The 57671-nt window shown below is 53.2% G+C and carries 52 protein-coding genes (2 of these 52 cut by a window edge); 28 read left to right on the top strand and 24 right to left on the bottom strand.

Annotated features, from left to right (window positions below; all coding sequences use genetic code 11):
* Positions 1 to 662, bottom strand: partial view of a uroporphyrinogen-III C-methyltransferase gene (gene cobA / locus OES20_02435; protein MDH3633540.1) — the 5' portion only. It extends 145 nt beyond the left edge of the window; the window shows 662 of its 807 coding nt (coding positions 1-662); its start codon is at positions 660 to 662; the stop codon falls past the left edge of the window.
* Positions 663 to 1045: 383 nt separating this feature from the next.
* Between cobA and OES20_02430 the strand changes: the two genes are divergently transcribed.
* A complete protein-coding gene (locus OES20_02430) occupies positions 1046 to 2848 on the top strand; it encodes a Na/Pi symporter (GenBank protein ID MDH3633539.1) in 1803 nt (600 codons plus the stop codon).
* Positions 2849 to 2909: 61 nt separating this feature from the next.
* Entirely contained in the window at positions 2910 to 3149 is a 240-nt protein-coding gene (locus tag OES20_02425; GenBank protein MDH3633538.1) for a hypothetical protein, read from the top strand.
* Between the two features lie 120 nt (positions 3150 to 3269).
* Here the strand turns inward: OES20_02425 and OES20_02420 are convergent, their stop codons facing one another.
* Positions 3270 to 4661, bottom strand: coding sequence for an APC family permease (locus OES20_02420; GenBank protein ID MDH3633537.1), 1392 nt, complete (start codon positions 4659 to 4661; stop codon positions 3270 to 3272).
* An 11-nt stretch (positions 4662 to 4672) separates the two neighbouring features.
* Positions 4673 to 6199 (bottom strand): gamma-glutamyltransferase, encoded by a 1527-nt coding sequence (locus tag OES20_02415; GenBank protein ID MDH3633536.1) that lies wholly within the window; start codon positions 6197 to 6199, stop codon positions 4673 to 4675.
* Between the two features lie 128 nt (positions 6200 to 6327).
* Here OES20_02415 and OES20_02410 point away from each other — a divergent pair, with 128 nt between their 5' ends.
* On the top strand, positions 6328 to 8238 hold the full coding sequence (locus OES20_02410; protein ID MDH3633535.1) for a CBS domain-containing protein: 1911 nt from the start codon (positions 6328 to 6330) through the stop codon (positions 8236 to 8238).
* A 36-nt stretch (positions 8239 to 8274) separates the two neighbouring features.
* On the opposite strand, the gene OES20_02405 is transcribed toward OES20_02410, so the two are convergent.
* Positions 8275 to 9639, bottom strand: coding sequence for a cbb3-type cytochrome c oxidase subunit I (locus OES20_02405; protein ID MDH3633534.1), 1365 nt, complete (start codon positions 9637 to 9639; stop codon positions 8275 to 8277).
* A 21-nt stretch (positions 9640 to 9660) separates the two neighbouring features.
* Between OES20_02405 and OES20_02400 the strand changes: the two genes are divergently transcribed.
* Entirely contained in the window at positions 9661 to 9837 is a 177-nt protein-coding gene (locus tag OES20_02400) for a hypothetical protein (GenBank protein MDH3633533.1), read from the top strand.
* Positions 9838 to 9858: 21 nt separating this feature from the next.
* Here the strand turns inward: OES20_02400 and OES20_02395 are convergent, their stop codons facing one another.
* The 3 genes from OES20_02395 to OES20_02385 are packed head-to-tail and all read right to left on the bottom strand — an operon-like array spanning position 9859 to position 11510.
* Complete coding sequence (locus tag OES20_02395) at positions 9859 to 10506, bottom strand: SCO family protein (GenBank protein ID MDH3633532.1); 648 nt, start codon at positions 10504 to 10506, stop codon at positions 9859 to 9861.
* A gap of 34 nt (positions 10507 to 10540) precedes the next feature.
* Positions 10541 to 11068 (bottom strand): hypothetical protein, encoded by a 528-nt coding sequence (locus tag OES20_02390; protein ID MDH3633531.1) that lies wholly within the window; start codon positions 11066 to 11068, stop codon positions 10541 to 10543.
* A complete protein-coding gene (locus OES20_02385; protein ID MDH3633530.1) occupies positions 11025 to 11510 on the bottom strand; it encodes a hemerythrin family protein in 486 nt (161 codons plus the stop codon). The genes OES20_02390 and OES20_02385 overlap by 44 nt, the downstream gene beginning before the upstream one ends.
* A gap of 301 nt (positions 11511 to 11811) precedes the next feature.
* On the opposite strand from OES20_02385, the gene OES20_02380 reads away from it, so the two are divergent.
* The 7 genes from OES20_02380 (at position 11812) to OES20_02350 (ending at position 18243) form a co-directional block, all read left to right on the top strand.
* Positions 11812 to 11973, top strand: coding sequence for a hypothetical protein (locus OES20_02380; GenBank protein ID MDH3633529.1), 162 nt, complete (start codon positions 11812 to 11814; stop codon positions 11971 to 11973).
* A gap of 22 nt (positions 11974 to 11995) precedes the next feature.
* Entirely contained in the window at positions 11996 to 12535 is a 540-nt protein-coding gene (locus OES20_02375) for a cytochrome C oxidase subunit II (GenBank protein ID MDH3633528.1), read from the top strand.
* A gap of 1 nt (position 12536) precedes the next feature.
* The gene (locus OES20_02370; protein MDH3633527.1) at positions 12537 to 14270 is read left to right on the top strand and encodes a cbb3-type cytochrome c oxidase subunit I; all 1734 of its coding nucleotides are present in this window, start codon (positions 12537 to 12539) and stop codon (positions 14268 to 14270) included.
* 5 nt (positions 14271 to 14275) lie between these two features.
* Positions 14276 to 15220 (top strand): heme o synthase, encoded by a 945-nt coding sequence (cyoE, locus tag OES20_02365; protein MDH3633526.1) that lies wholly within the window; start codon positions 14276 to 14278, stop codon positions 15218 to 15220.
* 21 nt (positions 15221 to 15241) lie between these two features.
* Entirely contained in the window at positions 15242 to 16069 is an 828-nt protein-coding gene (locus OES20_02360; GenBank protein ID MDH3633525.1) for an SCO family protein, read from the top strand.
* A 92-nt stretch (positions 16070 to 16161) separates the two neighbouring features.
* On the top strand, positions 16162 to 17706 hold the full coding sequence (locus OES20_02355; protein ID MDH3633524.1) for a hydrogenase iron-sulfur subunit: 1545 nt from the start codon (positions 16162 to 16164) through the stop codon (positions 17704 to 17706).
* Positions 17707 to 17718: 12 nt separating this feature from the next.
* A complete protein-coding gene (locus OES20_02350; protein MDH3633523.1) occupies positions 17719 to 18243 on the top strand; it encodes a hypothetical protein in 525 nt (174 codons plus the stop codon).
* 21 nt (positions 18244 to 18264) lie between these two features.
* On the opposite strand, the gene OES20_02345 is transcribed toward OES20_02350, so the two are convergent.
* The 7 genes from OES20_02345 to OES20_02315 all read right to left on the bottom strand — a co-directional run bounded on the left by OES20_02345 (position 18265) and on the right by OES20_02315 (position 26496).
* Positions 18265 to 19527, bottom strand: coding sequence for an MFS transporter (locus OES20_02345; protein MDH3633522.1), 1263 nt, complete (start codon positions 19525 to 19527; stop codon positions 18265 to 18267).
* Between the two features lie 152 nt (positions 19528 to 19679).
* Positions 19680 to 19865 (bottom strand): hypothetical protein, encoded by a 186-nt coding sequence (locus OES20_02340; GenBank protein MDH3633521.1) that lies wholly within the window; start codon positions 19863 to 19865, stop codon positions 19680 to 19682.
* A gap of 13 nt (positions 19866 to 19878) precedes the next feature.
* Complete coding sequence (locus OES20_02335) at positions 19879 to 20319, bottom strand: DUF420 domain-containing protein (protein ID MDH3633520.1); 441 nt, start codon at positions 20317 to 20319, stop codon at positions 19879 to 19881.
* 39 nt (positions 20320 to 20358) lie between these two features.
* Positions 20359 to 21924 carry a nitrite reductase gene (locus OES20_02330; GenBank protein MDH3633519.1) on the bottom strand — a complete coding sequence of 522 codons (1566 nt, stop codon included), beginning with the start codon at positions 21922 to 21924 and terminating at the stop codon, positions 20359 to 20361.
* Between the two features lie 60 nt (positions 21925 to 21984).
* Positions 21985 to 23655 (bottom strand): nitrite reductase, encoded by a 1671-nt coding sequence (locus tag OES20_02325; GenBank protein ID MDH3633518.1) that lies wholly within the window; start codon positions 23653 to 23655, stop codon positions 21985 to 21987.
* 306 nt (positions 23656 to 23961) lie between these two features.
* A complete protein-coding gene (locus OES20_02320) occupies positions 23962 to 24270 on the bottom strand; it encodes a cytochrome c (GenBank protein MDH3633517.1) in 309 nt (102 codons plus the stop codon).
* A 285-nt stretch (positions 24271 to 24555) separates the two neighbouring features.
* Positions 24556 to 26496, bottom strand: a complete 1941-nt coding sequence (locus OES20_02315) for a hypothetical protein (protein MDH3633516.1) — start codon at positions 26494 to 26496, stop codon at positions 24556 to 24558.
* 188 nt (positions 26497 to 26684) lie between these two features.
* On the opposite strand from OES20_02315, the gene OES20_02310 reads away from it, so the two are divergent.
* Entirely contained in the window at positions 26685 to 28310 is a 1626-nt protein-coding gene (locus OES20_02310; protein MDH3633515.1) for an AMP-binding protein, read from the top strand.
* Positions 28311 to 28715: 405 nt separating this feature from the next.
* Here OES20_02310 and OES20_02305 read toward each other — a convergent pair whose 3' ends face one another.
* A complete protein-coding gene (locus tag OES20_02305; protein MDH3633514.1) occupies positions 28716 to 29861 on the bottom strand; it encodes an alpha-hydroxy-acid oxidizing protein in 1146 nt (381 codons plus the stop codon).
* 115 nt (positions 29862 to 29976) lie between these two features.
* On the opposite strand from OES20_02305, the gene OES20_02300 reads away from it, so the two are divergent.
* The 4 genes from OES20_02300 to OES20_02285 all read left to right on the top strand — a co-directional run bounded on the left by OES20_02300 (position 29977) and on the right by OES20_02285 (position 34981).
* Positions 29977 to 30639 carry an ABC transporter ATP-binding protein gene (locus tag OES20_02300; GenBank protein ID MDH3633513.1) on the top strand — a complete coding sequence of 221 codons (663 nt, stop codon included), beginning with the start codon at positions 29977 to 29979 and terminating at the stop codon, positions 30637 to 30639.
* Positions 30636 to 33140 carry an ABC transporter permease gene (locus OES20_02295; GenBank protein ID MDH3633512.1) on the top strand — a complete coding sequence of 835 codons (2505 nt, stop codon included), beginning with the start codon at positions 30636 to 30638 and terminating at the stop codon, positions 33138 to 33140. The genes OES20_02300 and OES20_02295 overlap by 4 nt, the downstream gene beginning before the upstream one ends.
* The gene (locus tag OES20_02290; GenBank protein ID MDH3633511.1) at positions 33140 to 34228 is read left to right on the top strand and encodes a carotenoid 1,2-hydratase; all 1089 of its coding nucleotides are present in this window, start codon (positions 33140 to 33142) and stop codon (positions 34226 to 34228) included. Before OES20_02295 ends, OES20_02290 begins: the two co-directional genes overlap by 1 nt.
* Positions 34229 to 34678: 450 nt before the next feature.
* Positions 34679 to 34981 (top strand): MTH1187 family thiamine-binding protein, encoded by a 303-nt coding sequence (locus OES20_02285; protein MDH3633510.1) that lies wholly within the window; start codon positions 34679 to 34681, stop codon positions 34979 to 34981.
* Positions 34982 to 34984: 3 nt separating this feature from the next.
* On the opposite strand, the gene OES20_02280 is transcribed toward OES20_02285, so the two are convergent.
* From OES20_02280 to OES20_02270, 3 genes are read right to left on the bottom strand one after another with little or no spacing between them, the layout of a single operon-like run.
* Positions 34985 to 35500 carry an O-acetyl-ADP-ribose deacetylase gene (locus OES20_02280; GenBank protein MDH3633509.1) on the bottom strand — a complete coding sequence of 172 codons (516 nt, stop codon included), beginning with the start codon at positions 35498 to 35500 and terminating at the stop codon, positions 34985 to 34987.
* Positions 35487 to 37814 (bottom strand): ATP-dependent DNA helicase, encoded by a 2328-nt coding sequence (locus OES20_02275; protein ID MDH3633508.1) that lies wholly within the window; start codon positions 37812 to 37814, stop codon positions 35487 to 35489. Before OES20_02275 ends, OES20_02280 begins: the two co-directional genes overlap by 14 nt.
* Positions 37799 to 39454, bottom strand: coding sequence for a VRR-NUC domain-containing protein (locus OES20_02270; protein ID MDH3633507.1), 1656 nt, complete (start codon positions 39452 to 39454; stop codon positions 37799 to 37801). Before OES20_02270 ends, OES20_02275 begins: the two co-directional genes overlap by 16 nt.
* Before the next feature lie 70 nt (positions 39455 to 39524).
* Between OES20_02270 and lexA the strand changes: the two genes are divergently transcribed.
* The 4 genes from lexA to OES20_02250 are packed head-to-tail and all read left to right on the top strand — an operon-like array spanning position 39525 to position 45485.
* Entirely contained in the window at positions 39525 to 40124 is a 600-nt protein-coding gene (gene lexA, locus OES20_02265) for a transcriptional repressor LexA (GenBank protein MDH3633506.1), read from the top strand.
* Positions 40125 to 40138: 14 nt separating this feature from the next.
* Positions 40139 to 40786: a hypothetical protein gene (locus tag OES20_02260; GenBank protein MDH3633505.1), complete on the top strand. Its 648-nt coding sequence runs from the start codon at positions 40139 to 40141 to the stop codon at positions 40784 to 40786.
* Complete coding sequence (locus OES20_02255; protein ID MDH3633504.1) at positions 40770 to 42218, top strand: hypothetical protein; 1449 nt, start codon at positions 40770 to 40772, stop codon at positions 42216 to 42218. Before OES20_02260 ends, OES20_02255 begins: the two co-directional genes overlap by 17 nt.
* A gap of 30 nt (positions 42219 to 42248) precedes the next feature.
* Entirely contained in the window at positions 42249 to 45485 is a 3237-nt protein-coding gene (locus tag OES20_02250; protein MDH3633503.1) for an error-prone DNA polymerase, read from the top strand.
* A gap of 4 nt (positions 45486 to 45489) precedes the next feature.
* On the opposite strand, the gene OES20_02245 is transcribed toward OES20_02250, so the two are convergent.
* Entirely contained in the window at positions 45490 to 46131 is a 642-nt protein-coding gene (locus tag OES20_02245; protein ID MDH3633502.1) for a site-2 protease family protein, read from the bottom strand.
* A gap of 361 nt (positions 46132 to 46492) precedes the next feature.
* On the opposite strand from OES20_02245, the gene OES20_02240 reads away from it, so the two are divergent.
* Genes OES20_02240 through OES20_02230 form a run of 3 tightly spaced genes read left to right on the top strand, consistent with a single transcriptional unit; the run spans position 46493 to position 49881 of the window.
* On the top strand, positions 46493 to 48364 hold the full coding sequence (locus OES20_02240) for a diguanylate cyclase (GenBank protein MDH3633501.1): 1872 nt from the start codon (positions 46493 to 46495) through the stop codon (positions 48362 to 48364).
* 36 nt (positions 48365 to 48400) lie between these two features.
* Complete coding sequence (locus OES20_02235) at positions 48401 to 49063, top strand: thiopurine S-methyltransferase (protein MDH3633500.1); 663 nt, start codon at positions 48401 to 48403, stop codon at positions 49061 to 49063.
* A 23-nt stretch (positions 49064 to 49086) separates the two neighbouring features.
* Positions 49087 to 49881, top strand: a complete 795-nt coding sequence (locus OES20_02230) for a DUF2797 domain-containing protein (GenBank protein ID MDH3633499.1) — start codon at positions 49087 to 49089, stop codon at positions 49879 to 49881.
* Positions 49882 to 49897: 16 nt separating this feature from the next.
* Here OES20_02230 and OES20_02225 read toward each other — a convergent pair whose 3' ends face one another.
* Genes OES20_02225 through arsS form a run of 5 tightly spaced genes read right to left on the bottom strand, consistent with a single transcriptional unit; the run spans position 49898 to position 53901 of the window.
* Positions 49898 to 50608 (bottom strand): hypothetical protein, encoded by a 711-nt coding sequence (locus OES20_02225; protein ID MDH3633498.1) that lies wholly within the window; start codon positions 50606 to 50608, stop codon positions 49898 to 49900.
* Positions 50609 to 50651: 43 nt separating this feature from the next.
* Positions 50652 to 51647 carry a dihydroorotate dehydrogenase (quinone) gene (gene pyrD, locus OES20_02220; GenBank protein MDH3633497.1) on the bottom strand — a complete coding sequence of 332 codons (996 nt, stop codon included), beginning with the start codon at positions 51645 to 51647 and terminating at the stop codon, positions 50652 to 50654.
* A complete protein-coding gene (locus OES20_02215; GenBank protein MDH3633496.1) occupies positions 51647 to 52246 on the bottom strand; it encodes a TIGR04282 family arsenosugar biosynthesis glycosyltransferase in 600 nt (199 codons plus the stop codon). Before OES20_02215 ends, pyrD begins: the two co-directional genes overlap by 1 nt.
* Positions 52247 to 52250: 4 nt before the next feature.
* On the bottom strand, positions 52251 to 52943 hold the full coding sequence (locus tag OES20_02210; protein MDH3633495.1) for a TIGR04283 family arsenosugar biosynthesis glycosyltransferase: 693 nt from the start codon (positions 52941 to 52943) through the stop codon (positions 52251 to 52253).
* Positions 52936 to 53901, bottom strand: coding sequence for an arsenosugar biosynthesis radical SAM protein ArsS (arsS, locus tag OES20_02205; protein MDH3633494.1), 966 nt, complete (start codon positions 53899 to 53901; stop codon positions 52936 to 52938). The genes OES20_02210 and arsS overlap by 8 nt, the downstream gene beginning before the upstream one ends.
* Positions 53902 to 53973: 72 nt before the next feature.
* Here arsS and OES20_02200 point away from each other — a divergent pair, with 72 nt between their 5' ends.
* The 5 genes from OES20_02200 to OES20_02180 form a co-directional block, all read left to right on the top strand.
* A complete protein-coding gene (locus OES20_02200; GenBank protein MDH3633493.1) occupies positions 53974 to 54435 on the top strand; it encodes an NUDIX domain-containing protein in 462 nt (153 codons plus the stop codon).
* Between the two features lie 109 nt (positions 54436 to 54544).
* Positions 54545 to 56395 carry an SUMF1/EgtB/PvdO family nonheme iron enzyme gene (locus OES20_02195; protein MDH3633492.1) on the top strand — a complete coding sequence of 617 codons (1851 nt, stop codon included), beginning with the start codon at positions 54545 to 54547 and terminating at the stop codon, positions 56393 to 56395.
* A 43-nt stretch (positions 56396 to 56438) separates the two neighbouring features.
* A complete protein-coding gene (gene yrfG / locus OES20_02190; protein MDH3633491.1) occupies positions 56439 to 57110 on the top strand; it encodes a GMP/IMP nucleotidase in 672 nt (223 codons plus the stop codon).
* The gene (locus OES20_02185) at positions 57103 to 57546 is read left to right on the top strand and encodes a GFA family protein (GenBank protein ID MDH3633490.1); all 444 of its coding nucleotides are present in this window, start codon (positions 57103 to 57105) and stop codon (positions 57544 to 57546) included. Before yrfG ends, OES20_02185 begins: the two co-directional genes overlap by 8 nt.
* Positions 57547 to 57670: 124 nt before the next feature.
* Position 57671: a 1-nt sliver of a helix-turn-helix transcriptional regulator gene (locus OES20_02180; protein MDH3633489.1), read on the top strand. It continues 497 nt past the right edge of the window; just 1 of its 498 coding nucleotides falls inside the window; only part of the start codon is in view: it crosses the right edge, with 1 base visible at position 57671; its stop codon lies off the right edge, out of view.

Genomic DNA, 57671 nt, shown 5'->3' with positions numbered 1-57671 from the left:
ACCGCGTCGGCCAGGTCCGATAAAGTCGCGATGACTTTCTGTTGGTGTGCGGTCGTGCCGCCGTGCACTGCGGCGGCTGGTGTTGAAGCGGACAGACCTGCTCGCACGAGTTCGACACAGATTGTCTGCAGGTTTGCGAGTCCCATGTATATCACCAGGGTGCAGTCCGGGTCGGCCACCTTGTTCCAGTCGATATCCAGCGTTTCATCGTTCATTTGATGCCCGGTGATAAAGCGCACTCCATGATTGAGACCGCGATGCGTCAGCGGGATACCGCTATAGCTGCTGCAGCCCGCTGCGGCGGTAACTCCGGGAACGACTTCGAAAGGGATGCCGTGTTGACGCAATACCAGGGCCTCTTCGCCACCGCGTCCAAAGATATAAGGATCCCCGCCTTTGAGGCGCACGAGGCGTCGATCGGAGAGTGCCAGGCTGACGATGATTTCATTGATTTGATCTTGAGGAACGCAATGTTTCCCGGGGGATTTTCCGACAGAAATCTGGCTTACACCATGGGGAATCAGGTTCAGTATTTCGGAGCTGACCAGCCGGTCAAACACCACGACATCGGCTTGTTGTATCAAGCGTAGTGCTTTTAGGGTGAGTAACTCGGGGTCCCCTGGCCCGGAGCCAACCAGTGAAACAAAGCCTTTAGTCGTCATAGATGGTACCTGCCGCTGTGGCCTGGTTTTCAGGGCCTTTACGTGTTTGTTTTACCTGTTATCGAGGCTGCGAATCGATGACATCATTATTGATAGAGGGCCATTTTTTGTACTTGATAAATGTCAACCACAGGCGCAGGGCACTATGGTTTGAATGCCAGTTGTTGCGATGCGAGATTCCCGCTTAAGCGGGTGTGACATTTTATTGTGTGGTAGAGTGAGTCCTTGAAGCCTGATTTCTTTGCAAGCCCGGGTTTTCAAAGAAATGGTTTATGGGGGAAAACTTAAGAAGAATCAATAAGATTGCCGTCCATAATAAAAAGACTTCGCGCAGTACCTTTAGGTAATCCGGCAACATAAGCCTGAGTAATGAGGAGATCGCGATGCTGAAAAAGACACTTTTACCGACCATTCTGCTGATACTGGCTTATGGATTCTGGGTCAGCCCGGACTTCAAGGAAATCGCTGCCGGTGTTTCGATATTTCTATTTGGCATGCTTTTCCTCGAAGATGGTTTCAAGGCCTTTACCGGCGGCGTGCTCGAAAAGCTGTTACAGAAAACCACCGATAAAACCTGGAAGAGCCTGTTATTCGGGGTTGTCTCAACTTCGATCATGCAATCCAGCTCTCTGGTTTCGGTAATCACCATCTCCTTTATCAGTGCCGGGCTGGTTACGCTGGTGGCAGGAATCGGAATTATATTCGGTGCCAACATCGGCACTACGACCGGGGCCTGGCTGGTCGCAGCCTTTGGACTCAAGGTCAAGATCTCTGCCTACGCAATGCCAATGCTGGTGTTCGGTATCGTTTTATCGTTCCAAAAGTCCAAGTACCTGAAAGGTGCGGGCGCCGTTCTCGCCGGATTAGGATTCCTGTTTCTGGGAATTCACTACATGAAGGAAGGATTCGAAGCGTTTAAGGACAGCTTTGACCTGGCTTCGCTGGCGGTTGGCGGCTATCCCGGTCTGTTCCTGTTTGCCGCGATCGGTGCCGCGGCAACCGTCGTCATGCAATCAAGTCACGCGACATTGGTGTTGATCCTGACCGCACTGGCGGCATCGCAGATTACCTATGAAAATGGCCTGGCGCTAGCGATCGGTGCCAATGTCGGCACGACGATAACCGCCATTATCGGGTCGCTGAGCGCCAATATACAGGGCAGACGACTGGCGGGTGCGCACCTGATCTTCAATATCGTTACCGGTGTAGTTGCGATTGCGTTCATCAACCAGTTCGTCGTCGCAGTCGACGCCGTTAGCAACAGCGTTGGCATCGCCGCCGACAATTACACAATGAAACTCGCAGTATTTCATACCCTGTTCAATCTCGTCGGCGTGCTATTGATGGTCCCCCTGATCCACAAGTTATCTGATTTCCTGATCAAATCGCTGCCCGAAAAAGCGAAAGACCTTGCCGAACCGCTTTACCTCAGCGAGGCCGCGATCGAGTTCCCGGAAACCGTGCTGAAGTCATTGAAGAAAGAGGTCTGGCACCTGTTCGATTCGGCATTCGAACTCATGGCCCACGGGATCAACCTGCATCGTACCGAGATACTGAAATCCGAGGACCTTCAAAAAACTATCGATAATGACAGGGAGGTACACGATTTTGATATGGACGAGTTGTACGAGAGCAAGGTAAAGATCTTGTACAGCGCGATTGTGGATTTCATTTCAAATTCCCAGGCGCACATGCCCAGCGATTTTTCCGAGGAATTGTTCCGGCTGCGCAAGGCCGCGGGTGAAATCGTCGAATGCGTCAAACACATCAAGCATTTGCGCAAGAACGCAACCAAGTACATGCTTTCAGATAATGAACACATTCGTGACGAATACAACAAACTCAGGTACCAGATCGCGATGATTCTGCGGGAAATTTATCGCCTGCGCGGTGAAGAAGATATTGATCATTCGATTGCGATATTGGAGATGGACGAACTGAAGGCGGAAATCCAGTCGGCGCATACAGACCTTGACGTACGGATCACCGGGATATTGAGAGACGATCGTATTACGCCGACCATGGCAACCTCGCTGCTCAATGACTTCAATTATGTCGACGAAACTTCGCGCCATCTGCTCGACACGGCCCAGGCGTTAATGTTCTCGCACTCCGATCTCATAGCTGAAGCGGCGCAGGAAGTCGTGCTGGATGAAGACGAAATTGAAAAAGCGTCCGCGGCCTGAGCGCGGCTGAGAAACGGCCGATATGTTTCGCGGCGCAATCCTAAATTAACGAGGAGTACGAATGAAATTCTCTGAGCTGGTTGAAAAGGCTGAAAAACTTGTTGGCAAATATGAAAAGGGTAGACGGATCAAACCCAGGAAACTGGATAAGCTCCAGCAATTACTAAGCGATAAAAAATCTCGTTACCAGGCAAAACTTGCCGAAACCGACGATCCCGGTAAACGTCAGAAACTGGAAACGCGATTAAGGGTGGTTACCGCACAACTGGAAAAATCGAAACATTTGCGTAAGGTTGATTGACTGGTCCCGGGGCATTGATTCAGGACGGTTTACTTGGGCTAATCAACCTTTGCCTCGCAGCAATGCGCGGAGCAACCCCGTTCCCTGGTATACCAGGCGTACTGAAATACCAACCATGAACTAGTTCCAATTCCTTCGAGACAGCATGTAGATGGGTACTGCCAAAACTGTAATTAGCAGGGCATAAATAATAATGGGGACCGATATTCCCAGTACCATCATCGGTTGCCAGAACTGGGTTAGCAACATTGCCGCACAAAACAGTGCTCCGAGTAACGGTAACAATGGAAACCATCCCAGGTTGAGGGCCAGTGATAGCGAGGTCCGCCTTAAAGTTTCTGACTCCCGATTTTTGTAGCGATGCATCAACAACATCAGATTCACCATAAGGAACACCAGGAAGACCCCCACGTTGGTCAGGTTTGCAACTTCTCCGAGCGAACCCCCGAGGGTAAATAAGATACAGAAAATTGTTGCCAGTACCACGGCACCCACAGGTGTTTTGGTTTTTGGATTTATCCGGGCGAGAAAATCTGGCAAGCAGTTTTCCCTGGCGATACCGAACAGCATTCTGGAAGTCACAATATGCAGTACCAGAACCGTGTTAGCAGTCGCGCACAAGGCGATGACGGTAAATAATTTCCCGCCAACGGGTGAGTTCAATGCAGTGCTGGCGACCAGCGCCAGCGGCCCTTCACTTGGATTATCGAGTTTGGAAGCGCTGAACAGCGCGTCAGCCGACACCACGCTGACAGCAACCATAGCAACCAGGATATAAACCACGGTCGTGATTAACAGCGACAATAGTAACGCGAGCGGGACCGTTGTCTCGGCAGCTTTGGTTTCCTCGGCAATATTCGCGATATCCTCGAAACCCTGGTAAGCGAAAAAGACCAGTGCGGCTGCAGCAAGCATCGGTTTCCAGCCGCTTGCATTACCAGTCGTGGAGACTGGATCAACTGTTATCAAATTAACTTCGCCAAGATAGGGAATTCCGATAAAGATAATAAATAGCAGACCGCCAACTTCGGCAAACGTGAGCAGCATATTAACGCGTGCGCTGAGTTGAATGCCTCGAAAATTCAGCACCGCGACAACTAAAATAAGCGCGATGCCGACAATGACGGGGTCAGTATCGACGTAAAGTTTGAAATAGGAGGCAAACCCCAGTGATACCGCCGCCGCACCGATGATGCCGGTAACCACGGTCACGTACCCGACCACAAATCCCAGAAACGGGGAGCCGGTTATTTCCTTGACGTACACAAACTCTGCCGCACTTTTTGGATAAAGCGCCGACAACTCCGCGTAAGAGATTGCCGAGCAGGCGGCTATCAAGGCCGCAATGACGAAAGAAATCCAGATCGCATTGCCGGCGATACCCGCAGCTTCGCCAATAAGCGCGTAAATCCCGGCGCCCAGTATGATACCGACACCGTAGACGGTAGCCTGGAACAGGCTGACACTGCGTTCAAGCCCGTTTAGATCTTGCGGGGTAGCTGGTTTTTGCATTGAAGTCTTGTCTACCCGCGGGAAACGCTTCCACCCCTGCGGGAATCGGCAATTCCCTGCATACCATCCTCATGCGATCCAATAACTGCCTGGACACCACCGAAGTACATCGATGGTTCGGTGAAAGGTCTCGGTGTCAGGTCCTGAGTTGCAGCGACCGGCAGGCCGGGTTCGAAGGCAATGGTTCGTTGATGCGGAGCGACTTCGACATGCAGGCGCGGATGCGTGATTGCGTCCGCCAGCGTCATGCCTTTGGTGGCGAAGTTCACCAGTACCTGAGCGATGGCCGTGGTGATTCGGGATGCGCCCGGAGAGCCAATCGCAAGTACGGCCCCGTCACTCCGGCGCCTGGCGATGGTTGGCGCCATGTTTGACGCAAGCCGGGTACCCGGTTTCAGCCCGCTTAGGCCTTTCGTCAGTAAATCGATTTCTCCGAGCGAATTGTTCAACCAGAAACCGGTACCCTCGATCATGGCCCCCGAGCCATAGCCTGCGGATGCCGTGATCGCACAGGCCAATCCGTCAGAATCGACTACGGAAATATGGCTCGTGGAGGGTGCGCTGAGCAGGGTGGGATCGCCCAGGTCTGCCAGCGCAAGCAGTCGCTCCACCTCGTCGGGCAGTGCCTGATGAGCGCCGTCAAGGTAGTCGGCCCGGAAACCAAGCACCGCATGCTGTGCAGACACCATGTTCTGTACCGACTCAACCAGGCCGTCGTCCGGTCCGGATCGATCGAGTAACAGTAGCATCGCGGCCAGGCAGGACCCACCAACGGCTGGCGGTGGATTGGTGGCAACCTCCCAGTCTCCGATGCACGCGCGAACCGGTTTACGTGCCACTGCCTGGTAGGTCTCCAGATCTTCGATGCCGAGCAAGCCCCCGTTCGCCCGAACGCCAGCTGCTATCTGTCGACCCAGTTCTCCAGCGTAGAGAGATGTCTCGTCACGGGCAATCTCCCTCAGCGTATCGGCCAGGTGTGGTACTCGTACAATGTCGCCTTCACCCAGCGGGCTGCCATCCTCGTGGTGCAATATTCGGTAACTGTCCGGGTGCCAGGAGTAGATCGCCGCGTGGGTGAAACCGAGGTATTCTGCAGCACCCCCGGTAAGCGGAAAGCCTTGCTCAACGACCTCGATAGCCGGTTCGAGCAACTGGTTCCAGGGCAGCTGTCCGTATTGTCGCGAAGCGAGTGCCAGCCCCGCGAAACAGCCCGGGGTGGCAATTGTGCCATAGCCGACGCGTTGGCGGGTTTCTCCGCCGTAATCGAAAACGACTTCGTGCGTGGCTTCACCAAAATGGTCACCTTGAAGGCCTCGGCCCGGCATCTCTGAATAGCCATCAACCACGGTGGGCTCATCACCGGGTGGCCAGATGGTAACGAAACTACCACAACCGGGTGACATGATTCCCGTATCGGTGCAGATGGAAACGACGGCGGCTGCAATCGCAGCATCAACCGCGTTCCCACCCTGTTCTGCAATCTTCGCACCGGCTTCAGCGGTTATCTGGCTGCCGGCGGCAATCGTGAGTCTACTCATGGTTTGAATTTGGTACGTATAATAAAGATTATTACCCTGATTTGATCGGATTCAGTATGGTGGTCTGGGTAGCATACCGCGTTGATCTGGCTCAATTCCATGTTGAATCAAGATGTTAAGCTATCCGAATGGGCGAGCACCGGGTGCATGACACGTCGGACGAGCAGCGCACGCGAAGATTTGTTCGCGCGATGCTCAATGACATACGGGCGTTGGAGGTTATGATTGAGCAAGACCTCATCGAGCGCGATATGCATCGCGTGGGTGTCGAGCAGGAAATGTATATCGTCGACGCCGAGGGATACCCTGCTCCCATCTCCGATCAGTTGCTTAAACGTCTTGCCGACAATCGATTTACGACTGAACTGGCACGTTTCAATCTCGAGGCGAATCTCGATCCAGAACCGATCGGTGGCAATTTTTTGCGAGCCATGGAACGTGGCCTCGACGACGTGCTCTTGCAGGCGAGTCGCGCAGCCAGTGACATTGGCGCTCACATCGTCCTTACCGGCATCCTGCCTACCCTTAACGACGAACATGTCTCGCTCGATAACCTGACACCTGAGGTTCGCTATCAGTGCCTCAACGATACCTGTATGGCAGCGCGCGGTGACACGATCAGGCTCGAAATTGACGGTGTGGACCACTTCGAATTCAGCCATGATTGTGCCGTCATCGAGGGGGCCAACACCAGTTTTCAGTTCCATTTGCAAGTGGCGCCTGACGAAGCAGGGGCGCTCTACAATCTCGCTCAGCTAATCACCGCGCCGTTGCTTGCGGTAGCGGCGAATGCTCCGGTGCTCCTCAACCGACGCGTCTGGCACGAAACCCGGGTGGCGTTGTTCGAGCGCACCTTTGAATATCGCTCGACACCGGAGCTTGCGCGCAATGTTCCGACCCGTGTCGGATTTGGGGAAACCTGGATTGGTGACTCGGTGCTGGATATCTTTCGTGAAAACGCGATGCGCCATCATGTCATCATGGTAAGCGATCCAATCGACGATCCCTTCCAGATACTGCGCAACGGGGGCATTCCGGAACTGAGTGCACTGTCGCTGCACAACGGCACCGTTTGGCGCTGGAACCGGCTTTGCTACGGGATCACCGATGGCAAGCCACACCTGCGCATCGAGAATCGCGCGTTACCGGCCGGACCGACAATCGTTGACGAGGTTGCGAATGCCGCTCTTTTCTATGGGTTGATGCAGGGACTCGGGACGGATGCCGCCAAGGTTCCGCAACAAATCGCCTTCGAGGATGCCAGACTTAATCTCTTCTCGGCAGCCCAGCATGGGCTCGATGCGAGGTTTACCTGGCTCGGTGGTCGTCGACTGGGTGCGCGCGAACTGCTGCTGCAAGAGCTGATTCCAATCGCACGCAACGGGCTCGAAGCACTGCAGGTGCCGGGCGCGGATATCGACTATTACCTCGGTGTCATCGAAGCGCGCGCGAAAAGTGGACGCACCGGTGCGCGGTGGTTGCTGGATAGCCTGGAAAATGTGTCCGTGGAGAAACGTGAGGGAGTCTGTAAAGAGGCGGTGAAATTTATGCGCGAACACCAGGGTCGTGACATTCCCGTGCACGACTGGGAGCTGCTTGTGCCAGATACCGGAGCTGACGACATGAAGGCCTACAAAAAAGTGAGTGATGTAATGACGACCAACCTCTTCACGGTACGTCCCGAAGACCTGGTGGATCTCGCCACCAGTACGATGGAATGGCGCCACGTGCGCCATGTTCCGGTTGAGAGTGCAGCTGGAGAACTGGTTGGCTTACTGTCAACGCGCGAACTGCTGCGCCTGCAGTCAGCCGAAACCGAAACACCGGACCAGCCGATTCCGGTCTCGACGGTGATGCAGCCCAATCCGATCACTATTCCGCCAGACATGCCGCTGGACGAAGCGTTTGTGCGGATGCTCGAAAGTGATACCGGTTGTCTGTTGGTTGTTGCGCGTGGCCAGTTACAGGGAATTGTCACCGAGCGGGATTTACTCGAGGCTGCAGTGGCGTTCATTGCCGATGATAGAAAAAAGAGTTGATGACGCGGGCTAGCATTTCCCGGCAAGCGCAGATTTCTATGGTTGCTGAGGAAGCTTGCTCCCGGGTTTCATTGCCAGGTACATTAGCACCAGGAACATGATGCCGCCAATGATCGAAACCAGGCCGCCGAATCCCATCAAACCCATGCCCGCTATCTGCTCGAAACCGCGTTCGGCGCCGGTCGACTTGCGCGCGACGTTATAGCCACCGGACCAGGCCAGGCCGATGATGTGCATTAGTTGCCCCGTGCCGTAGATTCCGGGCTGCCAGCGGGCGATCCTGCCCTCGACTTTTCTGAACCCCAATTGCGGCAGCAAGTGATAGCTGATGCCCATAAATGCAATGGTTATGCCGACGATGGAACCATGGTAGTGCGCCGGTACGGTAACCGTACTGCCGCTGATCATGAAACCGATTGAGCCCCCGACGCCAAACAGTAACACCGAAAACAACAGCGCGTTTCTCTCGATTTCAAATCCCGCAGCGGGGCGCCATTTTTCGATGATCGCGAGCGTGGTTGCCACGCCGATCGGAACCGCGGCGATGGCGTTACCGTATTTCATCAACTGGATAAACCAGAACAGGTGGTCACCCGAACTGACATCGAAGGCCAGGTATATGACTGGTGCTGCCAGTACTGGCTGCAATCCAAGCAGGAACAAAAACAGCGCCACGCGCGGGGAAATGCGTAGCAAGCCGCCACTGACCGAGGCCAGCCACAGCCACGCGACCAGCATCAGCTGGGTATGACTGAACTGAATAATATGGCCGCTGCCCCAGAACAGGCGATCGTAGTAGGCGAGACCCTCGAAGCCTTCAGCAATTCCTAAGTACGATAACAGTAGTGCAGCTAGCGCAAACAGTGACGCCACCACTGCGACAAACAGCCCAAAGCGCAGACTGGTCTCGCCACTGGTCTGGTTGTCACTGTCAAATGAAGTGAAACAACTGCGTATTACGAGCAGGCAGAATCCGGTTCCGAAGAGGCCGAGCCCTATGAAGAATACCGTGTTCTGTAACACCGGCACATAGTTGTTCATCAACGGGTGGCTTTCACCGGTAAACGGGGAGATGACGATGGTAAGGGTTCCGAGGCTGGCCAGTATGAGCGCAGCCCGGCCAAGGCGCAGGCAGCGCTTCGAGTTGGTATAACTCCAGAAAACACCGGCAAAGGCGAGGAACCAGACCAGTACCGTGAGATTGACGTGAACTACGAGCGCAGTGCGAAAAAAATCGACCCAGGGAACAATTTCCTGAAAGAACGGAGTGCGCGACAACACGATCAAAATGGTATACAAACCACCGATGACAAGCGCCGCTAGTCCCAACAACAGCCAGCCCGTGGTTAACTTACAAGCATTACTATCCGGCGCCGGTAGCGTAAACTGGTTTACTAGCATGGATAAACTTCATCGACCACTGTGAACGACAAAGTTACCACCTCTACCGAGCAACCGATAGCGGATTCGACGCCTGAGCAGGGTGGTCCCTCGATAGGATTTTTTGGGATCGGTATCGCCATCAACCTGTTATTGATTGCGGCCTATTTCATCTGGGCCTATCGGCAATCGAAGAAGGCCAGGGATCGGGAGGAGTAATGTTATCAGCGGGTCAGTCATCTAACCGCTACCCGAAAAATATGCCGTGATTTTTTTGTGCTGGGATAACAGGGTAGGAGCATAGTGCGGCTGTGAGAAGGTCGCCACCAGTCGGCCCAGCGGATCGACCAGGAAAATGGCGCTGGTATGTGTCACCAGGTATTGCCCGGGGCCCGTTTCTGCCTCGAGGATGTAGCCCGCTCCGAACTGCTTCGTTAACCTGTCGATGGCGCCTTTACCCGCGGTCGCACTGATAAATTTTTTGTTAAAGTGGTTGACGTACCGGGCCAGGGTTTCGGTGCTGTCGCGTTCGGGGTCGACCGAGACAAATAATACCTGCAGGTCCTCCGGTTCAAGCCCGGTTTCGTCTTTCAGTAATATCCAAAATTGGCTCAGCTCATGCAAGGTATTGGGGCAGACGTCCGGACATGAGAGGTAACCAAAGAAAATATAACTCCATTTGCCTTGTAAATCCTTTTCGCTTAGTGGGGCTCGATTGTGGCTTTGTAACTGAAACGGGGTCAGCTGCCGGAAATCCTGGCGCAGTACAGCTTCAAGCTCGGAAGGCGGAGCTGGTGGCTTCACCAGCAGATGCGTAATCAGCATGACCAGTCCAAAAACCAGGCCAAGCACCAGAGTGCCGATCGGTAGGATTCGTTTGTTGGTCATCGGTGAAGCGAATCAGCTAATGGCAGTTTCTGGATCAGGGGGCAGCAACATGGTTGTACCTGATGATGTGCTCGTTGATAACGCCCGGTTTGATCAGTTCGAGAAAATCACGACCCAGTTTTATGGTGCAGGGTGACAGGGAACCGCATTCGAAAACGATGCGATCCTCAAGATATCCGTAACGCTCGATCTGAATCGTCGCGGCTTCGGATAAAAGTCCGTATTTACCTCTCATGTAAGCAGCGCTCGAGGTCTGTTTCCGTGCCGCATCGAAAACTTTCGAGATGACCGGTGCATCGACCTCGATCGCATAGGGATAGGGGATGAACAGCAATCCCAGCCAGCGATCTTTAAAAAACTTGATATAGATATTATTGCCGGCCGCCCTGGCGGGGCTGCCGTTGTTGCCATCCCGGGAATAGAATCCGGAAAGGTTTTCCCTGAGTTCCGCTTGTTGTGCCGACCAAACTGGGCCGGGGAGCGCAATGGCGGTGAGCAACAGGCTAAACAGAATGCTTTTAATACTGTTGAACCCGGCGTTGCAATAGTCTGTCTTTTGCATTTTGAATCAGGGTTTTCAGGGTTGATTGGCTGACCGGGTCATGCGACTTCATTCCGGCAAGATTGTGTAATCGGGAATCGTGGGTTTTGAAATGCAGCTGGAACCAGTCTGCCAGTTTCTGTTTGAATTTGGGTTCATCCATCCTGGCTGACTTCTCAAATTCCTCGGTAATGTCACGAATATCATCCAGCAGGCGCTCATGATCGGCCTTGTGCTCGAGATAGTGGTCGTAGTGATGCCTTTGCATCATTTGTTCTTCGAGTGCAAAGTGGGCCGAGATGCTGCCATAGATTTCACCCAGGCTGTCGATTACCAGGCTCTTGTCAGCCTGATCCGTGATTAACGCGTGCACGGCATTGATCTGACGAATGAGTTGTTCGTGCTCGTAGTCGACTCCTTTAATCCCGGTGCAATAATCTTCACGCCATTCAATCAATGCCATCAACAGGCTCCATAATGTTCATTCACTATTCAGATGCGTCAAGCTATCACGACCATTGTTATTGCTAATTGATGAAAGTCAAACCTCAAATCCCTGTTTGTCGAGCCGGGGTGGGGGATTGCCGGTTTTTCAATTTGACTTTTATCAAATCATTTTTGCCATCGCTTGAGTAATCTGACATTTGCCGAAACTGTCACTAATCGTGGGCTGGTTGTCAGTTCATTTCGTTACCTGGGCGGGTGCGAATGAGTGGCTGCGAGTAGTGATCTTCGAGGCTTAACTAAATAAACCGAGGTTAGCCATGTCAGAAGATGCCGATCTACCCAAACCCGAGCACATTCCCTTTTTCCAGCGAGTACTTGAAAACCCTTTCCTGTTGCTGTTCCTGGGGATTGTGATGCCGACCGTGTTTTACATCCTGTGGGGCATTATGGAAATCGCCACTATTCCAGTAGCACCGTAACAACCTTGAGGAGAACTTCATAATGAGCTCATTCTTACCCCCATCGGAACGTAACTGGTGGAGCACGCCGGTTGGTAAACAGGAAGTTATCTGGATTGGAATTGCGCTGGTCTGGTGCCTGATTATGTTCCTGATGATGCCCTACTGGCATATCTACGGAAAACAGAACCTTTCCAATGAAGCCTACCAGACTACCCCGCAACGATTTCAGTCGAGAGTCGATGAAATGGTCGCGCAATACAAGGTCGGCGAACAAGCCGGGATACCGATTGTAAAACCGCCGGCCGGTAGTGATGTTTACATGCTCGGCAGGCTGTGGCAATGGTATCCGATTCTCGAGCTCGAAAAAGACCAGAGTTATCGCCTGCACCTGTCATCGATGGACTGGAATCATGGATTTTCGCTGCAACCGGTCAATATCAACCTGCAGATTCTTCCCGGCTATGAAACGGTGATAACGGTAGCTCCTGACCAGGCAGGCGAGTTCACGGTGGTGTGCAACGAGTTCTGCGGCATCGGGCATCACCTGATGCTCGGTAAAATCTTTGTGAGGGAGAATTAAAATGGCACAGTTCAGAGTCTGCCCGGATTCGGGATTCTATTTTGACAAGTCCGCCGAGAGCCTGATGAAGGCAAACGCGGTTGCCGGTGCTGTTTCATTGCTCATCGCGGGCATCCTGGGGTTAGGAGTTGTTTTGACCCGCTGGCAGGAGGTTCATTTACTGCCGGCCGATGTGTTTTACCAGGCGCTGACGGGGCATGGCATCAACGCGCTGATTTTCTGGATTATCTTCTTTGAAATGGCGATTCTGTACTTTGCCTCGTCGACGCTGTTACGCACTCGCCTGGCAGCGCCGCGCTGGGCCTGGGCGGGATTTGCGCTGATGATCATCGGTATGGTCATGAATAACATCGCGGTGTTACAGGGTAATTCGAGCGTGATGATGACGTCCTACGCGCCGATGCAGGCTGAACCTCATTTTTATCTCGGCCTGATCCTGTTTGCGGTCGGCGCACTGATCGGCTGCTTCGTGTTTCTGGGTACGCTGGTGATCGCGAAAGATGATCGTACTTACGAGGGTTCGATTCCACTGGTAACATTCGGCGCCCTGACCGCCTGTATTATCGCGATTTTCACAATAGCCTCGGGTGCGATAATCCTGGTGCCTACCTTCTTATGGTCGATCGGTTACATCGGTCACATCGATGCGGCAATGTACCGTGTCATCTGGTGGGGCCTGGGACATTCATCGCAACAAATTAACGTCGCGGCACATGTCTCGGTGTGGTACCTGATTGTCGGTGTGTTGTTTAACGCCCGCCCGATGTCAGAGAAAGTCAGTCGCACCGCATTCCTGCTTTACATCCTGTTCCTGCAGTTGGCGAGCGCGCATCATATCCTGGTAGACCCGGGGATCAGTTCCGAATGGAAGGTTTTCAATACCAGCTACGCGATGTACCTGGCGGTGTTGGCGAGCATGATCCATGGCCTCACGGTTCCGGGATCGATGGAAGTTGCGCAACGGGCCAAGGGCCTCACCAAGGGCATGTTCGAATGGTTGCGCAAGGCACCTTGGGGTAACCCGGTGTTCTCAGGCTTTTTCTTTGCGCTGGTGATCTTTGGCTTTCTCGGTGGTATTACCGGTGTGGTTATGGGTACCGAGCAGATCAATATCATCATCCATAACACCATCTACGTGCCGGCACATTTCCATGCGACCGTTGCCGTGGGTACCACGCTGACCTTCATGGCATTGACCTACCTGCTGATTCCAGTGTTGTTCAGGCGCGCGCTATTCCTGCCCTGGGTTGCGAAGTGGCAACCCTACGTATTCTCGGCCGGCATGACCCTGATGATCCTGTTCATGCTGGGTGCTGGAACCCTGGGTGTTTCGAGACGTCACTGGGACATGGATTTTACCGGTGCCATGCTGGGCTTTGAGTATCCGGGAACTGCTTACACGATGATGGCGGTGGCCGGTATCGGCGGCGTGCTCGGCGTACTCGGTGGGGCGATGTACCTGGTGGTAACCGTTGGATCACTGCTGTTTGGTAAAAAGCTCGACGCGTCTGCCGGCCTGTTCCAGGGGTTTGGCGTACCGTTGGCGGCTTCGGTCTACAACGTCACCCAGCCTGAGCGTTTACCGATGGCGCCCAAACTCGCGGTAGAAGAACACGGTTCCGCCGGTTTCGAAGCGCCGGGTACCTTTGCGCTGGCAATGGCGCTGCTGGTTTGTTTCGTCGTCTATTACTTTATTAACTGGGATTACCTGGCCTCGGTCTGGCCGCTTAGCTAATGGCGATGCTGAACTCATTAGGGGCAAATGGAATCGCCCCGCGTGATAGTGAAACCGGTTCGCGGGAACAGCCAGGGCTGGCCTGGAATGTTTTTTTCAGCCAGGTTTCGAACCTTCTCAAGTTCAGGATTGGCGTGGTTATGGTGCTGACCGCGCTGGTGGCGATGGTGATAACGCCGGGTTCGCAACCCGGTGCGCTCGAGATGCTGGTACTCGCGTTTGCGATACTGGTCTCCGCCGGTAGCGCGGGCGCCTTCAACCAGTATTTCGAGGTCGATCTCGATCGCCGGGTACCACGTACCCGCAACCGGCCTTTCGTCACCGGGTACTTCCGTAGAGGCCCCATGTGGCTTGCGATTATCCTGCTATTGCTCGTCGTCGGTGTTGGCTCCGCTGCGCTGGTGTTGAACCTGACGGCAGCATTTTATATTTTTCTCGGCGCGTTTTTCTACGCAATCGTTTACACCGTCTGGCTGAAACGGCGTTCCTGGACCAACATCGTCATCGGGGGTGCATCGGGCAGCTTTGCAGTGCTCGCGGGCGCGGCCGCGGTAGATCCAAATATAGGGCCGGTGCCGATTATGCTCGCGCTGGTTTTGTTCTTGTGGACACCTTCGCATTTCTGGAGTCTCGCGATTGCGAAAAACAAGGATTACGCCCGCACCGGGGTACCCATGCTACCCGTCATAATCGGCAATCGTCGTTGCGCCGAAGTGGTGTTAGTCAATACGTTGATGCTGGTTGCCATTGCAGTCTTGCCGTTTTTCTATGGCATGAACTGGATTTACCTGCTGGCGGCGGCCGGTGGCGGCGGCTATTTCATTTACCACAACTGGCTCATGCTCAGGGATCCGTCCCCGCGCGTCGCGATGAAGAGTTTCTTCGCATCGCTGGTGCAGCTGGTAACGTTGCTTGTCGGCGCCGTGCTCGACGTCTGGATACTCGGTTAGGTTTCGGCCAGGCTGATTTGCATGCGATTCAAGTTGCTGATATGTAGTTTTCTGCTGCATATGATGCTGCCTTCTGACGCCTGGGCAATATCGCAATCTACAGCGCCCGGCGACAGCGTCGTGAAGACAGCCCCGGCCTTTGACTATGACCAGGCACTCGCCACCAGCCAGGCGGCGATCGGTTCCGAGGTTGGTGATCACCGGTTTATCGATACCGACGGCGAGGTCCTGACTCTCGGACAGTTACGTGGTAAACCTCTGGTGCTAAGCATGGTTTATACAAGCTGCTACCAGATTTGCCCGATGACAACGCGGCACCTGTCGAAGATTGTACAAAAGGCGCGGGCAGCGCTTGGCGATGACAGTTTCACGGTCGTGGCGATTGGTTTTGATACCGCTATCGATACCCCCGATGCGATGCGATACTTTGCTGCCAAACAGGGCGTCATTGACCAGGACTGGAAGCTGTTGAGTACCGACCCGCAAACGATCAAGAACCTGTCAAAGGAATTAGGGTTTCTCTATTATCCCTCTTCGAATGGCTTTGATCATTTGATCCAGGCGACCATTATCGATGCCGGGGGCCGGGTTTACCGGCAGGTCTACGGGCAGGTGTTCGATACGCCGATGCTGGTCGATCCGCTGATCGAACTTGTCCTCGGTCGCAAGGCTCCCGAGCAACCACTGCTAGCCAACCTGGTCAGCAAGATAAAACTCTTTTGTACGACCTATGATCCGGTGCGCGACGGCTACTACTTCGACTATTCATTGTTTCTGGGCATGTTGATCGGTGCTACGATCATTCTCGTTGCCGGTACGGTGGTCGTGCGCGGTTGGCCCAGAAACTAGCAGCTGCCCGAATTGACTTTAATCAGATCGGCTTCAATGCCATTCGGATAAGGTCTTAGATCTGGTTTTCTTTTTTGTGGGAATTCGATTAGGTGATAATCAATCCGCTAAAGCGAGTCTATCTCGCGCTCGAATCGTGGTTTAACATTTCCTTCGGCACCGAGTGGAATCCGCTGTACCACCTCGGCACCCTGTCGTTCTTCCTGTTCTGGGTCATCCTGGTTAGCGGAATTTACCTGTTCATCCCGTTTCATGGCAGCCTCGAAGGGGCACATGCCTCGGTGGAATACATGACCCATGACCAATGGTACGCGGCGGGCGTTATGCGCAGCCTGCATCGCTATGCCTCGGACGCGGTAATTGTTACGGTCCTGCTGCACCTGTTCAAGGAGTTTGCATCGGGACGTTACCGCGGATTTCGCTGGTTTTCGTGGGTGACCGGAATACCCAACCTGTGGATGGTAGTGACAATTGGTATCACGGGATACTGGCTGGTCTGGGATGAAATGGCGCAGTATATCGCGGTCGGTTCGGCGCAGCTAATGGATGCCCTGCCGATTTTTTCGGGGGCGATGACGCGAAATTTCGTCTCCGGTCAGATGACCGATCGATTCTTCATCCTGATCGAGTTTCTGCATCTCCTGGGTCAACCGATGCTATTAATTTTCATGTTATGGCTGCATGTCAAGCGCCTTTCCAACGTCAACATCAATCCGCCGCGTGGACTTGCCGCGGGGACCTTTCTCGCCCTGCTGGCATTGTCCCTGTATGCACCGGCAGTCAGCCATGCCCCCGCCAATCTGGGCATGGTACCCCGGGAAATTCACCTCGACTGGTTTTATCTGAATGTATACCCGTTACTCGAATACTGGCCTGCCGGACAGGTCTGGATGCTGACGATAAGTGTTACCCTGTTGTTGATGATGTTGCCGTGGCTGTTGCCGAAGAAAGACGGTCCGAAAGCGGTTGTCGATCTCGATCACTGTAACGGCTGTGGGCTCTGCTTCGATGATTGTCCCTTCGATGCGATATCAGTGCAGGCACGTACCGATGGTGCTCGCTACGAGCACGAGGTGGTGGTTAATCCCGCGCTTTGCGGTGCCTGCGGGATTTGTGCAGGCTCCTGCCCGGCTTCCAATCCGTTTCGGACGCCACGTGGCGAATTAAAGACGGGTATCGACATGCCGCAATTACCGGTCGACGAAATGCGTCGCCTGACCCGCGAAACCATCGACACGATGACGGCAGATCTAAAGATTATTGTCTTCGGCTGCGAGCATGGATTGAACGTTAAACGCCTGGATAGTGACGATACCCGCGGTATAAAGCTTATCTGCAGCGGCATGCTGCCACCAACACTGGTCGAGTATGCGCTAAAGCAAGGCGCCGATGGTGTCATGGTGACCGGCTGTCGGCACAATGACTGCTATTTCCGCTTCGGCAATCGCTGGACCAGGATGCGCTTTGACGGCGAGCGCAAACCAAGCCTGCGGGGCAGGGCCGAACGCGAACGAATTCGCATGCATGGTGCCGCCGAGCCTGACAAGCGTGATGTCGACCGGGATCTGGATGACTTTCGCAGGCATTTGCGGACGCTGAATCAGGTTAATCAAATTTCTGCAGTTGAGGCGGACTGAGAGCGAGACTTTATGGCCGAACTAAGCAACAAGCCACTGCGATTCCTGCTGCAGGCAATTAACTACAGCGTGTTCATGGCGTTGATCTGGTATTTTGCAAGTGCGCCATCGGTGCGTATCATCGAAAATGATGAAGCCATGATTACGATCGCGTTTGCCCACGCCGGTGAATTACGCGAACCCTGTCGCATGCTGAGCCAGGAGGAATTGAACCAGCTGGCGCCCAATATGCGCAAAATCGACGATTGTCCGCGCGAGCGTTCGCCGGTCACGATCGAAGCCATGCTCGACGGTGAACCGTTTTACAGTGCGTCGCTGCAACCCCCCGGCTTGTTCGAGGATGGCGGTGTTGATGTGTTTCACAGCGCTAAAATTCGGGCCGGAACTCATCGCTTACACCTGCAGATGAATGACAGCGTACGTATTGAGGGCTTCAATCACCGTTTCGAGCGTGAGGTTAGCATCGATCCCGCACAGATCCTGCTGGTGGGTTTCGAATCGGGACAGGGTTTTGTTATCCGGGGTGCTCAAAAATAACGCTGCCGCGGCCCTGTCGAACTAGTTAACTTGCCGACAATGCGTCTCGCGCAGAAATAATGCGGCAATGATGGCCGCCAGGTTCACCCCCAGTAAACTACTGAAGGCCAGCGTGTAAGCGCTCGATGAGTAAACGCGTGCACCCGCCAGCATTTCACCGTTCCAGTTGAGGTCGAGTAGCCCGCCGATCAGTGGTTGCATCACTGCGCCTGAGCCAACGATGCACATGTTCATCAAGCCAAGCGAGGTGCTGCTGTAGTTTTCGTCGTTCAACTCCTTGACCGAGCCGAAGCAGACCGTCATCGAACTACCTGCCGCGCCGACGATAAAGATCAGCGCCATCAGGACCGGGGTGTTACGCGGGGTATAAAAAACCAGAACTGCAAGCGCTGCCAGGGCAATTGTCGAACCCGCCACCAAAATCATATTGCGGCGTGCCATCCGGTCCGAGGTCCAGCCACAAACGGGCGAAAATATCGCCCAACCGACGAACAGCATCGAGGTTACCGCAGCGGCTTCGGTGGTGTTATAGCCATGCACGTTGTTTAGCCAGGGCACGCCCCACAAGCCGCCGAATGCGAGCATGGTCGCGGCCATACCGAAACCGATCAGCGAACAGAGCCAGGTTTGCGGGTTGGTCGTTACCGCTTTTAAACCTTTTAAAACACTGTGTTGCTTGCGATGTTGTTTTTGTTCACTCGAACGTAGCGGCACCAGCCAGAACAGCAATAACGCGATTACCAGTGCTACCAGCGCCAGCACCAGGATCGTACCGCGCCAGCCCAGGGATTCGACCACCTGGCGCAATGGCGCCTGCCCGAAAATAGCTCCGCTCATACCTACCGTCTGTAACAAACCCGCCAGCATCGCGTACTGCGCGGGCCTGAACCAGTATCCGGCAATGGCCAGGGTGCCGACAAAACCGAAGGCGACGGTGCCACCGATCAGTGCCCGCCCCACGGAAGCGGTTAGCAACGAATCGCTAAATGCAAATACGATCGAGGCGAGGGCGCATAACGCCGCCGCGAAACTCATCAACTTGCGTGGCCCGAAATGATCGGTCAGCATACCCACGGGTAGCTGAATCGAGGCATAGGCGTAAAAGTAGAATGCCGACAGCGAACCCAGTGCTGCACCCCCCACGGCGAAGTCTCGCATTAGCTCGCTGGTCATGACGCTGGGCGATACGCGCTGGACAAACGCGTAGCCGAAGAACAGTGTACCCAGCGCAAAGGCGACGATCGCCTGGCGACGACTGACGGGTGAGGCAGTTGGTTCGGGCATTTGGAAACCAGTAATTCAGCAGTTCGCTAAACTAACAGGTTTCTGGGTAAAGCCAAGCCGTGATTCACGCCACAGTTGCAAGATCCCGATACGTGAACCCGGTATGCGCTGGATTGACGTATCGGGATCCTGTAACGGATCACCATTAAAAGTTAGGGGTTTAGCAACATCTCGATCGCTTTAAACGAACCCACAGCGAGCACCATGATAATAATCAGGAAAACGAGCGAGCGTTGTTGCTCAAACTGCTTACCACGTTTCTGCTCGATCTGGACCAGTATCCAGTCGGATAAGAAATAAAGGATAATTGCCGCCAGGGTGTAGTAGACATATTGCATCGTTAGTCCCTGGTTAAATTTCGCCGGTGTAAACGTGGAACCCGAGAATATAGATCACGACACCGGAAACCGACACGTAGAACCACAGCGGAAGGGTCCAGCGGGCAATACGCGGATGTTGCCTAAAGTTGCCTTTAATGGCGAAAAATACCGTGATTAACACCATTGGCACGATAACCGCGGCAAGAATGACGTGGGAAGCCAGCAGTGTGAAATAAAACGGGCGAATGAGCCCTTGTCCCGCGAATGGCAGATATCCAACCTTGGCGTGATAGGTCAGGTAGGAGATCATGAATATACTTGAGATCACCAGCGCGGTCGCCATGCAGGTTCGATGCAGTCCGAGCCTTGCATTGCGGATGAAGTAATAGCCCGATGCCAGCAACAGTGTTGCCGCGGTGTTGAGCAAAGCCTGGAAATGCGGCAGAAAGGGGACAATGTCATCGAGGTTCATAACGCAGAGTAACCTTTGATGCCTGAAGAACGCATGGGATTAGTGACTGGTCCCTTCAGAGCGGGTGATCTTATTGTAAACGTTGTATTTACCGACCGGCTTGTTCATCGGAATACGTTTGACTTCGTCGAGCGTCTCGCCGTCGTAGACAATCACGGCCCCATCCCGGTCCCAGATGCTGAGCAACGCGTACCTGCCATCTCGGGTGAATTCGACATGGGCCGAGGTCTTGCCCGGCACCGGTCGCAGGGTCTTGACGATTTCCAGGCTTTGCTTGTCGATTATATGAATCGCGTCCCTGTCGGGACCGAAGAACACATCGACCCAGGCGTAGCGAGAATGCTCGTGGCTGCGCATGAAAAAGCCTGGTCCAAGAGTATCTATCTGCTTGATAACATCCCAGCTGTCCATGTCGATAATACTCACCGTACCGGTGCGCAGGTTGGGCGAGGCCATGACCTGTCGGCCCTGGTAGCGCCAGCTGATGCCCGAGCCGAGATGCGGCATGCCGGCCAGTTCAATACTGGCTATCTTGCGACCCACCAGCAGGTTTACAACCTGCCCCTTGCGATCACTGCGCGATGCACCGATCAGGTGCTGGTAACTCTGGTCGAAGAAGAAATCGTCCAGGTAATCGTCCAGCTGGATTCGCCGCACCGGAAATCGGCCCTGCTCGGCGATTCCCTCTCCCATTCGATAATCGTGCACGTAGCTGTTAAATACCGGTGGGGGGTCGTCGAGATAACTAATTTCCCAGACTTCGGTAAAATCCTTCAGCGCGACAATAAAACTGTCACGCGGTGCAGCGGTATAAACGGCGCTGACGCGTGACGTCAGTTCCTGGTTTCGATCCGTTACAGCGATAATTTTTACCAGGCTCAAATCATGTGCATCGAGCAAGACCAGCGTATGTGGTAAGTAATTACCGACCAGCACGTAGCGATCATCCGCGGAGACCGCGGCGTTTCTCGTATTGATACCGGCGCGTACTTCGGCAACTTTTTGCAGGCGGTACATATCAAACTTGGTAATCCAGCCATCCCGTGATGCGAAATAAACGTGGCGACCATCGGAGGAGTACTTGGGTCCACCGTGCAGTGCATGCCTCGATTTGAAACGATGCAGGCGCTCGAAGGTATCGCCGTCGAGCACCGATACATGGTGATCGCCAGCCTCCACCACGAGGAACAGGTTGAGACGGTCAGCCTGGTAGATCGGCGGCAGGCTCGCGGCTTCGGGTTTTAGCAGGTCGGGATTCAGAATTCGGTGACTCGCCTGAATCGCTGCGGAATTCCAGCTGGGTGTGCGAAGGGGTGGTGTATAAATGTACTCAACCAGTGCGTCAATATCGGTTGTGCTCAATTGCTGGCCGAAGGCGGGCATTTGTGTTGCCGGCAGTCCTTCGGTAATTGCCGCCCTGGCCTGTGGTTGCTTGAGTCTTTTGAGATTACCGGGTAATAGCGCCGGACCGCTTAAGCCAAGGCGTTCAGCGCCGTGGCATGCGGCACAATGCTGTTGATACAAGTTTGTGGCGGTCTGGGCGTTGGTACTGGAGCATACGGTTACGATGACCAATAGCAGCAACCCATAACAGGTTCCTTTCATTTTCTGGGACGGTAAAGCGGGGTGGGCACATCCTGATTGCCCACCCACCTTGAAACCGGTCTAGTAGATGTCGTTGACCGTATTGTACACGTTGAATTTGCCTGTCGGCGTGATCAGGCGATCGTTTTTAATCACCTTTTTCAGCTTCAGCGACTTGTCATCCACGATAACCAGCGCGGATTCCTGCTCCTTGCCACTCCATACCGAAAACCAGACCTCGTCACCAGCCTTGTTGTACTCGGGCTGTACCACGCGTTTGGGTCCTTCGCCCAGGTCGGCCCATTCGGCGATTGGTAACACCTTGTATCCCTTGTCCAGGTCATCGGTATTGAAAACCGCGATTGACTGGCTGATCTTTTCACCGGGATTGAGCGGCGTATCCACGTACAGGTGCTTGGACTTTGGATGGGTCTTGATAAACAGCGATCCACCACCCTGGCCCTTGAGTACCTCGACCACCTTCCACGCATTGTCCGGGTGACCCACAGGATCGGTGCCGATTAGCGTGATTTTGTCATTACCCAGCGCACTCGTTGCCCAGACCGGGCCGTACTTGGCATGCACAAAGTTAGCGCCCCGGCCTGGGTGCGGGATCTTGTCGACGTCAATCATAGCCGTAAGCTTGCGCTCTTTCGAATCGACGACGGCCACCTTGTCGGACTTGTTCGCTGCAGTGAGGAAGTAGCGATGGGTGCTATCCCAGCCGCCATCATGCAGGAAACGCGCGGCGGGAATGGTGGTCACAGTAAGACTCTCGATATCCTCGTAGTTGACCAGCAGGATCTTGCCGGTTTCCTTGACATTGACGATAAACTCGGGATGTTCATGCGAAGCCACGATCGCTGCAACGCGAGGTTCGGGATGAAACTCCTTGGTATCCGTTGTCATGCCGCGGGTGGAGACGATGGTCTTCGGTTCCAGCGTGTTACCGTCCATGATGACGTATTGCGGTGGCCAGTATGAACCTGCAATAGCATACTTATCTTCAAATCCCTTGTACTTCGAGGTCTCGACCGAACGTGCTTCCATTCCAACCTTGATTTCAGCCACGGTATCGGGTTTTTCCATCCACATGTCGATCAGGTTGATCCTGGCATCGCGACCGACCACGAACAGGTAACGACCGGAAGCCGACATGCGCGAAATGTGCACCGCGTAGCCGGTATCAACAACGTTAATGATTTCCTTGCTATTGCCATCGATCAGCGCCACCTGGCCAGCATCACGCAGGGTGACCGAAAACAGGTTATCGATGTCGTACTCGTTCATCTTTTTGCTGGGGCGATTTTCCGGCGTTACCACCAGTTTCCAGCTGCCGCGCATTTCCGCCATACCCCACTCAGGTGGTTGGGGCGGTTCGTGCTGCAGGTAACGTGCCATCAAGTCGACCTCGGCTTCACTCATTTCGCCAGAAGTACCCCAGTTAGGCATACCGGCAGGTGAGCCATAGGTAATAAAGGTTTTGAGATAAACACTGCCGCGGGCTCGCGTAATATCGGTGGTCAGCGGTTTTCCGGTAGCGCCTTTACGCAGTACCCCGTGACAACCCGCGCAGCGTTCGAAGTAAACTTGCTTGGCGGCTTTGAATTCATCGACCGTCATCGGCGGCCCCTCCGAGTCAATCAAGTCCTCGGTTAAGGATGGATCGATACCCGATGGAGCCCCTTCATATCGTGTTTCTGCTTCCTCCTCTGCTTTTGCAAAGGCATAAGAAGTCACGAATACCGACATTGCCAGCAGCAAGGACAGGCATATTTTCAGTTGTTTTGTTGACTGCGATATCACGGCGTTCACCCTGGTGATTAAAAGGTGAGGCCAGTATATCTGGACGTATTTCCGTCACTCCTTGATTATTGTCAAATCCCGAATTTCTATGTATGGATTTTCGATATAGAAGGACATGCATGAATGACGTGTCCCGTGTCGGAAGGTTTGATTTGAATGATACCCGTAACGACGAGATATCGATGAAAAAATTTAACCCGGTGTCAGGGCACTCCCATGAGTGCCCCGTCGGGAACTACTGATCGCTGGTTGTTACTGTCCCAGGCCGGCGTAATAGGCAGCGAGATCGTCGATATCAGCGTCAGAAAGCGGTGCCGCCATTGGCGCCATCATCGGATTGGCGCGTTGTCCGTCCCGAAATGCTTTCATCTGGGCCACCAGATAACCCACTTTCTGCCCTGCCAGGTTGGGCCACATATCGTTCGGGCTGATTCCATTCTGACCGTGACAGGCTCCGCAGGTTGCTGACTTGCTCTTGCCGGCCGCGGCATCTCCGGCCGTAACGCTGGCAGAACTGATACTGAGTAACGCAGCCGTAATTAGTAGGTAGGTCTTTGTCATTTTTACATCCTCTCTGGATTTTGTTTAAAACTTAAGATCAAGGCTATATTCTTATCTTCGGAAGCGCCTTGATTTATATCAGATCATCTCGTTATAGTCGATCGATTCGAATGTCTGCACCTTAAGTCTTTATGGAATATATTAACCAGGAATCTGGGAAACCTGGTAACAACCGAACGTGGAAATCAATTCTGCCAGAACGCAGACACGCACGCGGATCAATTCGAGGTTAAGCCTGCAGTTGAATGTCCCTCAAACGGGCTTTCACCCGCCAGGAAAAAGGGATTACTGCGGGATGGTCGAGCTAAATGAATCCTGCTTGTTTTCTGACTCCGTTTCGGGCGATGACAGTTGCTCTTTGACACGGGCGATGAAAGCGTTGGTGGAATCTTTTGCCGCTACGTTGCTGGAAGCGCCGGCATTGGGCGGAATAATCACTGTATTTTCAAATTCATCTTCTTCGGCCTGGACCTTGTCTTCCAGTGCCTCGGTCTCTGACCCGAGATTGAAATCGACCGGCGGTTTAGGGGGAATTACTTTGGCAATGTTGGGTTCGCTTGGCGGAATGGGTGCCGATCCTAACGGTGCCGCTGCAGGTGCATTTTCAGTGGCTGGTGCCGAACCTGACATCGGAATCGGTGCTGATCCCAATGGAGTTGCAGGCGGGGTACCAGAGGCCGGCGCCGAACCCGAAATTGGGATCGGTGCTGATCCCAGCGATGAGGCTCGAGCAGCAGGGCGCGGTGTCTCCGGTTTCGCTTCCTCAGCCGGTGGAACCGGCGCGGATGCGAAGGGTGAAGGTTTGTCAAAAACGCCTGACCCTGTGGCCGATTTAGGCTCTGTTGGAGCTTCTGTTTTATCCACAGACGGAGATGGCGCCGACGCGAAAGGCGATGGTTTGTCAAATACGGCTGCCTCGGCCGCCGGCGCTGGAGTGGAATCCTGTGGTTCGGGGGCTGGTGGTGCTTCGGCGGTTGGGGTCGGGGCTGGGGCCAGGGCAGGTGCAACAGGTGACGGTTTCTCAGTAACCGCTGCCAGTGTTGCCGCTGGCTTGATTTCCTTCACCGGAGCAGCGACTTCCTTTTCTATTACCGGAGGCTCTGGGATTTCCTGCTTCGCGACAACTTCCCTTTCCTTTACCGGAGGCTCTGAGATTTCCTGCTTCGCGAAAAATTCCTTTTCCTTTACCAGTGGTTCGGGAATTTCCTGCTTTGCGGCGGTTTCTATTGGAGCTACCGGTGGTTCGGATTTCTTGATTTGTGCTGCCGCTTCAAGCTTTGCCGCTATTAGTGTGTGGTCTCTTGCTGGCTCGAAACGCATCGTATCGCGTGCTGCCTTGAGCTTTTCCCTGGGGTCGACGGCGGTGCCAACACCGATTTCAAACTTTGGTGCCGAAAACTGGCTCAGGTAGGCATTCAGGTTGGGTTTTAATCCGTAACCGTCAGCGGTGACGTGCAAGCGTCGATTCAGCAGGTACAGCAGTTGCAGCACGATTAACCTGATCGGTGCATCATCGTTGCCAATGCCCATCATCTCGCGGTTACTCAGCGCCAGCGGTGCTGCGTTTCGCCAGGCAAAGCAGCCCTGGGTAGCAATAACGGCAGGCAGGCATTTCATCGATGTGTCGAGTCCTTCGTCCTCGCGATGGCTGAGCCAGAGTTCTATATTTTCCTTGAGTTGTCGGTGGCTATTCTTGATTCCACTGAAGCCGAAGACAAATCCCGGCGGTCTGCCGATGAGTTCAAAACGTGCGGTCCGCAACGGATCCGCGTGGAAAAACTTCTTGTTGGGACCGGGTTTTAAACCGTTTTTCTTGGCAAGCTTGATCAACAGGGTTTTATCAATGTTGGTTTCAAGCTGTGCCAACGAGGCGCAGGCATTGAGAGATTCGAAGAAGGTTTTGCGGATAAACTTGGCCCTGATCGAAAATGTTGCAAGCACCGATTCGTAAATGTATGCATTGTGGGTGCCCCGCATGCCGATGCGCGGGAAGTCGCGGTTGTAGACGACAACTTCCAGGTGATCCGAGTAGTTGCCGAAAGCATCGACAATTCGGCCTGAGCCAATGCCGTAATTTTCAGGCACGAACGGCTTTAAAACGGCTTGCACAAACGCTTCAGTCGCGGCCGTATCTTCCAGTTCATCTTTTTCGATTGCTGCAATTAAATCGGCTTCGCCTTTTAATTTTTTTGCAACAAGTAGTGCCCAGTCTTCGTAATTGTTCATAATCCCTACCGCCCGAAGCGCTTCTCACAGATTATTTTTAGCAGAATGAGAGGAAAATTCTACATTATTATCAGTGTCTTAATTTAAATTCATAGAATTACCCTAGCTTATAGTCCCGATATCGGGTTATCTCAACTGTGATTTGGGCAATGTTGCGGTATTATGAAATTTTTATCTTTACCGGATTAATGCGGCTAATCGACCCCACGGCAACCGATTTTGATGCCATTCGACGGGAGTTTCGTTGGTCGATTCCTGGAAAAATCAATGTCGCTTACCAGGTTTGTGATCGCCATCGACAGCGGGCACAGCAGGTTGCCGTCTATTATGAAAATGCCGCCGGCCAGCGCGCGAAATACAGTTTTGCTGATCTAAAACAGTTATCTGATCGATTCGCCAATGCCTTGCGTGCGGTCGGTGTCGGGCAGGGTGAGCGGGTTGCGATCCTGTTGCCGCAAACGATCGAGACCGTCATTGCGCACCTTGCAATCCACAAGCTCGGCGCGGTATCGCTACCGCTGGCGATTTTGTTCGGTCCCGAGGCGCTCGAATACAGGTTGCGCGACAGTGGTGCCAGCGCGGCCATTGTGCATGCCAGTCGCTACGACGATGTAAACACACTACAGCCTGATCTCGATGATTTACGGGCTGTAATAGGCTGTAGATGCGGTGATCCTCAAACTGAATTCTGGAGCCTGCTGGAAAGGGGTGCCGACCAGTTCGAATTGATCGAAACCCGCGCCGATGATCCCGCTTGCCTGATTTATACCTCCGGAACCACGGGACCGCCCAAGGGCGCGCTGATCGCGCATCGAGCGGTAATCGGTAATTTTACCGGCTTCGAAATGTCACAAAACTTTTTCCCAAAGGCGGGTGACGTGTTCTGGACACCGGCTGATTGGGCGTGGACGGGTGGTCTCTGGGATGCCTTGCTGCCTGCGCTGAACTATGGCATGCCGATCGTGGCCTACGAGGGTGGCGGTTTCGATGCCGAGCGGGCATGCAGGCTGATGCGCGACTACGCGGTCACCAATACCTTTATTCCCCCGACCGCACTGAAAATGCTGCGCGTGTTGCCTGACCTCAAGACGCGTTATAACTTGAAATTACGAGCGATTATGAGTGCCGGTGAACAGGTAGGCGAGGAACTGATTCACTGGGGCCGCGATGCTCTCGATTTGACGATAAACGAAATGTGGGGACAGACTGAATTTAACTACATCGTGGGAAATTGCTCGGCGATAATGCCACCCAGGCCTGGGTCGATGGGTAAGCCGTACCCCGGTCATCGCGTAGATGTGATCGATGAGAATGGTAATGTCGTGCCCGATGGCAAAGAGGGTGAGCTTGCTGCCTGGTGCGATGACCCGGTCATGTTTTTGGGATATTGGAAGAACCCGGAGGCAACACGGGCCAAAATATCTGCAAACTGGTTTCGCACCGGGGACGTCGGTTACCGTGATGAAGATGGATTCCTGTGGTTTGTCGGGCGCAAGGATGACGTTATCAACAGTGCAGGCTATCGCATCGGGCCCGGAGAAATCGAGGATTCGCTGTTGCGGCATCCGGCCGTGTTACAGGCTGCAGTGGTTGGCAAGCCGGACGAGTTACGGGGTGAAATTGTCAAGGCCTTCGTGGTCCTGGGCAAGGATTATGCGGCAAGCCCCGAGCTTGCGCGCGAGATCCAGCAATCGGTGCGCGAACGTCTATCTGCGCACGAGTATCCGCGCGAAGTCGAATTCATCGATAGTCTGCCCATGACCACCACCGGCAAGGTCCGTCGCATCGACCTGCGCGCCCGCGACCAAAGATAACCTGCAGTATTCACAGAACCTGCATCTGGCATTATCCAATGCTACCCCGGGGGAAAGCTCGCAAAAGACGCTCCCAACTGGCGCAAGCGCCAGTTGGCCCATCCATGGGATCGCTTGGAGCGCGGCATCTCTGCCGCGCTACACTTTTGCGAGCTCTCCCCCGGGGTAGCTTCATACTCGTCTGGCAGTCCCTAAGATCCAGTAGCATCAGGTTTGATTTTTTGGAGATTTTCGAACTTAAATAGTTATAACGTCCTTTTACTACCCTGATTGAAAGAGGCGCGGCCATTGGGTGTCTGTTGCGGGAACGCCGTAAATACGTCCATGTAGGCTCGCGCGCGACATCCCTGTCGCGCAGCGTCCCGCAACAGACACCCAATGGCCGCGCCGGTGGTTGTATCGGGATTAGGTTGGGGGGTTGAGGAGGTTGTGGTGGCCGAGATTTTGTACCAGGCGTTCGCCGCACAGGGCCATGGTGGTGTCGAGCTCACGGTAAATGATGTCGAGTACCTGGTCGACACCGGCTTCGCCCCTGGCACCAAGGCCATAAACAAAGGCACGTCCGATATAGGTGCTTTTCGCGCCCAGGCAAAGCGCTTTCAGTACGTCCTGCCCGGAGCGAATGCCGCCATCGAAATGGACCTCGATGTCGCCGCCGACCGCATCGACGATTTCGGGCAGCGCGCTGATCGAGGATCGAGCGCCGTCCAGCTGGCGCCCGCCGTGGTTGGAGACGATGATTGCATCTGCACCGGCTTTTGCCGCCATGCGTGCGTCTTCAGGGTCGAGGATACCCTTGATAATCAGTTTCCCGCCCCAGCGTTCCTTGATCCAGTCAATATCCTGCCAGGATAACTTCGGGTCAAACTGTTCCGCGGTCCAGGAGGAGAGTGAAGACAGGTCGCCGACACCCTTCGCGTGGCCGACGATGTTTCTGAACGAGTGACGCCTGGTGGTCAGCATATTCAGGCACCAGCGTGGTCGACTGATGATTTGCAGTGCCGCATTCAACGTGGGCTTGGGCGGTGCACTTAATCCATTGCGGACGTCGTTATGCCGTTGTCCCAATATTTGCAGGTCCAGTGTCAGCATCAGTGCGCTGCAACCGGCATCCTTTGCACGATCGATCAGGCGCCCGATAAAGTCGCGATCTTTCATGACGTAAAGTTGAAACCAGAAGGGTTTGCTGGTGTGTTCGGCAACATCCTCGATGGAACAGATGCTCATGGTTGACAGGGTAAACGGCACGCCGAAGCGCTCGGCAGCGCGAGCCGCCTTGATCTCGCCATCGGGATGCTGCATGCCGGTTAAACCGACCGGTGCCAGTGCCACAGGCATGGCGACCGCCTGCCCGATCATTTCAGTTTTTACCGAGCGATCCGTGATGTCCACGGCGACGCGTTGCCGCAGCTTGATTTCCTGAAAGTCGGTCTCGTTGGCGTGATAGGTTGACTGCGTCCACGAGCCGGAATCCGCGTACTCGTAGAACATTCGCGGTACGCGCCGCCGCGCCAGTTTCTGTAAATCCTTGATTTCACATATCGCGGTCATGAATACCCCCTGGATGCGGGACAAGTTTACTTGAATCCATTTGCAAATCCATTACCGGCCTGAAATCGTAATATTAGGTATTGTGTCCTGATAAATTCGGTTAGCATCAATGGCCATGCTTTCGATCAAGAACCTGTGCAAGTCCTACCATTACGCCGATGTCAGGCAAGACGTACTGCATCAGCTCCAGTTTGAAATGAGCACGTCTTCTTCGGTGGCCCTGCTCGGTGAGAGCGGCAGCGGCAAGTCAACCTTGCTACACCTGATCGCAGGTCTCGATCGGCCCGACAGCGGCGAGATCCACTTTGCCGGGTACCGGGTTCACTCGGATCCGGAATCAGTGCTGGCTGCGTTGCGGCGTTCACAAATGAGCCTGGTGTTCCAGCAGTTTCACCTGATATCGACGCTGTCGATCCTGGATAATATCCGTTTCCAGGCGGCCCTGTGCCAACGGTTCGATAACCGATATGAAGCGGAATTGATTGATCGCCTGGGGTTGGGTGACCAGGTTGACAAGTACCCGCACCAGTTGTCTCGAGGTCAGCAGCAGCGCGTAGCCATCGCGCGTTCACTGTTGCACAAGCCACAGCTGGTGTTGGCCGATGAGCCCACCGGTAACCTTGATGAGAATTCCAGTCTCGAAGTCATGGGACTATTCAGTGACCTGGTCAGGCAGGCCGGCAGCAGCCTGTTAATGGTGACCCACAGCCAGGCGATGGCCGAGTTTATGGATCGACAGGTTTGGCTGCATAACGGCAGGCTGACAGAGGTTGAATGAATTTCGGATTTTACTGGATACTGAAGGCGTTGCTGAGCCACTACTGGCGGCATCCCTGGCAAACGCTGTTCCTGACGATTGGCCTGGTTGCAGGCGTGGGGCTGTGGTCGGCGGTGCAAATTATCAACCAGCATGCTGAAACGAGTTACCAGCAGGCACAGAACCTGCTGGGCGCGCAAGCGAGCTACTGGATTCGCAATCGGCGGGACGAGGGTATCGACCAGGCAACCTATATCGAGCTGCGTCGTGCCGGTTTTCGCCAGGTCTTCCCGATTATCGAGCTCGAGGTCAGCACCGCTGCAGGCGTGTCGATCAGCTTGATAGCGACTGATTTGCTGGCGTTACCCGGCGATGTCTTCGATAGCGAGCAATCGACGCAGGATTTTTCGCGAAGCTGGCTCGAATTCGTACAACCTCCGTATCGTGCCTGGGTGCCGGCAGCACTGGCCGCCGAGCTTAATCTCGAACCGGGCGCGCGGCTCGAACTGCGCGATGGGAGGCAGTTACCGCCCGCATTGATCCAGGCACGCGAGCAGCAGGGTCGTCGCGTGCTGGTCGATATCGGAGCGGCGATGTCGCTGTCCGGCTCGGACCGTTTTAGCTATCTGAGCGTGGGCGAGATCACAGCAGCCGAATATGCGCGGCTTGCAGCCCGCCTGTCCGACCATCTCGAACTGGTTGAAAATCAGCAGCACCTGGATCTGCAGGAGCTGACCGCGAGCCTGCATACTCACCTGACCGCGATGAGCTTGCTGTCGTTTGCGGTCGGGCTCTTCATTGTCTTCAACGCGGTCCGTTTTTCGCTCTGGTACCGGCGTACGACCCTGCTGGATCTGCGCCTAATGGGCTGTGATCTGCGTCATTTAGCGACCGCGATCCTGTTCGAGACGCTACTGTGGAGCCTGCTCGGGACCGCGCTTGGATTTGTACTCGGGGTAGTGCTGGCGCATGCGCTGCTGCCCGGTCTTGGCGCCAGCCTGCAGAGTCTCTACGACGCAACCGTGGATGCGGACCTGGGATTGAGTACGTGGTCGCTGTTGCAGGCCTGGAGCATAACCCTGATCGGACTCGTCTGGGCGCTGGCCTGGCCGCTTTACCGCCAGTTACGCCGCTCCAGCCTCGAGGCAGGGAGTACCGACGCGATGCTCGCGGACGAGAAGACCGCTCGCGGCCGGCTTGCGATCAGTGCCCTGGTACTGGCCTGCCTTGCCTGGATTGTGTATGCGCAGATTGAGACCGTTACCCAGGGATTCGTGGTCCTCGGCATGATTTTATTTGCCGCGGCCTGGATTCTGCCGTTCCTGCTCGCCCGGGCGTTAAGCCTCGTCGCCCTACTGTTACCACAGCGTTATTTGCTGGCGCGCTGGATGGTGAGCGATGGCTGGTCCCAGCTACCGGCATTACGCAGCGCAATGATGGCGTTACTGCTGGCACTGACCGCAAATCTCGGTGTTGACAGCCTGGTTGACAGCTTTCGCGATGCCTTTGTTGGTTGGCTGGAAGTGCGTCAAAGCGCCGATATCTATCTGCGCACACCGGGTGTGAGTTACCAGATGCTCAAACCTTCGGCAACGAATGCTGACTGGCTCGTCGACAGCCACCATCGTATCGGGATCAGCACGCGCTGGCGCGATCGCCCGGCGCTGATTCGCGGCATCGACCCACGCGCCACGGACAGCCAGGAATTGCCACTGTCCCGGTGGCAGGGTGACTCGGCCGCATCGGCACGACAGACCTGGCGCGAACAACCGGGCAAGGTACTGATTAACGAACAGGTGCATTTCCTGGCCGGGGTAGAGATCGGTGAAAACGTCGTGCTGCCGACCGACAATGGGCCGCAGGAATACGAAGTGGTTGGTGTTTTCTATGACTACGGTAATCCTTATTTTCAGTTCTACCTGCCCTATAGCGTGGTTGCCGGTAACTGGAGTCACTACTACTCACGCGGTATCGCGTTGTGGTTGAACCCGCGCAACAGTAAAGCGATGCAGCAGGCGGAGGAGAGCCTGAGAGCGCTCGGCGCACAACCGGGCGACTGGATTTCGCAGGCTCAAATTCGCCTGCTGTCGATTGGTATCTTCGACCGCACCTTCGCCATCACCGCGGCTATGAATTTATTGACCATGATTGTTGCGGCGATTGCGTTGCTGGCATCCTTACTCGCAATTCTGCACGAACGACTACCGCAATTTGCGCAGTGGCGAGCACTTGGCCTGCACCAGTTTGAACAATTGTTGCTGGTAGCAACACCGCTGCTGGTTTTTTGTGCAGTCGTCTGGCTACTGTCGATTCCACTCGGTGCATTGCTGAGCTGGATCCTGATTCACAAGCTCAACATCATCAGTTTTGGCTGGAGCATGCCGCTGGTGTGGAAGATCGAACCGGCACTGCTGCTTGCCGTGGTTGTTTTCCTGATCTGTGCAGTGACCCTGCTGGTGGTTTCAATTCAATGGCGACGGCAGATGCCGCTCGCACTGGCGCAGCTTGGGGAAACGGTTTGATGCGTCTCATCATGCTGCTATGCCTGGTGCTGTTTGGCCACGCAGCCGGGGCCCAGGATGTGCTTGGCGACCTGCGCGAACAGGGACTCGGGTATGCCCAGGTGACGCCTGGCAGGACGCTGGAGTTTCCGCGGGATCATGGTGCGCACCCGGACTATCGAATTGAATGGTGGTATTTGACCGCGAACCTGGTGGATCGAGATGGTCGGCACTGGGGCCTGCAGTGGACCCTGTTTCGGCAGTCACTGAGCCCTGATAAAACCGGTAGCGGCTGGCACAGTAAGCAGATCTGGATGGCACATGCCGCCATAACTACACCTGAAGGCCATTTTCATGAGCAGCGTTTCGCGCGCGGCGGGATTGGTCAGGCCGGAGTTACGCGCATCAGTCATGACGGCTATTTTAATGCCTGGATGGATGATTGGCAGTGGCGATCGACCGGCGCAGCACTGTTTCCGGCGGAGCTCAATTTCACGATCGACGAACGCCAGGTCGTATTAGCTCTTGAAGCCACCGGGGAGCTGGCGCTGAACGGTATTGATGGCTATAGCCAGAAATCGGCCCAGGGACAGGCGAGTTATTACTACAGCCAACCGCATATTAAAGTGAGCGGCACGGTGACCGGGAGGGATGAGAAAATTGAGCTGGCAGGTCAGGGCTGGCTCGATCGTGAGTGGAGTTCGCAGGCGCTGGCCGAGAATCAGCAGGGCTGGGACTGGTTCTCGCTGCATTTGAACGATGGCCACAAGCTCATGGTTTACCAGTTGCGACACGACGATGGCGAGCACTGGATCAGTGGCAACTGGATCAGCCCGCACAGTGGTACCCAGCTACTGGGACGCAGCGCGATCGATCTGAGTTCAACCCGGATCGGCACTGTCGCCAGCGGCACCAACGAGTCGCTTGAGTTGCCGCTGGAGTGGCAGCTGTCCCTGCCCGATCTTCAGCGCAGATGGCAGATTCGGCCACTCTACGATCAGCAGTGGATGGGTACCAGTATTCCCTACTGGGAGGGCGTGGTGCTGGTCGAAGACGAACAGGGCAATCCCGCCGGCGTCGGTTACATGGAACTCACCGGCTACCAGTAGCTACCAAGCGATAAATTAAACCTTACATATCTTGGACGTCGCGATTCAACCAAAGGCAACCGATGAAGCCCGTTGAGACTGGCTGGGTGGCCTGCGGCTTCCCGAAAAAGGACTGATTATAAAGGGCAAGGCGAGACTCGACATCCATGTCTCGACTCGCCACAGGCCGCGTCCCTGCGGCCTGACCCTTTAAAATCAGTCCTTTTTCGGCACCCAGCCTTTACGTCTCAACGGGCTTCATCGGTTGCCTCCTGATTATCGAGACATTTCAAGGGATATGCATCGCAAAAGTGTAGCGCGGCAGGGACGCCGCGCTCCAAGCGATTCCATGGTTGGGAGCGCCTTTTGCGATGCATATCCCTTGAAATGGCGTTCGAAGGTTATCAGGGAGTTTTCTGAGGGTAGCGGGGAATGGTGTATTATCGCGGACATTTGACGGGAGATTTGTCGATGAATGTCATGATTGATATTTGCGTGGTGCCGATGGATGTCGGCGTTTCGGTATCGAAGTACGTGGTCGCGTGCCAGCGGATCTTCGAGGCGGCGGGACTGAATCATGAAATGCATGCCTGGGGCACCAATGTCGAGGGTGATTGGGACAAGGTCATGGCCGCGGTCAGGCAATGCCATGAGAAAATGCACGAGATGGGCGCACCTCGCTGTAACAGCACGCTGCGTGTCGGCACGCGCGTCGACCGCGAACAAAGCATGCGCGATAAGCTCAATAGCGTCTACCAGAAAATGGAAATCTAGGGTCTAGAGTGCGTGGTGCGAGGCGACCTGGATTAATGCAGCCTCGATATCGTCTGAAAAGCAGGCAAAGATCACGTGCTCGACGTGCTCACACTGGTGCAACGTTTTGAGAGTGGATTCGATTGCGATAATCGCGGCCTGATCGATCGGGTAACCGTATATTCCGCAAGAGATGGCCGGGAAAGCGATGCTTTTGAGGCCTTGCTGTTCGGCAAGCAGGATACTGTTGCGATAACAGTTCGCGAGTAATTCGGCCTCGTTGTTGCTGCCTTCCTGCCATACCGGTCCTACCGCGTGAATAACGTGTTTTGCCGGTAAATTGTAGCCCGCAGATATTTTTGCTTCGCCGGTTTCACAACCACCCAGCGTCTGGCACTCGGCGAGAAGCCCGGGTCCGGCTGCGCTGTGGATCGCGCCGCACACGCCGGCACCATCGGCGAGGCTGTTATTCGCGGCGTTAACGATTGCATCGACGTCAAGCCTGGTGATATCTGTTTTCTGAATTTCAATCTGGGGCATTGCAATCCTCCAGGTTATCCCAGAACCTCAGCAGGGATTGTTCCAGTGAAACCGGATCGTTGCAATAGGTTGGATGCCAGTGGGCTGGTAGATAGCGGGCATAACCGGGTTGCTGGAATCGTCGATCGAGCAATACCACAACCCCTCGATCCTGTTCATCGCGAATAACCCGGCCCGCACTTTGCTTGACCCGGATCAGGCCCGGGAATCGAAACGCATAGTCGAATCCATCGAGTTCCAGCGTCTCGAAATCCTGTTGTATCAACTGTTGCTCGCTGTTGGCCTGGGGTAAACCAACGCCCACAATAATCGCGCCGATCAGGGCATTGCCGCGGTAGTCGATACCCTCGGCAAAACGTCCACCCATGATGGCAAAGCCCAGCTGTTCGTCTGCACCGAAAAACCGGGACAGAAACTGTTGCTGTGCGTCGTCGTCGAATTCGCGCTGTTGCAACAGCGTGGTGGTATCGGGATAGAGCTGGCTAAATCGATCGTGAACCTGCTGCATGAAATGGTATGCCGAAAAGAAAACCAGATAGTTGCCGGGACGGGCGCAGCAACAGCGCTCGATTGATTCGCAGATGACGTCGATGTAGCGCTCGCGCTCACGGTAACGCGTGTCCACGTAAACGCCAACACAAACCGAGAGATTTTTTTCCGGGAACGATGATTCCAGCACCAGGCTCTTGCAGTTATCGTCGAGCCCGAGCGCCTGCTGAAAATAGCGGGTAGGTGTCAGGGTCGCGGAAAAACCGCAGACCGCGTGAAACAGAGGATAACATTGCTGCAGGTACTCGAATGCATTCAGGCAGAGCAGCTTCAGTTCGCGCGTCTTCAGGGGTTTGTAGCCAAGCGTTCGATGGTGCAGGTCATAGAGTTGACTAATACTTTGAAAGCGGAAAACCGCCTTGGCGATTTCCAGCGTCTCGCTGGCGATACGCTTGTTGGCGAAGACATCGAAACCCAGTTTTTCGCCGAAGCGTTGGCTGGCCCGCAGCAGATCCGCCGGCATCTGGCTGGATATGGATTCGTCCTCATCCAGACCGCGTAGTTCGCGATCGAGCGCCTGCTGCATCGATTTGAGAGCCTCTGAAATCTGGCAGCTATTGTCGGCCGCAATCGCTTTTTTGATTTGTGCGCGGGTCAGGCTTGCCGAGTACATTGAGCGCGCCCGATCAACCAGGTTGTGCAACTCGTCAATCAACAATAGCTTGCGTCGCTGGTTGGTCCTGAAGTATCCCAGCTGTACCAGCGGGTCGAAAACATAGTTAAAGTCACAGATAACGATATCGACCCAGGGTAACATTTGCAGTGCCAGCTCGAAGGGACATAGGCAGTATTCCTCGGCGGTCGCCTGGAGCTGGCTGACGCCGATTTTACGCATTCGAAACAGTTGCTCCCGGGCTGCGGGCAGACGTTCGAAAAATCCCAGGCAGCGTCGACAGCGGCCCTCGTCGTCAATTTCATTATCGTCAAAGTTACAGGGGCAACTGCGCGCCTTGGCCTGTATGACCAGGTAGGAAACGTCGGTACTGATCAATTTGAGTGCGGTTACCGCCTGCTGCTGTCCTGAAACCTTGGCTGACAGGTAAATGACCTGGTCGCATTGATTTTCACCAATCGCCTTGATTGCCGGAAACAGGGTGCTGATGGTCTTGCCGGAACCTGTCGGTGCCTCGACAACCAGACGTTGTTGATGCTGGATCGCGCGGTAGACCTCGGCCGCGAGCCCGCGTTGCTGGTTGCGAAACCTGGCAAATGGAAAAGCCAGTTGCTGTGCCTGTTTGCGTGTGTTTTCCCGTTGCGTCTCGACCAGGCGATACCATTGCAGGTAGCGCTTTAATGTATGCTCAACAAAGGTCTCCAGTTCGCTGTGCGAGAAAATTTTGCTGTGACGCTGTTCATGTCGCTTGAACAGGGTAACGAGGTTGAGACTGAGATTTACCTCGTCAAGCTGGTGTTCGCGTGCATAGCAGGCACCGTAGCATTTGAGCTGCGCCCAGTGCAGCGCGTCTTCTGAATCGACCGCAAGGTGCGCATAAACGGTTTTAATTTCTTCGATGCGCGGGGGTGACTCGTCGGCAAACAGCAGATCGACTCGACCGCCGAGTTCGATGTCACGGTTATCGATCCGGGTCAAAAGCCTGACCGAAACCTCGGATTCGGCATCAGCCCGGTAATGCCTCTGGATTTTCTGATGCGTCTGTAATCCATCCAGTGCCTTGATTGAAGGTGCGCTGTCATAACCAAGGTCGCCGTCGCGACAACAGAACTCAACCAGTTCACGCACCCCGATTTTCAGTGCGTCTGCCATGTGACCCGGGCTAACTGGTGTGGTATCCCATGTTCGTGAAAATACTGCATCCAGCGCCGCTGGTTCTTTTGCAGGCTGTCGCCCGGTCCTTTAACCTCGATCAGGCAATAACCACCCGCGGGCGGGAAACGCACCAGGTCCGGGAAACCGCTACGGTTGTTGCGCAGGTCGCGCAAGATGCGCTTGAATATGGCTGTCCAGTGCTGATAGTCAATTCGCTCGAGCGCAAGTTCGATCAGATCAAGATCGAGACTCTGCCAGTTGACGAGCGGATTCATTAAATCCTGTTTTTCTACCCATCGCTTCGAGACGATGCGCCAGATGTCGTCATTACTACTGATCGATGTCCAGGTTTGCGCCAGTAAATCCTGGCGCCTGGCACAGAAATCATGCTCGTAGAAATCGGCGGGACGATATTGAAACGGGTTATAAAAAGCACCCGGCAACGGCGCAAATACGGCCTCCCAGATCAGCAGGCCGAGAACGCCGTTAAAAATACTGTTTTCAACATAGTAGCAACTGTCGGCATCATCGAGGCTGACATAATACTCGGCCACCGCGATTTCGACCGAGTCATGCGGTGCCAGCGGGAGCTCGATAATTTCGGGCTGGTGAGTGATGGCCAGAGACTCGATGGATTCCTGCGTTTCGAAACCATGTCGTTTTATCAGTCGTCCGGCAAACATGCTTGCAAACTGCAGTTCCTCTTCATCGATCGGTTGCTCGATGATTTGCATACACTGATCCAACGCATCCTGAGGACGGCCCTGTTGATCGTGGATACGGGCGATGCGTTCGCGGGCCGGAGGCAACGAGCATTGACGGTATTGCTCAAGCGCCTCGGATAATGTGCCGATGCGTTCCAGTTGACGAGCAACCTGGTAACGCAGTTGCTGACATTTGCGATAGGCTGGTGACAGCGGTTCGATATCGGGTGGAATCATAGCGGTCAGTTCTGTCAAAACGGAGCGGTCTGTTTTATCACTCAGTTCGAACAGGGTCTCCAGCTGGTAGAGCATCCAGTGTTGCTGGATCTCAAGCGTACTGCGGTAAGGCCGGTGTTCAGTGTCGATGCTATAGCTTTCGAATTGATACATGCCGAGGTCGCGTAAAACGAAATCGGTCATCGACTGGTTCAGGTTACCGAAGAAAAGCATTTGGCAAAGCAGGTATTCGTCTGCACGCAGTACTTGCAGCAGGGTATCTCTTTTTCTCAGCTGCTCGAAAAACACATCGTCGTCACTTTCCAGCAGCGCCTGTTCAAGTTCGGCTCGTTTCAACTGTTTCAAGCTCGAATCGTCAGTCATGATTGCGCGCAGTTCCGGCATCGTGTAGAGCGATAACAGAGTTGGATGATCGATTTCACCATTGACCTCGAGAAAGCCCTGTTCGGCGAGTTCAGCGATTGCTGCATCGATTGAATCGATTTCGCGGTAGGCAAGCTTGTCCGCGCGATACCAGTTAGGGCTGCGATTCTGCAAACGGATAAAGAGCATTTTTGCGTCCCTGCCGAGGGCTGCGAAACCTTGCAGGAACTCGAGTTGCTGTTTTTCGAGCAGGTCCGCGTAGACACGGGTAACGTGGTCAAACAGGGTGAGTACGTTATCGAGGTAATAGGTTTCGGGTAAGTCGGGTTGCATTTATACGGCGTATTTTACACGATTATATAACGCTGTTGCATACAACGGTGTTATATATTATATTGATCAAATGGAATCGTTGACCGACATCCAGCAGGCCGTTTACGACTATACCCGCCAGGCGGTGAGGCAGGGGCAACCGTTTCCTTCATTACGTGATATTGCCGGTCATTTTGGCTTTCAACACACCACGGCGCGTTTTCACCTCAAGGCACTTGAAAAAAAGGGATTTATTCGACAGCGCTCGCAACGCGTTTCGGATTACCTGTTGCCGGATGAAATGAATACAGGTTCTCAAGACTTCGACCTGGTTGCAAGGATACCGGCTGGTGCACCAATGCCCGTGTTCGATGAAACCCGTGAATCGTTCTCGGTGAACCACGAATTTTTTGGCGGAGGCGATGTTATCGGCATTCGCGTCATCGGTGACAGTATGGCGGGTGATGCTATCGCCGATGGTGATATCGCAATGATAAAACGGCAACAGGAGGCCAACAAGGGTGAAATCCTGGCGTTGCGCATCGACGGTGAAATCACGCTGAAACGTATCCAGCTGGATGGTGACAGTGCCCAGTTAGTGCCTTCAAACCCTGATCACTCGATTCGCGTGGTACCTGCCTGGCAACTCGAGATTCTCGGCAAGCTGGTTGGCATCATTCGCAAGGTTTGACTGCAGCTAACTCCATGGCTTCACTCCCTTCACAATATAAGGACGCGTCACTACAGCAGCAGCTGCAAACGGCCCGCTTGCTGAAGGATAATCTTGCCGATCAGTCACAGGTACTACAATCGGGTATCGATGTCCTCGACGAATGTTTTGCACAGGTGAAGCCTGGTGATCTGGTTGAATGGGGAATCCCGCCCGGATTAAATGGCCGCCTGATTCCGCTGCAGTTGCTGAAGCAGCAGATACCCTTGAGTGTGTGGATTTATCACCACCATGGGCTCGGGGTATTTGCATCCAGCTGGATAAGTCACGGGGTAGACCTGCAGCGGCTTTTTTTTATATGTTCAGATAATCCAGTCAAGGAATTACGCCCGCTATTTCTCGAGGATACTTTTAAACGTATCATTATCGACGCACCGCGCAAACTTACGCGGGGCGATATCGCTTTTGTCAGCCAGCAGGCACGTCAGCAGGGCCAGATCGTGTTTTTGATCCGCCACTATTTTCTGATGGCTAAACGGGGTAATCCGCACGCAAGTTTGCGTCTCAATACCTGGCAAAGTTCCCGGCACTCGTTTTCACTTCAGTTCATCAAGGGGCCGCATAGCGGAAAAATTTCACTGCCCTATCGTAGCGTGGCCGAGGATCATGAACGTTACAACTAAGGTCATTGATCTGGCAGAACTGAGCAGGGATGACGAATTCCCGTTCTTTGCCGCGATCTACAGCCCGGTACCGGGCAGTCCTTTCGTATTGTCACCCACCGCAATGCGTTGGAGCGACAAGCTCTATTTAAGCAGGCTTAGCGACTGTAAACAGTTCTGGCTCGGTCAGAAAAAAAAACTGCGTTGTAAACTGACCGATCTTTTCACGCCATTGTTGGAGCACCATTACGGCGAAGAATATGTTGCAGTGTTCGGCAATCATCCCTGGCAATGCCTGTTATATCTTCACTATCAGCTGAAACACGAGGGCAGGGGGCTTTTTCTGCTGGAGAGCCGTCTCAACCGTAATATTTATAAAACACTGGACTGGGATTGCTGGTTTGCGCCACAGCAGGCGCTTGCTGATCATTTGATCTCGATGAATGCCAGGAACTTTCGTGCAGAATCATTTCATTCATACCAGGCCCGCATGCAGCGATTTATTCAACGTATCGGAATTGCAACGCCACATGACATGATCGCCGCAGATGCTAATTCGATAAAGCGTCGCTTTGGCAAGTGGTTGGGGCTGATATGGCACTGGAGTTTCAGTGATTCGAGTGATCTGGAATGGTTTCCCTGGATTAAGCTCGAGCATGAACAATTACCCTGGGTCAAGCGGGATCTCGAGTACCCGGTTAACCAGTGGTCCTATATTGAAGTATTGTTGCGGGAAGATTTATCCCGCTTGTGCGAACATTCAGTTCGCAACGATTGCGAGCATATCAATCGCATGCACTGGAAAATTACGCTGTTCAACTACCAGCAAGTCACGGTCGAACTTTCATTCAGGCATCCCTATTCCTTACATCGCGACATGCCTGGATTTGATACCGCGCTTTACCAGGCACGATACATTTATGATGATTTAGTGCGTAATATGCTGGCTCGTGACGACGATCTTGATCTACCGGAGAATATGCCGTTTATTTGCTGGCAGCTTGAGGTTTGCGAACGCATTATACTGGCACCACAGCTTTGGGAATTATTTGCGCGAGAATTCGATCAAATCGATTACCAGCGAATCATGGCATTGCAGAACAAGCTGCCTTTTGCATTCGAATGCTACCAGTCTGATGCCAGCTTTTTTCCAGAACAGTCCTTCACACGTATCCCCGTCGGTACCCATTCGGTCAATGAAGCTGATCATTCTCCATGGTCGTCAAGCGCTCTTAACAAACCCCTGTTTTTTTATCAACATGCCGAGACCATCGAAAATCCAACTGCGGCAGAAAAAATTTTTCTTGAGCGTAACTCGAACCAATGGTGGTTAGGTGAAGACGCGTTACAGACAATCCGTGATTATTACATTTTAAAAGATCATAACGGTCGCTCCAGCTGGGCATACCGGACGCAGCGGGGTGAGTGGTACAAGCAGGGCGAATTTTACTAGTGGTCGACCACTAGTTATGGAAATCCGCGGATGTTCAACAATTTTAACGAATGGCTGTGTAAAACCAATTTCAGTTTTCTACACGGGGCATCGCATCCACGGGATTTAATCGAGACTGCCAATGCGCTGGGGTACCAGTCACTATGCATCAATGATTTTGATGGTGCTTACGGGCTTGCAAGATGCTATCGCGAACTTGACTATCTCAGGAATAACCAATTACACCAGGGTTTAAAGCTTAACTATGGTGCTGAAATACATTTACAGGCAGATCACGATTTACCGGTGTTATTACAGGATACGCTGGTACTGGTTGCCCAGAATCATCAGGGGTATACCAATCTTAATCGTCTACTGAGCTACGCGCACCGGGAGGGGAAGGATTATGCCAACATCCCACTCGAGTACCTGCTAGGCAGCGATGTCGATGGAATATTTGCGATTCAGCCGATGCGGGGCAGAGTACGCACACAAAACAGCCCCGGTCACCACGTTGAGCTCAAGCAATGCTTCGAAGGACGATACTTCCTGGCCATTAGTCGCCACCTGCACCCGGCTGAGGACCGCTGGATAAATACAACGCTTGCATGCGCAAGGCGTCATAAGCTCGATTACATCCTGACCCAGGATGTGTTTTTCCATAACCGGCAACAAAAATGCGTTAGCGATTTACTTCAGGCGATTCGTACCAACCGGGTACTTGATCAATGCCGTGAACATTTTTTCCCGAATGCCGAACGTTGTCTGCATCGTGTTAATGAATTACAGCGCCTGTTTGCAGTTGTTCCCGGTTATCGCAAGGCCCTGGGTCTGTCACGGTCATTGAACCGGTGCTGCCAGTTTGATCTCGACCAGCTCGGTTATCACTATCCTGGGGAAATGATTCCCGCCGGGCATGATGCCCTGTCCTACTTGCGATTTCTGGTTGACGAGGGTTTGCAGGAGAAATTCGAGCACAAGCCGCCCGACAAGATTCTGCAACAAATCGAGCACGAACTGGTTTTAATCGAGAAACTCAACTTCGCCGATTATTTTCTCACGGTCTGGGACATTGTCAGTTGGGCAAGGCGTCAACATATCCTGTGCCAGGGGCGGGGGTCTGCCGCCAACTCCAGCGTCTGTTTCGTACTTGGAATTACCTCGGTCAATCCGGACCAATTTGATTTACTGTTCGAGCGTTTTGTCAGCATGGAACGGGGTGATCCACCTGATATCGATGTCGATTTCGAGCACGAGCGTCGTGAAGAGGTGATCCAGTATATTTACCAGCGTTATGGCCGTGATCGTGCAGCAATGGTCGCGAATGTCATCACCTTCAGAGGCAAGGGATCATTGCGCGCAGTCGGCAAGGCACTCGGGGTTGATGATGGATTACTCCAGCAAATGTCAAAGATTGCCTCGAGTCGCTATTTTCGCGGCACCGGTACCGAAAACATTGTCATGGCACTTAAAAATGATCATGAACAAGAAAATCCTCTGGCCACGAAAATCAGCTGGGAACTGTGGATGCAGCTCACCGAAAAGTTATGCGGATTTCCTCGTCATCTCGGTATTCATTCGGGTGGCTTTATGCTGGCCGATAAACCATTAAACTGCCTGTTGCCACAGGAACCGGCAACCATGGTGGGGCGAAGCGTTATTCAATGGAGTAAAGAAGATATCGAGGCACTCGGTTTTTTTAAAATCGATGTCCTCAGTCTTGGCATGCTGTCGGCAATTCGAAAGTGTTTCGACTATATCGAAAACTATTATGGCAAGTATTTAAGCCTGGATTCGATACCAGATGATGACCAACCTACCTACGCCATGATCCAGAAAGCCGATACCGTCGGTGTATTCCAGATTGAATCACGTGCACAAATGTCGATGCTACCGCGCCTGAAGCCGGCGTGTTTCTATGACCTGGTGATCGAGGTTGCCATTATCCGGCCTGGCCCGATCCAGGGTAATGTTATCCATCCTTATCTGGCGCGGCGAAATGGCCTGGAGCCGATAACTTACCCGGATGAACGCCTGCACCCGATCCTGCAACGCACACTCGGGATTGCCATTTTCCAGGAGCAGGCAATGCGTATTGCGATAGCGGTTGGTAATTTCACGCCCGGTGAAGCCAATGAGCTGCGCAAGAAAATAGGATCCTGGGGGATAAAGGACTTTAACCGGGATTTAAATCCTCTACTGGTCAAGCTCGAACAGGGAATGCGCGACAATCAGATCAAGCCAGAGTTTGCCGAACAAATTCTCGGCCAGATGAAAGGTTTTGCCGAGTATGGATTTCCGGAGTCTCACGCGGTTTCATTTTCATTGATTGCCTATGCTTCCTGCTACCTGAAATGTCACTTCCCGGCCGCGTTTTATATTTCTGTTTTAAACTCGCAACCGATGGGTTTTTATTCACCGCATGCCTTGTTGCAATCGGCACAACGTGAAGGCGTCCGGCTGTTACCGATCTCAATGAACCATTCACAATGGGATCATCTGCTCGAAAAAACTGCGTCACATCAGCCATACGCGATTCGTCTCGGATTTCGCCTCGTTAATGGTCTTGCGAAGTCGACGGCTGCCAGGATAGTTCAGCAACGAAATGATTCGCAAGCCTGGAAAAGTTTCGAAGACTTTGTCCATGACTGTGGTATATCACGGGACCAGGTAACGGCTTTAGCTGCATCCGATTTGTTTTTTGATACTGGTGATTCGCGCTCACAGGCCCTGTGGAAATCGGAAGCAGCACCCTACCTGCCCATGCTTGACGATGTCGACGATAATATCGACTGGAAACCGGAAACAAAACTGGAATCGATTCAAAAAGACTTCAGGGCGTTTAAAACCAGCCTCAAGGAACATCCCGTAGCGGTCCTTAAAAAGGAGCAATGGCCCTATCGAGTCGCGGTAGAAAAATTTACAGTTGCCAATCGCCTGATCGAGTTACCGGCGGATAAAGATGTTTTCGCATTCGGCCTGGTGCTGGTGAAACAATCTCCGGGATCAGCAAAGGGGATGGTATTCGTCACGCTCGAGGATGAAACCGGATTTTTCAACCTCGCTTTTACACCCCAGGTTTATTCCCGCTTTTATCGGTTGGTAGACCAGCGACCTTTTCTCTGTGTGGTTGGCCGTCTGCAAAGGGTTAACGAATCACATTCGATACTGGTGAAACGTGTTTTTGATCTTGAATCAGGTGCGAACCTGTTGTCACTGCGCAGAGATGATCATGTAATCAAGCATGGCGCTGAAGTCGAGTTAATCAAGCCCAGGGCTTTTTACTAGGTCACTAAACCAGCAGGATGATGCCCAGCATGAACTCGCCAATCTTCCAGATAGTTTGAAATACCGGTACGCCCAGAAAATTGAGTGCAATGAGGCCCAACAGGGCATAGGTACCATAACGTTGATTGACCTGAAGGTATTTAAGCGCCATTTCCCGTGGCAATGCATAAGGCAGGATGTAACTGCCATCCAGTGGTCCTATGGGCAACAAATTAAACAACATGAGTAACATGTTTATCAACGCCAGGTAGGTAAAGAAGAAATAAGCGACCTCGGTCTGAAACAGTCCCCACCCCGCTTTTATGCCGAGCGCATACAAATTAATCGTAATAATTGCCAGCAACAGGTTCATGCCGGGTCCGGCAGCGGCAACCAGCAAGGTTCCCCAGCGGGTACGAAACTTGCGGGGGTCCGTGGGCACCGGTTTGGCGTATCCGATACCAATCGCCAGTACCATTAACAATCCAAGCGGATCGATATGAGGAATGGGATTTAAAGTCAGTCGTCCGGCCCGTTTGGCGGTATCGTCACCGATAAGCGAAGCCACTTTGCCGTGTCCAAACTCGTGAAACGTCAACGAGAATATCAATGCAACCGCAATCAAAACGAACAACAGATATTGTTGTTGTAACAGTAACTGGATCATTGTATTTCTGCGGGTTCCGAAAGCGTATCGGCCACCAGTATAGCCAGTGCCAGTGCCTGCGTACCAGAAAAATTACGGCGTGCGGAATTTGCTTAAGTTGAATATGAACAAAATCACATAAGCCTTTGAAAATAATATAAATACACTATACTCAAGTACGCTGTCTCGTGTTTTCAGGGAATTTCTCTGTATGCAGGTCAGCCTGGTCCGCAGGACGAGAGATTGTACTGCAAACCGGGGAATCAAAAATGGTCTATACATATTCCGTACTAATGAAGACGATGACCACAGATTCCAGCTTGGGAAATACTAGATATCTGGGCCTGAAACTATTGCCGCTCAATTTAGAAGGTAACACAGCGTGTCGCAAGACCTGATCGACAGGTACAAAAAATCATTCGGGATTCGGTTCGAGAACACGGAAACCGAAGCCCGTTATCGGGATTCGCAGGAAACGCGAGGTCGAAGCTCGAGCGTTTTCGCATTCGGCGCTCTGTTTCTAATATGCCTGTCTTTCGCCTATCTCGAATTTCGTGCCTTCGGTCATGAAGTCCAGTTGCCGATGTATGGATACCTGCTGGCGGCGATTCTGGCACTTGCCAATTTATTATTAAGCCGCTTTTCGGCCGAGCTTTATTATCCCAAGATACGTCTGACGGGTAACGGGGTGTTGGCGATGGTAATCGTTATCGCTGCGATATTTGTGCAGAAGTATAGTGCCTACCACGCACTGGAGTTCGTGTTACTCACGCTCTGGCTGGGCAGCCTGAAATCGGTGCGCCTGGTGTTCACGCTGTCGTTGAATGTACTGCTCGTGCTCCTGTTTATCGGGGCGATGTTTGCCACGGATGTTTCCGGATTCTGGATTTCCCTGGTATCGCTGCTGTTGGCAACGGCGGTATTCCTTGCTACCTGTATTGGTTACCTGACCGAACGAGATCGCCGTATGCTGTTCCTGCAAACCGATCTCACCACTAGTATGGTAAATCGCCAGGAGTTGTGGGCATTCACGCTAATCGATCTGGACATGGCTTTGAGCGGGATACTCGATTTCAAGGAACTGATCGCGCTGCTGAAGAAACATCTTGAACCGGTGATCGAGTTTGATTCCTATATTCTGACTTCACTCGAAGGGCAGGGGCCGAAGCCGGTTGCTGACAAAATTGAAGGCGAACTGTTTGAGAACGAAGATAAGACGCTCTGGTCGCCGGATTTACTCGGCAAGTTAACGCAGACCCGCCAGGCGACGACCAGCGCAGAGTATGAAACCGAAAAAGGTTTCATGGGAATGGAAAAGAAACGCTTTACTTCGTATCGCCTCGATGTACCGGTCTTCAATGATTCCCGCTTGCTAGGTGTTATCAGCCTGCGGCGTGAATCTGAACCTTTTGATGAGCTGGATAAGATTGCCAGCGTCAGTATTGCTGCGCAGGCGATGCTGATTTTCAAGCGGTCGACGCGTAACGCAGAGAAGCCAGTACAAAGGGCAGCGCCTGAACCGGCTAAAAGTCCGAGGCAGTCGGAACCCGAGAACAAACCGAGGCAGCCCGAACCCGAGAAGAAACCGAGGCAGCCCGAACCCGAAATCAAATCGACGCAAGCAGACAAGGATTCCAAAACCGCGGCAAAGGTTTCGTACTCCGAGAGCAAGGATATGGAGATGACCGACCATAGCTATTACGAGTCTGACCAGACTCTGGTACCCAGGGAGGTTGTAGAAGAGTTCAGGCAGAAGGAAGTGTCAGCCAAGAAGACCATCACGCTGATGAGTCGCGAGAATGCGGACAAAATTGCGGTCGATCGCTATCGCACCGCCGCGGTTGAGGGTGATCCCCTCTCGATCCTGATTATTGAAGTCGATGGATTGTCCAAGCTGCGTGAAGACGATGGCGACCAGGTTGCCTACAAGGTATTTGCCGCGATCGTCAAGTACATATTTTCCAGGGTTGATAAAGAGAAAGATATCCTCGGGCGCTACGGACAGAATGGTCTTAGTATATTATTGCCCGGGGTCGATATGAACAAGGCTGAAAAGTTCGCCGAAACGATGCGCGAGTTTGTCGCTAACGCGCACTACAAAACCGCTTACGGAGAGAAGCATGCGACCCTGAGCATCGGCATTGCCGCAATTACGGATGACACCGGTGATTATGCTTCAATGGTGAAGCGGGCCGACATGGCATTGTTCGTGGCCAAGAAGAACGGTCGAAACTGCGTAAAAGTCCGACTCTAGTCAACAAGCCTTAACCGGGCTCACAGGTTATTTTTCATGGTCGATAATCAGCACTGGTTAGATCGCTGGAAGGAAAACCGTATCGGTTTTCACGAGACCGCTGTCAATCAATACCTGAAAAACTATTTGCCACAGTTAGCGCTGCCGAAGGGGGCGACTGTTTTCATGCCGCTATGCGGCAAGGCGCTGGATATCAACTGGCTTGCGCAACAGGGCTACGAGGTGATCGGAATCGAATTATCGCAACTCGCGGTAGAGGCATTCTTCGAGGAGAACTCGCTTGACTACGAACGCGTTGTTTCGGAACGGTTCGTGATATATACATCGGGCAAGATCAGGTTGTTACAGGGCGATTTTTTTGATTTACGGAATGATGATTTGAGTTCCTGTCACTTCATTTATGACCGTGCCGCGTTGATTGCAATGGAGCTTGCCGACCGCCCGCGCTACTATACGCACATGATATCCATTATACCCCGGATAAGCAGCATGCTACTGATTACACTTGAATACGATCAGTCGGAAATGCTGGGACCACCGTTTTCGGTGCCGACGGATGAAGTGTATCGTTACTATAGTACCGCGTTTTCAGTGAATCTGCTCGAATCCAACGAGATTGTCGATGAGCGTCCCCGTTGGCGCAAGGTTGGACTAAGCGCATTGCGTGAATCAGTTTTTCACCTGGAAAGCTACCGTTGAAATACCAGGGTAACCTGCACAAAATGCAAACCGAGGCGACAAGCCCGGTCAGTTATCATCTTGAGCTGGGTGGCCAACGGCTGACCTTGAACGAATGGCTGGGTCAGCCAATCAGAATTGAGTACCTGCAGCAAATTCAATGCATGCATTGTGGCCGCATGACCCGCAAGAGCTTTAGTCAGGGTTACTGCTACCCCTGTTTTAGCAGTCTTGCACAGTGTGATCTCTGCATCATGTCACCCGAGAAATGTCATTTTCACCTGGGCACCTGTCGGGAACCGGACTGGGCCCAGTCACACTGTATGCGGCCGCACATTATTTATCTTGCCAATACTTCCGGGGTGAAGATCGGCATAACCCGCGAAAACCAGATACCGACAAGATGGATCGATCAGGGTGCTATCCAGGCACTGCCGATCCTGCGGGTATCGAAGCGATACCATGCCGGGTTAATCGAACATGCATTCAAACAACATGTCAGTGACCGGACCAACTGGCGAAATATGCTCAAGAACCTGGTCGACGAAATTGACCTGTACCAGATATTCGAGACGATTTGGCCGCTGGTGAAAGCAGAGCTTGGTTCCGATTTGATCGCAGATGCCGAGGAGTTAGCGAAGCCCGATGAAATGACAAATCTCGATTACCCGGCGCTCAAATACCCGGTCAAAGTCAATAGTTTCAATCTTGACAAACAGGCGCAGATTGAAGGTAAACTCGAGGCAATCAAGGGTCAGTACCTGATTCTTGACAATGGCGTGATCAATATCCGAAAGTACGGCGGCTATCTGGTCAGTCTGGAATCTGCATCACGGTGAAACCGTGCCGTGATGGCTAGTGGATCCGTACCGAAGGCGTTTGATTGAAGTAGGACTCCATGACCTTGCGTACGTGTGGCGGGTAATCCAGTGCATCCATCTCTTTCATCCCTTCCGCAAAAAAGCCTGTAGCTTCCTGCGGCAGGTAAATCAAAAACTCGTCGAAGGCCTTTTTCATAACCCCCAGGTCATGGGTTCGAGTCGCCACGATCCCCCGATTAATATGCAGCAGGCGCCAGGGTCTCAGTTCTTCGCCGTCGCCGCGGTCCATTTTAAGATCCTGTGAGCAATGATCGACGATGTCTGCAATTAGATCGGACAGCGCCAGTAATGCCTGCTTTTCCTGCATCAGATTGGCGAGCTGCGCGATCGCGTTCACGACTGGCTCGAGATGATTTATGGTGCCATCGTAACTGATTGTCCAACGGGCGACGACCAGCGAAATCTGTTCAACTTCCTTACGCTTGTGGGGCAGGTCCAGGCGCTCCATCAAATCGATCAACTTGAGCAGCAATACAAATCCATAATCACTGACTTCGGTCGCTTCAGATGCCTCGATTATTCTGTCTTCGCTGGCGCGCAGGTTTATACTGGCAACAATATTGAAAAACTCGACGAATCTATCGAGCAGATTATTCAACCCCCTGCGGTAGTCATCGTCGAGATAATCATCGAGTTGGTCGGGCAGATTCAGCAAATAGTCTCTGGCATCTTTTAACGAAACCATCGAATCCATCGTCTTAGCCTTTCTCCGTACTTGAGGGCCTGGCTTACAGCGATCGGGCGATTGTTTTGACCAGTCCCGGGCCGCGATAAATTAAACCGGTATATAACTGGACAAGTTTAGCACCAAGTTCGAATCGTAGCCGGGCTTCTTCCACCGAGTCGATACCGCCCACGGATATAATCGGAATATCGTCACCCAGTTCCCCGTAAAATGCCCTTAGTAGTTGGCGCGATTTATCGCGTAATGCGGTACCACTCAAGCCACCGGATTGGTCAGATAGCCGGTGCCCCTGCACGCCATCGCGCGATACTGTGGTGTTGGTTGCAATCAAGCCGTCCACGTTATACCGACGTAACAGATCGGAAATTACCGGGATTGCCCCGTGATCCAGGTCAGGGGAAAGTTTGAACACCAGCGGTCGACGGAACTGATGTCTGTCTTCGAGCCGGGTGCGTAAATCTGTGATACCGGTCAGCAATGCCTGAAGCGCTGCCTCGTTTTGCAGATCGCGTAATCCGGGCGTGTTGGGAGAGGAGATATTTATCGCGATGTAGTCGGCCTTGACGTAGACCTTTTCGTAACCCAGGCAGTAATCCGACAACGCTTCTTCGACCGGGGTGTCCAGATTCTTGCCGATATTGATACCCAGTATGAAATCCCGAGGCCTGTCACCAACCTGCGCCAGCAAGTGATCGACGCCGCAGTTATTAAAACCCATGCGGTTGATCAGGCTCTGGTGGCGTGACAACCGGAAGACCCGGGGCTTCGGATTGCCCGGTTGTGCCCTGGGTGTAACGCTGCCGACTTCGATAAAACCAAAGCCCAGTTTACCAAGACCATCCAGGTAGTCTGCGTTTTTATCCAGGCCGGCCGCAAGGCCAACCGGGTTGGCGAAATCGAGCCCCATTACCCGGGTCGGCTTCTCGATCCGGGTCGCCGGTAGCAGGCGATGAAACTGTTGCAACATTTTAAGACTTATATCATGTGCCAGTTCCGGTTCCAGGGCGAATAATATTGGTTTTACCAACGAGTAAAGCATCAACTTGAAGCGATCAATGCGAACAGCTCGGGGTATTTTTCAAGATCCTGCAGCGTATCAATATCCCGCACTGGATCAAATAGACGGACGCGGTAATCCATGCTTCTGGCATTGGCAACAGTTTGCTTGAGTACACGGTCAGAGCTCCAGTGAACATTTCGAAATAACGCCGGATTAATGCTTGTACAACCGATCAGGGCGTAGCCGCCGTCGAACGTCGGCAACAGTACCAGTTCGTGGTCGGCCAGGGCCTGTGCCGCCTGGTGAAGATGTCTGGCCGTGATATCCAGGCAGTCCGATCCGATTATGATCGCGCCGTCAGTTCCTGTCGCAAGCAAGTCTTGCATTGCATTGAACATGCGGATGCCGAGATCATGACCTTTTTGCAAGGTGTACTCTTCGTCCTGTAATAGCGCATCGTCGCTGATTTCACTGACGTAGAGCCGATAATCCAGGCCGGATTGTCGCGCTACCTCGAGCGTATATTCAAGGCAATAACGGTAAACACTGGCAGCTTTGGAGGCACCAATATCGGGTATCAAACGGGTTTTTACAAAACCTGGAGTGGGTGGTTTGGCAAAGATACCTAGCGCAATCATCGTCTCATGATCCGCGTTGCGGGTAGTATATTTTGTACAATCGGTCCGGATCGACACCCAGCCAGAAAGCGAGACGCAACGACCACATCAGGAACACGGTGTTAGCAACTCCGTTATCCTGCCAGCGCCGGGCTGAACTCGTAACTGCCGCGTCGATGATGACAGGTTTGGTGTTGCGACGTGCCTTTTTACAGATCGCGATATCCTCCATCAATGGTATCTCCGGATAGCCGCCCAGTGACTGGAAGAAATGCCGGTTAAAATAAAGGCACTGGTCTCCACCGGCAACCCTGCTTAAGCGGGTGCGCAGATTTATGGCCCATTCGATAACCCGGTAAACGACAGAATGTCCACTCAGGTGCAGGCGAAAAAATCCCCACTCGGAACGCGTGTCGAATAACTCGAAAAAGTTTGCCGGCAAAGTGCTGTCGGCATGCAGGAATAACAGGAATTGTCCGCGCGCCGACCTGCTGGCAGTGTTCATCTGCACGGCTCGACCTGCACTGCTGTGAACGATGTGACAGGCATATCGGCCCGCGATTTCCAGGCTTTCATCCTCGCTGCCGCCGTCGCAGATAATTACTTCGCAGCCGTTTGCCACTCCGTCGAGCATGAATAGCCTGGCGAGGCTTTGATCGAGATAAGCGGCTTCGTTCAGAACCGGGATTATGATGCTGAACTGTGGATGATCAGGCAAGGGCCCCGCCACAACTGCTTCCCTGGCCCGCGGTACAGCCGTAACAATGATCGGCTATGCTGACGGGTATGCTTTCAAGGCTGGTCTTCAGGACATCGCTGATATGGAGCTTCTGTTGATTGTCAGGGTGGCGAATGTTGAGGTTCAGCATCTGGTTGAAATCACAGTCGTAAGCAAAACCCTGCCAGTCGATACTCAGTTGATTAATACACATTAAGCCTTTCATGTTTGCGACACTGAATGAATCCTTGAGGAGATTCATGTAGCCCTCAAACTCGCCCTTCGAAATCAGGGTGCTGCCGAAACGAGCAATGGGCATATTGGTAATGGTAAAAAGCTGGTTAAACTGGATCTGGTATTGTTCGGCGAGAAATTTTTTGTAATCCTGCTCGAGCGTTTCCTGCGGTGGCGGCAGATAAGGTCCGGTCGGATTATAAACCAGGGTCAGAGTAAGGTTACTCCCGTCCTGCCCGTATCCTAGCTGGTTGAGTCGTTTCAATGCCCGCATACTTTTCTGGTAGACCCCCTTTCCGCGTTGGCCATCGACATTGTCCTCGATGTAACACGGCAGAGATGCAACAATCTGAACCTCGTTCTCGGCAAGAAACTCTGCGGTATCCTCGAACCCGGGTTCCAGTAAAATCGTTAGATTGCAGCGATCGATAACCGTAATGTCGAGTTCGCGCGCCGCGACGACCAGTTCCCTGAACATGGGATTCATTTCAGGTGCGCCGCCGGTAAGATCAAGCGTGTTCACCGATGGTTTAGACAAAACCTCGAGGATATGCCGAATATTTTCCCGCTCCATCAATTCCTTGCGCGTGGGTCCAGCAGCGACGTGGCAATGCAAACAGGACTGGTTACAGAGGTAACCGAGATTAACCTGAAGAATTTCGAGCCTGTCCCGGGTTACGATCGGAAAATCGGTCGTTTTCAATAAGGGCCAGGTGTCACGCATTTGTTTTTAGTCAAGAGATTGATCCAGGATAGACTCGCAATATAACATAGAGTTCAAATGCCAGGCGATATCTTGAGCGAGACTAATATCGACACCAGAGATAACCGGGTCGCATGTGGCGTTGCGGTTATCGTAACCCATCAGCACAAGGTCCTGTTTGGCCAGCGCAAGTCCGGGCAATCCGGGTTTGAATGGCAGTTACCGGGCGGCTGGATTGACGCCGGTGAATCACCCGAACAGGCAGCGCGGCGGGAGGTGCACGAAGAGACCGGACTGCAGCTTAAGGAACTTCGATTTGTCGGTATAACCAGCAATGTTTTCTCGGCGCATAAACATACAATCTCGTTGTATTTTGAGGCAGAATGCGCTGATGCACGATCGCTGCTGGCAGGGGGAAACAGCAAATGTTATGGCTGGCAATGGAAGGATTGGGCTGATCTAACCGGAAATCTCTTTTTAGCCTTGCAGCTGTTGAAACAAACGGATTACCAGCCGTTCGTAAATGGTCACCGAAAGACCCATGTTTCTTTTTAGAAAATATAGTGTTTTTATGGAGTTATCATCGATAAACTAGAATTAAATTTAACTATACTGCTATATTCCTAATTGCGATTGCGCGATACACGATAACCATAATCACAATATGAAAGTTGAATTCGATATTGCCAGCGATCAGATCGATGGTGCACGCGACTATCAGGAAGACGCTTACATGGTCAATCAGCTGGGCGAAGCTGATAATGGCGATATATGTTCACTCATAATCATGGCCGACGGCATGGGCGGCCATGCGGCGGGTAATGTCGCCAGCAATATGGTGGTTGCAACTTTCAACAAGACATTTCAAGGAAGTTTTCCCACCACCGAGGTTGCCGAGGTTCTCACCGACGCGCTCAATCGCTCCAACGATCAGATCCGGGCTTCGGTAAAGGAAACCCCGGCATTACGTGGCATGGGCTGCACCATGGTTACCGCCTACGTGCAGGATAGTAATCTTTACTGGGTCAGCGTCGGCGATAGTCATCTCTACCTGATTCGTGACCGCGAGTTGATCAAGCAAAATGCCGATCACAGTTACGGTGCCTACCTCGACATGATGAAAGAGCAGGGCATGGAAATCGACGAGCAGGCGGGTATGTCGCGCAACATGTTGATGAGCGCAATGACCGGAGAAGAAATCAGCAGCATCGATGTCTCTGAAACCCCGATCAAACTTCGACCCGGTGATCGCGTTATCGTGGCAAGTGATGGGCTAGATACCCTGGGAGCCGGAGCCATTATCCAGTACTCCTCCTGGTCCTCGACTGCAAAGGAATGTGTTTACGCGCTGTTGAAAGCGGTAGAGGATGCCAACAAGATTAACCAGGATAATACGACCCTGATAGTTATCGATGTCAAGGAACGTGAAGCCAGGTATGAACGGAATGCGGAGCAAGCAGAACCAGCGCCGGCTCAGGAACCGGTAGCGCGTGTTGCCGAAGTTCGGTTTCCCGGGGAACCGAGAGAACCACGATCTTACAAATGGCTGGTCTGGTTGATCGTTTTGGGATTATTGGGGGGCGGCGGTTATTTTGCATGGGAGAAAGGTTTCGTCGATGAGGCCGTGGAAAAAGGCACGGAAATTGTAGAGACGACCACGCAGAAGATAGAGGCTGAACTAGAAGCCAAGCTGGAACCGGTTTTCGAACCAGAACCAGAACCCGAGCCCGTCGCCGAGCCCGAGCCCGCCGTTGAACCCGAACCCAAACCGGTGTACGTGGACAAGGCTGACGTATTCAGAGACCGACTTAAATCGGGTGGCCATGGTCCAACTATGATTAAGATACCGGCGGGAAGATTCCGCATGGGCGGCGCGTCATCCCTTGTTGCGCAAGACGAGGTGCCACGACACCAGGTTAATGTTGCGTCATTCATGGTTTCGGTTTACGAGATAACTTTCGCCGAGTACTATCGTTTCGCCAGTGCAACCGGTCGTAAAAAACCAAAAAGTAACGGCTGGGACATCAAGACGCATCCGGTAATCAACGTTTCCTGGGATGACGCGAATGCCTATACGCGTTGGTTGGCTAAGGAAACCGGTAAGAAGTATCGCCTGCTATCCGAGGCAGAATGGGAATATGCCGGACGAGCCGGCACGACGAGTTCGTTCTGGTGGGGATTAAAGCCAGGAGCCGGTAACGCACATTGTTTCGATTGCAAGAGCGATTTCAGTACCAGTAAGCCGGCCAAGGTCGGCACCTACAAGTCGAATGCATTCGGATTGTACGATACGGCTGGCAATGTGTTTGAGTGGGTGCATGATTGTTACCATTCTAATTATAATGATGCCCCTGCTGACGGTAGCGTTTGGGAAGGCGGTGACTGCAATGTCCGAGTGGTACGAGGTGGTGCTTACGGTAGCCCTGCCAGCTCAATGCGCGTGGAAAATCGTGAAAAGTTCAAGAGCGAAAAAGGCCACTACAATGTTGGAATACGCGTCGCGCGCGATCTCTAGGTCTGGATGAACCCGGGGTGCCCGACCGACCGGATTATTAAAAGTGATTGATTGGCGGGTCATTGAAACAGTGCTGCTCGATATGGATGGCACCCTGCTGGACCTGCATTTTGATAATTATTTCTGGCAGGAATATCTGCCGCTGCGGTACGCGGAGATCAAGGGTGTTGAACCCAGCGCCGCAAAGCAGCACATCGTCAGGCTAACCCGGAAGATTGAAGGCAGCCTGAACTGGTATTGCACCGATTACTGGAGTGAAATGCTCGAAATCGATGTAGTTGAGTTGAAGCACGAGGTCAGCCACAAGGTTGCAATTCGACCATTTTGCATCGATTTCCTTGACGCTTTACGCGCCGCCAACAAGGATGTCGTTATGGTTACCAATGCCCATCACGATAGCCTGGCGTTGAAGATGGATAAAACGCAGCTGGCACATAAATTTGATCGTCTCATAACAGTACATGAATTTTCTCTGCCCAAGGAAGATCCACAGTGTTGGCACGAAGTTCACAAACGCCACCCGTTTACAGCACAGCGCACCCTGTTGATAGATGATAATTTGCATGCCTTGCAGTCGGCTCGCGAGTATGGAATTGACAACCTGCTCGCAATTTACCAACCCGATTCACAGGCCCCGCGACGTGAGATAAGCGACTTCGATGCAATACATTCTTTTAACGAGATCATGCCGATAGACGAAATATTCGATGAATAACGGCAAGCTAGAAATCCTGTCGGGAGGATGCCTCTGTGGGGGGGTTCGCTATCAAATTACAGGACCCTGTCGGGATATCATTAACTGTCACTGTATCAACTGTCGCCGAACTCACGGCCATATTGCGGCCTATACTTCAGTAAAGCGATCTGACCTGGTGTTTGATAGTCAGCATAGCCTGCAGTGGTACCATGACGAATCGCCAGATACATATCGCGGGTTCTGCAACCGTTGTGGTGCAAGCCTGTTTTGGGATGCCCGCAACGGCAGTGACAAGTTATCCGTGTCGGCAGGCTCGCTGGACGACAGTGGCAAACTCAAAACAATCGGGCACGTTTTCGTGGCCGAGGCGGCCAAGTACTATCAAATCGATGATGGATTACCCTGCTTCGAAAACAGTAACTGCGGTGCGCTCGAATCCGATGGGAGCAGTTGACCTGTGCCCGGGAATCGGTTAAAAGTTTTAAAGTAAAACTGATGATGCTAAGGCGGTATGAAGAAAGCAGCAAGGATGCCCGCGACATCGGAACCTGTGTTAATCAACCGAGCAATTTTGGTCAA

The organism is Gammaproteobacteria bacterium (assembly GCA_029862005.1).
Lineage (GTDB): Bacteria > Pseudomonadota > Gammaproteobacteria.
Note: the sequence above shows the minus strand (reverse complement) of the source record. Positions and strands in the feature narration are given on the sequence as shown.

What these genes read in the sequence shown, in the direction of transcription:
- OES20_02430 (MDH3633539.1), top strand. Translation starts at nt 1,046, where the DNA reads ATGCTGAAAAAGACACTTTTACCGACCATTCTGCTGATACTGGCTTAT.
- OES20_02425 (MDH3633538.1), top strand. Translation starts at nt 2,910, where the DNA reads ATGAAATTCTCTGAGCTGGTTGAAAAGGCTGAAAAACTTGTTGGCAAA.
- OES20_02420 (MDH3633537.1), bottom strand. Translation starts at nt 4,661, where the DNA reads ATGCAAAAACCAGCTACCCCGCAAGATCTAAACGGGCTTGAACGCAGT.
- OES20_02415 (MDH3633536.1), bottom strand. Translation starts at nt 6,199, where the DNA reads ATGAGTAGACTCACGATTGCCGCCGGCAGCCAGATAACCGCTGAAGCC.
- OES20_02410 (MDH3633535.1), top strand. Translation starts at nt 6,328, where the DNA reads ATGGGCGAGCACCGGGTGCATGACACGTCGGACGAGCAGCGCACGCGA.
- OES20_02405 (MDH3633534.1), bottom strand. Translation starts at nt 9,639, where the DNA reads ATGCTAGTAAACCAGTTTACGCTACCGGCGCCGGATAGTAATGCTTGT.
- OES20_02395 (MDH3633532.1), bottom strand. Translation starts at nt 10,506, where the DNA reads ATGACCAACAAACGAATCCTACCGATCGGCACTCTGGTGCTTGGCCTG.
- OES20_02390 (MDH3633531.1), bottom strand. Translation starts at nt 11,068, where the DNA reads ATGCAAAAGACAGACTATTGCAACGCCGGGTTCAACAGTATTAAAAGC.
- OES20_02385 (MDH3633530.1), bottom strand. Translation starts at nt 11,510, where the DNA reads ATGGCATTGATTGAATGGCGTGAAGATTATTGCACCGGGATTAAAGGA.
- OES20_02380 (MDH3633529.1), top strand. Translation starts at nt 11,812, where the DNA reads ATGTCAGAAGATGCCGATCTACCCAAACCCGAGCACATTCCCTTTTTC.
- OES20_02375 (MDH3633528.1), top strand. Translation starts at nt 11,996, where the DNA reads ATGAGCTCATTCTTACCCCCATCGGAACGTAACTGGTGGAGCACGCCG.
- OES20_02370 (MDH3633527.1), top strand. Translation starts at nt 12,537, where the DNA reads ATGGCACAGTTCAGAGTCTGCCCGGATTCGGGATTCTATTTTGACAAG.
- cyoE (MDH3633526.1), top strand. Translation starts at nt 14,276, where the DNA reads ATGCTGAACTCATTAGGGGCAAATGGAATCGCCCCGCGTGATAGTGAA.
- OES20_02360 (MDH3633525.1), top strand. Translation starts at nt 15,242, where the DNA reads ATGCGATTCAAGTTGCTGATATGTAGTTTTCTGCTGCATATGATGCTG.
- OES20_02350 (MDH3633523.1), top strand. Translation starts at nt 17,719, where the DNA reads ATGGCCGAACTAAGCAACAAGCCACTGCGATTCCTGCTGCAGGCAATT.
- OES20_02345 (MDH3633522.1), bottom strand. Translation starts at nt 19,527, where the DNA reads ATGCCCGAACCAACTGCCTCACCCGTCAGTCGTCGCCAGGCGATCGTC.
- OES20_02340 (MDH3633521.1), bottom strand. Translation starts at nt 19,865, where the DNA reads ATGCAATATGTCTACTACACCCTGGCGGCAATTATCCTTTATTTCTTA.
- OES20_02335 (MDH3633520.1), bottom strand. Translation starts at nt 20,319, where the DNA reads ATGAACCTCGATGACATTGTCCCCTTTCTGCCGCATTTCCAGGCTTTG.
- OES20_02330 (MDH3633519.1), bottom strand. Translation starts at nt 21,924, where the DNA reads ATGAAAGGAACCTGTTATGGGTTGCTGCTATTGGTCATCGTAACCGTA.
- OES20_02325 (MDH3633518.1), bottom strand. Translation starts at nt 23,655, where the DNA reads ATGTCGGTATTCGTGACTTCTTATGCCTTTGCAAAAGCAGAGGAGGAA.
- OES20_02320 (MDH3633517.1), bottom strand. Translation starts at nt 24,270, where the DNA reads ATGACAAAGACCTACCTACTAATTACGGCTGCGTTACTCAGTATCAGT.
- OES20_02315 (MDH3633516.1), bottom strand. Translation starts at nt 26,496, where the DNA reads ATGAACAATTACGAAGACTGGGCACTACTTGTTGCAAAAAAATTAAAA.
- OES20_02310 (MDH3633515.1), top strand. Translation starts at nt 26,685, where the DNA reads ATGCGGCTAATCGACCCCACGGCAACCGATTTTGATGCCATTCGACGG.
- OES20_02305 (MDH3633514.1), bottom strand. Translation starts at nt 29,861, where the DNA reads ATGACCGCGATATGTGAAATCAAGGATTTACAGAAACTGGCGCGGCGG.
- OES20_02300 (MDH3633513.1), top strand. Translation starts at nt 29,977, where the DNA reads ATGCTTTCGATCAAGAACCTGTGCAAGTCCTACCATTACGCCGATGTC.
- OES20_02295 (MDH3633512.1), top strand. Translation starts at nt 30,636, where the DNA reads ATGAATTTCGGATTTTACTGGATACTGAAGGCGTTGCTGAGCCACTAC.
- OES20_02290 (MDH3633511.1), top strand. Translation starts at nt 33,140, where the DNA reads ATGCGTCTCATCATGCTGCTATGCCTGGTGCTGTTTGGCCACGCAGCC.
- OES20_02285 (MDH3633510.1), top strand. Translation starts at nt 34,679, where the DNA reads ATGAATGTCATGATTGATATTTGCGTGGTGCCGATGGATGTCGGCGTT.
- OES20_02280 (MDH3633509.1), bottom strand. Translation starts at nt 35,500, where the DNA reads ATGCCCCAGATTGAAATTCAGAAAACAGATATCACCAGGCTTGACGTC.
- OES20_02275 (MDH3633508.1), bottom strand. Translation starts at nt 37,814, where the DNA reads ATGGCAGACGCACTGAAAATCGGGGTGCGTGAACTGGTTGAGTTCTGT.
- OES20_02270 (MDH3633507.1), bottom strand. Translation starts at nt 39,454, where the DNA reads ATGCAACCCGACTTACCCGAAACCTATTACCTCGATAACGTACTCACC.
- lexA (MDH3633506.1), top strand. Translation starts at nt 39,525, where the DNA reads ATGGAATCGTTGACCGACATCCAGCAGGCCGTTTACGACTATACCCGC.
- OES20_02260 (MDH3633505.1), top strand. Translation starts at nt 40,139, where the DNA reads ATGGCTTCACTCCCTTCACAATATAAGGACGCGTCACTACAGCAGCAG.
- OES20_02255 (MDH3633504.1), top strand. Translation starts at nt 40,770, where the DNA reads ATGAACGTTACAACTAAGGTCATTGATCTGGCAGAACTGAGCAGGGAT.
- OES20_02250 (MDH3633503.1), top strand. Translation starts at nt 42,249, where the DNA reads ATGTTCAACAATTTTAACGAATGGCTGTGTAAAACCAATTTCAGTTTT.
- OES20_02245 (MDH3633502.1), bottom strand. Translation starts at nt 46,131, where the DNA reads ATGATCCAGTTACTGTTACAACAACAATATCTGTTGTTCGTTTTGATT.
- OES20_02235 (MDH3633500.1), top strand. Translation starts at nt 48,401, where the DNA reads ATGGTCGATAATCAGCACTGGTTAGATCGCTGGAAGGAAAACCGTATC.
- OES20_02230 (MDH3633499.1), top strand. Translation starts at nt 49,087, where the DNA reads ATGCAAACCGAGGCGACAAGCCCGGTCAGTTATCATCTTGAGCTGGGT.
- OES20_02225 (MDH3633498.1), bottom strand. Translation starts at nt 50,608, where the DNA reads ATGGTTTCGTTAAAAGATGCCAGAGACTATTTGCTGAATCTGCCCGAC.
- pyrD (MDH3633497.1), bottom strand. Translation starts at nt 51,647, where the DNA reads ATGCTTTACTCGTTGGTAAAACCAATATTATTCGCCCTGGAACCGGAA.
- OES20_02215 (MDH3633496.1), bottom strand. Translation starts at nt 52,246, where the DNA reads ATGATTGCGCTAGGTATCTTTGCCAAACCACCCACTCCAGGTTTTGTA.
- arsS (MDH3633494.1), bottom strand. Translation starts at nt 53,901, where the DNA reads ATGCGTGACACCTGGCCCTTATTGAAAACGACCGATTTTCCGATCGTA.
- OES20_02195 (MDH3633492.1), top strand. Translation starts at nt 54,545, where the DNA reads ATGAAAGTTGAATTCGATATTGCCAGCGATCAGATCGATGGTGCACGC.
- OES20_02185 (MDH3633490.1), top strand. Translation starts at nt 57,103, where the DNA reads ATGAATAACGGCAAGCTAGAAATCCTGTCGGGAGGATGCCTCTGTGGG.